The organism is Sphingomonas sp. BE138 (assembly GCF_031456125.1).
GTDB lineage: Bacteria > Pseudomonadota > Alphaproteobacteria > Sphingomonadales > Sphingomonadaceae > Sphingomonas.
The window spans coordinates 56,008-111,335 of sequence record NZ_JAVDUC010000009.1 but is presented as its reverse complement, the minus strand read 5'-3'; the positions used below and the strand labels follow the sequence as shown (position 1 = coordinate 111,335).

Below are 55,328 nucleotides of genomic sequence, written 5' to 3'. Positions count from 1 at the left end.
CTGCGGCACGTGGATCGGCCGCCTCAATCGGTATGATGGCGCCCTCCCGATCATAAACAAATCGAATTTTCGTGCCTTTGGCTGCCGCCTTAACGGGCTTTGTCATCGCGCTTCCTGGTTCTAGGATTGATCCCGTGGGAAGGAGCGGAAAATGGCAGGGGATGTCGCTAGAAGCGTTGAGACTTCGGGAGACACAGAGCTTTCTCCCGAGGAAATTCAGTGTGCAATCAACAACCTACCGATCGCAGCGCCCCTCACCCTGGGGGCATACCAATTCATTGAAGGCCTGTTGCGCGCCTCGCTTGACCGACCCGATCAGCGCTACTTCGAACGCAAGGAAGTGGGTGCGTTTGTTGGGCGGGACGACGTGAAATCCCGGCGGGCCTATTGGTGTGACAACGATGCCGTCGAGCGCTTCATGAAGACGTATGCTGCGCGGCTTTCCGACAGCTTTGATCCAGGTCGACTGGTAGCGCTTGAGATTGACGATTCTGGATCTCGCCACCGCTTTCGACTGTATGCGAAACAGAAGCAGCTCGCGTCATTTAGGCTGCTGGGATCCGTCCTCCGCTACGAGACGCAAGCAAATACGCCCAGATTGAACATCCTAGGCAGGCTAAAATACCCGGGCGTCTCCTCTGGAGAACCAACGGAATATAAGAAATGGCTCTTTTTAATTCCGTATTTCGGGACGCTTCTACTCATTATGTGTGGCATGGCGACCGTATGGTTTCAAATGACGTTTCAAATATATAGGACACTGCCCCAAGCGATTCAGGTAGTCTTGTTCATTTTGATAACCGCATATCTGATCTGGGCGGCTAAAAAGAATTGGCATGACCTTCTAGAGGATAAGGTTATGCTGATACCGGACACCCTGTTGAAGGATGAGGACTTCGGGGCGGTTTTAGAGCGAACAAGCCGCGGAGAGGAACGCTTTGTGCGTATCCGACGCTACACCGCAGATTGTCCCATCTGCGGTGACGCTAAGGTTGTGCTTGCTAATGGTTCGTATGATTTGAAGGGTCGCATCGTCGGCCGGTGTAGGGAAAGCCCGAAAGAACATGTCTTTTCATTCGACCGTGTGACACTCGAGGGCGCGCCCCTGCTCGCGATAAACGCCAACTGATGTCTTTACCCTCCAAAAGCTACGGACCACAGTTATGACGATCGATGAGACGACGACGATTCTAGATCACGTTGCTGCAGAGGCCGTGAGGATGATGCTGTCCAAAATGACCGATCACGATGTTACAGTCGTGTTCCAAATTGTGGGCGGAGCTGGACCGATCGGTGACCTAGCGGCTGAAGCAATGGAAATTCGAAATATCGATCTTTAGGATTGGACAACAGGGCGTGGGACCATCATGCTAGGCGGGCTGGTCCCCCAAGGTCCACTGGTACGGCTTCCGATCGAACGCCTGACACCGCGATTTGTCAGCTTGCGGCATAGGGATGCGGAGATACTCGACCGATTGCGCCTGCCGCTGGATGGTCAACCTTACACGGTTGCAGCCATAGGAGGGAGGGTCGCTTTCCGCGACTACGGTCTCCGCATTCCACGACTTGATCGGGTATTCGTCGGTGTGCAGGAATACGGACCGCGCGGCACCAAGGTTCGATAGATCGGCGATGCGGCAGGAGCCCTGGCCTCGCCGGCACTCGATGTGCAGGAAGGTCCGGCCGTCCATATCTGGACCCACGAGCGTTCCCTCGGCCGAGATGAACCCGGTGTCGCTCGCCCGGTCGTCCTTGTCATCATAGAAGGTCTTCGGCGCATACCGGACGGGCCGGTCCTCAGCCGTTTTCAAGAGCCAAAGGGACGCCGCAACGCCGATAACGGCAGCTGTCCCGAACCCAGCGGCGAAGCTCCGAACACTCAAGCGACGATCCCCCGAACCTCCCGCGTGACCGGGTACAATGCGCTGAACCGATCGAGATGGGCTTGACCAACGCGGCTCGGTAACGGAACATAAAGGGAACGAGTAGAGTCTAACCCTTATGCCCGCCGCCCTTGATTCATCAGCGCCGTCAATAGCGCATCTTCGGACGATCGCCACACCCGCGACTGACTTCCGCATCATGCCTTTCGGCGTCGACGCGATCGACGGGCGGCTCGGGGCAGGGGGCCTTCGCGCGGGCGCGCTACACGAGGCGACAGCACAGAGTTCCACGATGGTCGACGATGCGGCAACGACCCTCTTCCTCGCCAGCATCGCCGCCCGTGAAGCTGCTGCGACAGGCGGGCCGGTGTTGTGGGCGAGCTGCCGAGCCGACCTGTATGCGCCGGCGCTGGAGCAGATCGGCTTACCAGCCGCAGCCGTGATCCATGCCCAACCGCGCGATGACGCGGCCCTTCTGGCGGTGATCGAGGATGCGGTGCGCGACGGTACACCGTCTGCCATCGTCGCAGAGGCGAGCAAAGTCTCCATGGTCGCCACCCGCCGCCTGCAGTTGGTCGCGGCCGAGGCTGACATGCCGGTCCTGCTTTTGCGCCGTCGACGCGGGCTCAACGAGGATCCGCTTGCCGAACCATCCGCGGCCTGGACGCGCTGGCGGATCGGCACCTCACCGTCCGAACGGCTTGAAGTCGCGGGTGTAGGAAGGGCGAGATGGGCGGTGGAGTGCGCTCGCCAGCGTGGGGGTGAGGGGTTCTCCCTGATTGTGGAGGGCAGCGATGAGACGGGTCGTCTCGCTGTTCCTGCCGGACTTGGCCATCGAGCGGCTGAGACGGTTGGAACGGTCCGCTTCGCGGCAGCCTGAACGGCCTGTCCTCGAGCTGCCGGTAGATGACGACCCCGGCGCCTGTTCGGTGCCGCGGGGCGGCGGTTGGCGGCCAGGTGCGCGGTGGGCACGCGAGGGCCTGCCTTCCCGCGCCGACGTCGAGACGCAGATCGCGGCGCTGCCAACACATGCGCAGCCGCCTATGCGCGAGCTCGGCCGGCGATCGGAGGCAGCAAGCCACCCTTATAGGACCGTAATCGCAGGGCATCCGGCGCCAAAAGCATCGCCGTTGGATATTAAAACCCATGGCTTTCCACCCTTGGCGCTTATCGGGAAGGCTGGCCGGCGCGAGGAGGTGGTTGCTGCCTGCGAAGGCGCACGGGCGCTTGGCATCCATCCCGGCATGGCTGCGACCCATGCGCGCGCGCTCGTATCGGATCTCGATTTCCGTCCGGCCGAGCCGGAGGCTGATGCTGCACTCCTCGACCGCTTGGCGCTGTTCGCGGTTCGGCGCTGGTCTCCGATTGCTGCCGTCACGCCCGCCGATGGGCTCTGGATCGACCTTGCTGGCTGCGCGCATCTGCATGGTGGTGAGGAGCGGTTCTGCAGGTGGCTGATCGCCTTCTGCCGTCGTGCCGGCTTCACCGCACGCGTGGCCGTCGCTGACACCGCAGGGGCGGCCCATGCCCTCGCTCGCTTCGGCCGCAGCGAGCTGACCCGCGTCGAGCCGGGTGCAACCGCCAGTGCGATCTCGCCGCTGCCGATCGTCGCCTTGCGCCTGGCGCCGAGCGCACTCAGCGCCGCCAAACGCTTCGGCTTCGAGACAGTAGCGGATCTGCTGCCGGTCGCGCGAGGGCCACTGGCGCGTCGGCTTGGCCTGCCGGCGATCACGCGTCTGGACCAGGCGCTCGGCGCCGTCGCCGAGCCAATCACCCCGCGCGAGGATGCCGAGGTTCCGATCGTCGAGCGTCGCCTCCTCGAGCCGATCGGTACGGCCGAGGCGATCGAACAGGTTATGGGCGACCTGCTGAACGATCTTGCGCAGGTCCTGCAGGCGCGAGGCTTGGGCGCACGGGCACTCCGCCTCACGGCTTTGCGCGTCGACGGCACGGAACAGGTCGTGGGTGTCGGCACGTCGCGCCCGACGCGCGAGGTATCGCACCTTCTCAGGCTCCTGAAGCTCAGGATCGAGCGGATCGACCCCGGCATGGGCCTCGAGCAATTCTGGCTGGTTGCGCCGCATACCGAACCGCTGGATGCGGTCGCCCTTGGCGCCGTCCTCGCCGGCGAGGCGCTGGTGCGGGACCCAGCGCGCCTGGTCGACTTCATCGCCGGCAGGATTGGAGGCTATGCCGTCTACCGGCTTGCGCCAGTCGAAAGCCATGTGCCGGAGCGGGCCGTCACCCGCTCCGACCCGGTGGAGATGCCAGGATCATGGCCGGCATGGAAGCGCCCGATCCGCCTCTTTGCCCGGCCGGAGCCGCTGGCGCGCGTGATTGCGCTGATGCCGGACCAGCCACCGCGTCGGTTCGAGTGGCGGGGCAAGACCTACAAGATCGTTGCCGGCGACGGCCCCGAGCGGGTCCATGGCGAATGGTGGCGCCGCGATGCCGAGGTGTGGGCGGTGCGGGACTATTACCGTGTCGAGGACGATGCGGGCGGCCGCTACTGGGTCTTCCGACGCGGTGACGGTTTCGAGGAAGATACGGGCGACCTGTCCTGGTGGATGCACGGGGTCTTCGGATGACCCACTATGTCGAGCTGCAGGTGCTCACCCACTTTTCGCTCCTGCGCGGCGCTTCGTCGCCTGAGGAGCTGTTCGCGGCCGCGGCGCTGCTCGGCTACCCGGCGATCGGCGTCAGCGACATCGGCACCGTTGGGGGTGTCGTGCGGGCATGGGAGGCGCAGAAAGCCACAGGCGTCCGCTCAATCGCGGGCACGCGCGTCGATCTGTCCTGCGGCCGGCGCCTGCTGCTCTATCCGACCGACCGGCCCGCCTGGTCGAGGATCACGCGGCTGCTCACCGTCGGCAAGAAGCGGGCGGGCAAGGGCGGGTGCCTCCTCCACTGGCACGACCTCGAGCCGTGGTCCGAGGGCGTCGTCGCCATCCTGCTGCCGCACGAGGCGGACGAGGAGAACGTCGCCGCACTGAAGGACCTGAAGGCTATCTACGGGCGTCGCGGCTATATGGCCCTGTTCCAGCGGCGTCGGCCGGGGGACGCGGTCCGGATCGATGCGCTGGCGCGGCAGGCAGGCGGGGCAGGGGTCCGTGCCGTTGTGACCGGCGATGTGCTCTACCATGCGCCCGAGGCACGGCTACTGCAGGACGTGGTGACGGCGGTGCGCGAGAAATGCACCGTCGACGAGCTCGGCTACCGCCGCGAGGTCAACGCGGATCGGGCGCTCAAGTCGCCCGACGAGATGGTCCGGCGCTTTCGCGCCTATCCGGACGCGCTGCAGGCAAGCGTCGATATCGCGCGCATCTGTACCTTCGACCTTGGCGAGCTGGCCTATCAATACCCGCACGAACGCCTGATCGAGGGGCTGTCAGCGCAGGAAGCCTTGGAGAAGCTGGCGACCGAAGCGGTCGAGCGGATGTTCGATGGCCAAGTGCCGGAGGCTTACACCAACCAGATCGCGCATGAGATGCGTCTGATCGGCGAGCTTGGCTACGCGCCGTACTTCCTCACTGTCTATGCGATCGTGCGGGAGGCGCGTCGGCGCGGGATCCTCTGCCAAGGCCGCGGCTCGGCTGCAAACAGCTGCGTGTGCTTCGTCCTCGGCGTGACCTCAATCGATCCGATCAAGCACGAGCTGCTGTTCGAGCGCTTCGTGTCGGGGGAGCGCCGCGAACCGCCCGACATCGACGTCGACTTCGAGCATGAGCGCCGCGAGGAGATCATCCAGTGGATCTACGAGACCTATGGGCGTGATCGCGCGGCGCTGACTGCGGTCGTGACCCGTTACCGCGCGCGCGGCGCGGTGCGTGACGTTGGCAAAGCGCTCGGGCTACCGGAGGATCTGACGTCCTCGCTCGCCGGCCTTGTATGGGGCTGGTCGGCCGAGGGCGTCGGTGAGAAGCAGGTCGACGAGCTCAACCTCGACATCGCGGACCGTCGCCTGCGTCTGACGCTCGACCTCGCGCGCAAGCTAATCGGCGTGCCGCGCCACATGTCGCAGCATCCAGGCGGGTTCGTGCTGACCCATGATCGTCTTGATGATCTAGTTCCTATTGAGCCTGCCGCAATGGAAGGCCGGCAAATCGTTGAATGGGACAAAGATGACATCGACAGTCTGAAATTTATGAAGGTCGATGTTCTCGGCCTCGGTATGCTTGGGTGCATGAACCGGGCGTTCAATCTACTTGAGCAGGATAAAGGTATTCGTGTCGGATTGGCAGACTTACAGGATGATGACCCTGAAGTCTATGCCATGATCCAGAAGGCTGACACGCTCGGCACCTTCCAGATCGAAAGCCGCGCGCAGATGAGCATGCTGCCGCGCATGAAGCCGCGCCGCTTCTATGACCTCGTGATTCAGGTCGCGATCGTGCGGCCGGGGCCGATCCAGGGTGACATGGTCCACCCGTACCTTCGCCGGCGTGAGGGGCTGGAACGGCCGGAGTACCCGCGCCCGGAGCTGCGCGCGGTATTGGAAAAGACCCTCGGCGTTCCCCTGTTTCAGGAGCAAGCCATGAAGGTCGCGATTGTCGGCGCGGGCTTCACCCCGGCCGAGGCGGACCAGCTGCGCCGCGCCATGGCCACCTTCAAATTCACCGGCGGGGTCAGCCATTTCAGCGAGAAGCTGATCGAGGGCATGGTCGCACGCGGCTATCCGCGCGACTTCGCCGAGCGCACCTTCCGCCAGCTCGAGGGCTTCGGCTCCTACGGCTTTCCGGAGAGCCACGCCGCCAGCTTCGCCAAAATCTCCTATGCGAGCAGTTGGATGAAGCACCATCATCCGGACGTGTTCTGCGCCGCGCTGATAAACGCGCAGCCCATGGGCTTCTACGCGCCTGCACAGATCGTCCGCGACGCGCGCGAGCATGGCGTCGAGGTGCGGCCGCCTTGCGTCAACGCCAGTCGCTGGGATTGCACGCTCGAGCGGACAGGCGGGCGCTACCTGGCGGTGCGTCTCGGCCTGCGGGTGATCCGCGGGCTCTCGAACGCTGACGGGGCGAAGATCGTCTCCGCGCGCAGCACCACGGCATATGACTGCGTCGAAGACGTCTGGCGCCGGTCCGGCGCGCAGCGCGCAGCGATCGAGAAGCTGGCGGATGGCGATGCCTTCCACAGCTTCGGCGCCGATCGCCGGCAGGGTCTATGGAAGGTGAGGGGGCTCGGCGAAGCCCCGCTGCCGCTCTTCGCCGCGGCGGATCGCGCGGCCGAGACGCTGAGCGCAGAAGGGATCGAGCCAGAGGTGCAGCTGCGGGCGCTGACCGATGGCCGTGAGGTGATCGAGGATTATCGCAACCTGCAGTTGTCGCTCCGCGGTCACCCGCTTACGTTCGTGCGTGACGAGCTGCGACGGCGCGGCGTCACTCGGTGCGCTGACCTCGCCAGCGTCCGCGACGGCCGACACGTCGAGGTCGCCGGCATCATCCTCGTGCGCCAGAAGCCCGGAAGCGCGAAGGGCGTCCTGTTCATAACGATCGAGGATGAGACCGGCATCGCCAACGGCATACTTTGGCCCGACCGTTTTGAGGCGCAGCGCCGCACCGTGATGTCGGCCTCCATGGTCGGTTTGAAAGGGCGGGTGCAGAAGGAAGGCGAGGTGATCCACGTCATCTGCGACCGGATCGTCGACCATGGCGACCTGCTGCACCGTGTCGGAGATATGTCCTTCCCGCACCGCACCGGGCGCGGCGATGCAGCCCAGCATCCAGGCTCACCGGATCGCGGGGACAAGGGATGGCAGCCCGAGCCGCGCAACCAATACTGGCCGCCCCATGCGGACGGTAAGGATCCTGAGGAGGTCGTGCGCTTCAAATCGCACGACTTCCACTGATCCGTGTCGACGCTGCCTCGGCACCAGCGCGTGGTGATCGCGCTGTCGGTGCACATCCTGCGTGCCGGCGTCGCCAGGTGTTCGGAGACGACCGTCGACGGCATGGAAGTCCGTCTCGCGCTACGCTGTCTTCTGCCCCACTGCCCTGAGCGTTGGCCCCTCGAGCTCTATTGGGATGCAGCATCTCAGACGAACGAAATTGGCAGAGCCCAAGGCGTGACGGCCGCGTTTAACGGGATCGTTCGCCAGCTTCGCAAGGCGGGACGGTATGAGGACGTGTCACCGCTGTGAGCAAACGGCCGACGATCGAGGCACCGTACAAAACGCTTGGCGAATGGGCGACCGATCGCGCCGACATGCGGATTGCATGCGTCTGCGGTCGAAGCATGAATATGCCGGCAGGCCAAATCCTCGAACGGTTTCATGGCGACGGCGACGTCGCATCCAAGGTCATTCGGTTGCGATGCCGAGGATGTGGTCGCCGTGGCCATGCTTCTGTATCGTCGGTGCCGATCCTGCGCCGCTAAGGCATCAGGCGTCGCCAACCGTCAGGGCAGACCTTCCGCCGTCCGCCTTTCCGGCCATGCCGGGCACCTCATCAAGCTGACGAAGATCGGTGAATTTGCCGCGCTCCTCACGGTAGCGCACAATCTCGAAACCATGGCCTTTGAGTTCGGGAACGCCATCCAGCTGCTCGGCCGTCGCTGTGTTTACGTTGACGAGAGATGCGTCGCTCATGGTCATCCTTTTCGTTTGCCGGTAGCAAACCGATAAATCCCCTCCCGGTTCAGACTGCCGCGGCAACGGCGAGAAAGGGTGACCAATGGCCAACCATGACGCTCCCGAAAGCCCGAGCGATATTCGCGCGCTGCTCGCCCATCTGCTCGCTGGCGTCACTGGCAAGTCCGAAGCGCACTGGGAGAAACTGATAGGCGAGGTGACGGCTTTGCCCATCGTATTCAATCCCCGGTCAAATTGGAGGATTGATCCGAACGGCACCAAGAAGGAGATCGAAGCCATCGAGAAAGCCGCAGAGATTGTGCGCCAAGCGCATCCCTACGTCCCATCACCGAAAATCCTGACCTAGTCGCCGAAGATTTCGGTGTAAACCGCATGTAAGGATTGCAAACTCGACCCAGCAATATCAACGAAATAGCATGTAAGCGCTGCAAACGGGTCTGAGCGTCTCAGCGCCCGCGTACGCGACCGCTTAGTTCTAAGCCTCAGAGATGAGGCCGTTTTACAAGCTTCATATGCGTTTTGCAGCGCTTAAAGGTGCATTTGCAATCCTTATGGGCGGTTTGCAGCCTGGCACGGTTCAGAACGTAACTACGACGGCTTGGCGGACAGCAAAAGGCGGGCCTGGTGATGCTGATTGCTCGCCTGTCATGGAGAGCGTCGAACGCGACAAACCTACCACGCGAGCTACCGAGCGATAGCTGATAGGGTGAATCCCGTCCTGAGTGCGAAAGGCGTCCAGACGCACGACGGTGTCACCAAACGTCACTGCAACAGTCCTGACGATCGCTGAGGCAGCCGGGTTATACGGCGCGATCCAAACGACCCGGGAAGCAGCGGTTCTACGCCGGATGACGTTCAGATTTTGAAGAAGCTTAGGGCTGCGCGGATCGTTTGAACCGAGAGCTATGACAACGAAGCTGGCGGACAACGTCTCAGGAGAGAACCGCAGCGCGTCACTGGAAGATGCGCCAACACGAGCGCGCATCTCGCACTGAATGCCCGACATTGCCAACGCCGCGGCGGTGCCAACTGCGGTGCTGTCACCGAGGATCAGGCAGAACGGGATCATTTGTGACCCAGCAGGGCCAGTACGATAGCGAGCGACATGACGAACAGCGAAAGCCAGATGGCGATCTGCCCGTAGATGTGCAGTACGACGCCTACCCAGGTATAACGCCGGCGCAGCATGACGCCGCTCCCGACCGCGATGAAGAAGGCAATCGTGGTCGGCATCGTGATCGAAGGCGATCGATGCAGAACGGCCTCCGCAAGGGGCATCAGCCCGACCGCCATCACCAGCAACCATGAGAACCCAAAAAGCAGATTGCTGCGTAGATCGAGAGGTTCGTGGTTATCGGTGCGGTGCGCAGAAATGCTTGCCATTGCCTCGCTCCAATGCCAACCTCCATGCGGAGGTTAGCGTCATGCCAGAATTTGATCTGTCGCTATACAACGCGACACGGGATAGGCCGGGAGGCCCACTCGTTGTGGCTGATGATGCCAACGACGCGCCGAGTTTGCAGCCGTTCTCGGACGCGAGCGGCCGTTGGACCCAAGGAGGCACCATCGGGTATCTCCTCGCATACGGCCTGCTCGCCGGCGGGCTGCTCTATTGCGCGTATTTCCTGTAGAGTCACTTCCTCAGCTCCGGGTCGGTGAAGAAGCCCTTACGCATAGCTTCATCGACCTCGCCCCTCACCGCTGAGCCAGCCTCAACGGCGCCTGCTCGGATCACCTTCTTGGCATCCTGATCTGCCTTGATCGCAGCCGTTTGAGCATCGATCTGGGCGACGGTCGCAGACCCATCACCAGAACCGCCAACCGTTGGGACTGCGCGGAGGCCAGTCGGATGATAGCGAGCCTCAACGTCTGCAGCGGTTGAGACGGGCACTTTCGGAACGTCGACGAGGTCCGGCTCGTGAAGGCGCGGAGCCACGCCATTGTAAATGTCCTGCCGCTTTTGCTCGAGGAACCGGGAAACCATCTGATCGCGAGTGACCCGCTGCTGATCGCTAACCGCCGTCTCGTGAAGGCCGGGGGCGTTCAACGCAGGCTTTTCGGCCTGTTCTTTGGCGTACCACTGAGCCAACTCCTGACTCATGTTCTCACTCATCTGCATGCCGTGCGTCTCCGCATAGCTTGCATCATTGGATAGCTGCTGGGCCTTTTCGTGAAGCTGACGGGCGCGCAGCTCATGCGAATACGCCAGCGACCGCGCGTCCTCCGTGCTAACGCTCGACGTCTGTGAAGTAGCAGCACGAACGGATGTGCCGGATCTCGTGTAATTGCCGGTGCTCTGGTTCAGGTTTTCGCCATACGCCTGCTCGTTGCGAGTGCCATCGCCAATCGACGATCCATCTTCAACGGAACGGGTTTGGTCTTGGTTTTGGCGCAGTGAGTCGGTTTGCTGGCCAGTCCAAGTTTTGCTTCCCTTGATTTGGGGCAGAGCGCCGGCGAGCTTTTGTCCCAGGCTGGGCTTCTCTGGCAATTGCTGTGGCCCGTTCGGACCGACGGCATCTGCGGGGTTCGGCCTACCGGGACGCGCTGGCCCACCGCCGCCAAGCGCGACGCTAAGACCACCTGAGACGGAATCGATGACCTCAGCTCCGCGGCCGTTGGTGTTCGTGACACGGGAGGAGTTGTTGATCGCGCCACGGTTCTCCAGGGTATCAAAGGTCGAGCCACTGGTCCGGACGAAGCGATCGTTGCCGATATTCGTCTGGATACCCGCGCCATTCTCAGTGGCTTTCGTGACGTCAGTCGACGTGCCTCGTGCGCTCCGATCCGTATGAGTGGTGCTGAGGATACGGGCAGCTGCAGCCTCTTCGCTTTGTGCCTCGCGCTCAAGCATGCTCGCGGCCTGCCGCATCTCTGAGACATACCCGGTCGAAAGGGTCGGCGTGACCGAGAGCCGCGACATCGCACCGGTGGTGTCGGTGACGACGAAGCCGTTGCCATGGCTCGTCGACGTCGCCCCGTTATCGTGCCGGTACGAATAAGCGCCGGCTCCGCTCGTGTACGACATAGCGTCGGACCACTGATTGGCCTGCCGCATGTTCGACGTCGAATTGGCGAAGCTCGTGTTGCCATAGGAATAGTTGCCTGTCGTCTGCTCGGCCGCAGCCGCTTCCGCTGCGTTCTGGGCCGGGTTGAGGACCGAGGTCGCCTGACCCGAAATGCTCATCGCGCCCTTGGCGAGACCCGCCGCGAGGAAGGGCACGCTCATCAGCATGAAGCCGGCGATCGTGGCCGTCTCGGCATTGACGGCGCCGATGCCCGCGAACGTGCCTAGCGACATACCTCCTTCGGCTGCGCCCTGCGCGGCACTGGTGGTGCGCGTCATGCAGATCATGTGGAGGATGACGTACAGCGGCCCCCAAGACGCGAGGTAGAAGAACCCGGTCAGATAGCCCTTGAGCGCCCCGACCCCCGTTTGAGGCATCAGGAAGAGCGGGAAAATTACCGGGAACATCGCGTAGAACACGACCGTGAGCACGATGTTGAGGATCGGAACCCAGCTCATCGCCTGTTGGGCGATCGAGTTGTACGTGTTGCGCGCCTGAATGTCCGCCCGCGTCGTGGCGAAGGTATCGATCGACGCCGCGCCCGGACCGCCGGCCATGCCGTCCCGCGCTTGCATGAACGCGTTGATCGCCGTGTTCTGCCGCATCACGGCCTCGTAATTGGCGCTCGAGGCGGTGAAGGCCTGATTGACGATCGGAACGTCGGCGCGGAGCTTCGCGGATGCGACGGCCGTCGAGAGTTTGGGGAAGGCCTGCTTCGACCAGATCGGCGTGTGCGCCGCTATCATCGGCGTCCATTGATCTGAGAGCAGGTTGTAGGCGTTGTTGCAGGTGATGATGTCACTCGTCACCGACGCACCGCTACGGCTGACCCAAGGCTGCGACCGAGCCACCGAGCCCGGACCCATCGCAGTCCATAGATCCTTTGCGTTGGCCAGATCGGTCATCGACTTCTGACCGAGCATGATGTCACCGAAGACGCAGTTTTTGAAATGCGCCGACAGGTTGGTCGCAAACTCGGCGTCGCGGATCTCGAAATTGCGCGTCGCGTCGAAAAGGCGCGCACCATACACCATGCCGTTGGTTGAGTAGTTCAGCTGGCTTGGCATCGTGAAGACCGTCTCGGCCGTCCGGGTGAGCCAGTCACCGACCTGACTGGTAAAGCTCGCGATCACGCCCAGCCCGAGGGGCACGTTGGCAACGGTGGCAGGGGCCAGCGACGGGTTGATGCGGTCGGTCACCTTCACCGACACGGTGGGGACCATCAGGCACATGTAGATGAGCGTCGAGCCGATGAACCAGTTCATCCAGACGCGGACGTTCATCGTGAAGGCGACGCACAGAAGCGAATAGATCAGGCCGAGGACCATAACGACGCGGAGGAGCGAGCGGTAGCCGCCCCCTCCCGTCCACGCTGCGACGGCGTTGAACGTGTTGACGATGTATTCGCCACCGCCGATCGTGAAGACCTCGACCATGCCGTATGTCCTTAGTTGAGGCCCTGCGCGCTCAGCCCGCGCGAGAAGTTGAGCGAGGCTGCCATCGCCGGCGACATGCTGTTCTGCAGGGTCGATTCCAGCATCACGGACTTGTTGATGAGGAAGATCGTCTGGTTGAGCTTGTCGTTCAGCTTGAAGTCGCGCTGCGAGTAGCGGTCACGTGCCGACGCCAGCTGCTCGCGCCATGCCTTGCTGACGTCGACGTCACCCGACTGGACCTGGACCGATGACTGGCTGATCCGATCGAGCATGTTGTCGATCATTGCCGAGAGCATGTTCACAGCGACGATCTCGGCAAGAGCGTTCGTCTCACCGGGATTGAAGCTCTGGTGTGCCATCGCTTGGACCGCGAGCATTTTGTAGAGCGGGATCGTCGTCATGTTGAGGAGCTGCTGCTCCCCAACGTCGAGCGCGCTGTCGGTGCGGATCTTCGAGTTGATCGAGTCGATCATGCCCTTGATCTTCGTGCGAAGTCCGGTCGCGATCTGAAGCTGCTGTTCGGTGACCTTAAGGCACTTCAGCTGCTCGTCGCACTTCAGAAACTTGACCGGTTGCCCGCCCGTGCCCGTACCATCGAGAAGGGCGGTGACGACCGCCTCCTCGGCAGGCCCATGAAAGACCACGGCCGGGCCGCCGTCATCGCCGCCCTTCGGGTTGACGATGATCGTGCCGACGAGGGTCATCAGGTATTCCGAAAACGCCTGATCGAAGGTGCCGAACTTGTTGGACTTCTGGATCGCGTCCCAGGTGTAGTTGCGCGGTGTGCCGGCCGCATTCTCCGCCACCTTGGGATCGGTGTTGGCGTCGATCGTCGACTCCTGCTTATTTCCCGGTCCGCACTCCTGACGGGACCGCGCCCAGTCGGAGAAGATGCCTTGGCTGTTGCCGATTGCCGCGCAGACGTTGGAACGCGCTCCGGCCATCTTCGGCCACAAGCCCCCAACCAGGCCCTGCGCTGCTTCGCACGACGAAATGTTCATCTGGTTCATCTGCTGCGCCTTGTTGGCCATGCCATCCATGACCTTGCCGATTTCCGGCGAGACGCTGTCGATCGCGAGCTGGAACGCGAAGCCGAGCGCGTTGTTCGCGGTCGCTTTCAGCATAGCGACCATCTCGGCGCCGTTGATGAACGAGAAGGAGCCGGTGAAGATGTCGATGCCGCCACACCCGGCGCGCACGCTCGGCATCTGGAGATTGAGCGGCTGCACGCTCTTTTGCGGGAAGCGGGTCCAGACATTCCCCATCGAATAATATCCGGCGCTTTGCCCCTGATATGCGCTGGGTCCAGTGACATTGGCGGCGCCGCCCGCGTCCTGGAAGAAGCTGTTCATCTGCCCGGCGACGTCGGCACGCGCGATGTCGACCGGGATCATGCTCGCGGCCCCGAGGCACGCGACGACTGCGGCGGATCGCCGCAGGAAGACGCGGAAGGGGAAGGGGCGGGGTTTGCAGGTGGCAGCGGTCATCAGAAATCCTGACCCGGCTTGGTGTTGGTGAGCATGAAGATCCGCTCCATGACCTCGTCGGCCGACATGACGCCGAACCCGATGGGCACGGTCTTGCGGGTCACGGTATCGAAGAGGACGAGAGCCGGCGTGGCCAGCGGCACGCCCATGCGCTCGCGCTGGCCGCTGTCGACCACGTAATTGGGGAAGGTCCGGCTCGGACCGCCATCGGTGGAAACGGCCATCACGGTCATACGATGACTGTCGGCAACCGAGCGGAGGATCGGAGAGAAGACCTCGCACGCGGCGCAGCTCTGCGCGAAGAAGTAGAACATGCCGTACCGCTGGCCGATACGAGACAGCGCCTGATCGCGCGTTGCGCTGCGATTATCGGTCCAGGCACGCTTGCCGACGGTGGAGACCGGTCGCTGCAGCGTGTAGTCGATGTCGGGGTTCTGCCAGAGCGCGCGCTGCCAAGTGTCGGAAAAGGTGGAGGCCCGATCCAGCTGCTCGCGCTGATAGCGCACGTAGGCGATGACGTTGGCCTCGGTCGGCTCGAGGATGGCGCGGTTCTTCAGCTCGTTAAGCTGTTTGGAGATCGCCTTCATCCGGTCCGTCGCCGAGGCTTGAGCCTGCTGGGCAGCTTGCGGGGCCTTGTGCGGGGTCTTCGGACGCTCGCAGTAGAACCACTGTCCGAGGCGGCGCTGTCCGCAGTAGAAATCGTCACCCTGAGCAGGCGTATCGACGCTTGCCTCGAGGACTTCCGGCTGCGCCTGGTCCTCGTTGCCTGCATCGTCACCCACATCGGCCATGGCGGCCGATTGGAGATCGAGCGACTGCGCCCCCGCTGGCGCCGCGACCGGCGCGGCAGCTGCGAGGAGCATGAGAAGCGTGGCGGCGAAGCGGCCGCGGCGGTTATCCCTGATCGTCATCATCGTCGTGCTCCCCGTCGAGCTCAATCATTGCGAGTTGAAGGACGTGCATCATCCGCGCGACGTCGAGCATCTTGGTGCCCTGATCGAGCATGCGGACGATCCCACGCAGGTGGCTGCGGCCGTGCTTGCGGCCCTTGATCGTGGCGCGCATCCCGCTGTCGCGGCGCACCAGCCAACCGGCGTCGACCATACGAGGAAATGATCGCTCGATCTCTCGCGGGTCGATCTGACAGTCGAACCAGTGCCCGACCGTCTGTGCGACCTCGCCGGCTGACGTGCCGCGCCCGGAGCGGTGGATCCGCAGGAAAATGGCGAGGTCGAGCACCGACATGTCGACGGCGCATGGTCCCCCCGGACCTTCCACATCATTTGCCCCCGTGAAGGTCATAATACCCCTGAATTTTCTGCTGGATGTCGGTCATGACACTGACCTCGTCGGGCAATTTTGCGGCGTCCATGAACTCGGCATAGACCTCCGAAAAATCCATTTTCGACAGGTCGAGGTGCTGAAACTCCTCGATGGTGAAGCCCTTGCAGGTCTCGTCCTTGGGCTTGCCCCACGGCTTGTTGATCTGCTGGCGGCCCTGCTCCTGCAGGATGCGGGATAGCTTGCTGCCGAAGCAGCAGTAGGCGTCCTTCGACGTAACGCAGATGCCGAGCACCTTGTCCGAACAATAGGAGCCGACCTTGTGGCACAGCCCCTTGTCGTCCTTCTCGTCGAGTTGCTTCTCGGCCGAGCTGCACAGCCAGGGCGTCAGCAACGGCACACCCTTGCCCGAACAGCAGTTGGACGCGCCGAAGATCTTCTTGTTGCAGGTCCCGCGCTCGCCGGAAAAGACCGTCAGGTTGTTCGGATCGAACTGCTTGCCGGCGTCGCCGATCGAGTGAAGCGCGACGAGCGCGTCCTTGAACTCGGTCGAGGCTTCGCGCTCGATCTGCTCGCAGTTGCCGTTGAGGCAGTAGACGTCGTTGCCGCAGACATACTGCTTGTCGGTCGACGCCGGGTCATCCGGTAGCGGGCAGCTATAGACGCGCTGCGATACCTTGCAGGCCCCCGATTGGGGATCGTCGAGACATTCGTCGCGCAGGAATTTGCACTGCTTGTTGTCGTCCAGCGAGCCGCAGTCACTCGCCGGTTCGAGCCGCTGGCAGGTGAACGTGCGCGACCAGGCCCAGCAGCTCTGCGTTACCGGAACGCCTTCAATCGTGCGTGTTTCAGGGCCCTCGGTGCACACCTCGGCCGCCTGCGGAGTGCAGCTGGTGTCCGCCGCAAGCGAGGGGCAGGTGCCCTCGTTACGGGTGACGGACACGCTGACTTCGCCTTCCTTCTTCAGGTAGACCGTGCCGGTGCGAAAATTCCGGTGGCTACCCGTGTCACTGGCGGGAAGCTCGCTCGAACAGGAATAGAGCTGCGCCGTGCCGCTCAGCTTGCCCTTACAGAATTTGCGATAGTCCTCGACGTTGGTGCCGCCTGCGCCGAGTTCGATCTGCGCGTCACAGATGTGCTTCGACACCGGCTCGGTACGGCAGACGCCGGCCGCGGTCCGCGCCTGCATGACGCTATTGCGGGCAAAGCCGTAGCCCTCGTTCTTGTCGAGAACGCCGTAGTAGAAATAGCGGGCGGTGTTGACGACGTGCGGGACCATATTGCCGCGGCAGATCTCGTTGGCCTGCGTGACCTTCGAGCCCTTGTTGCAGGTCGCTTCGTAATAGCCCTTCGAGCCCACCGATGGGGGAAGCGCGGTGCAGGTGCCTTGGCTTCCGCCGATGTCCTGCCCGCCGAGATAGGTCTCGGGATCCTTCTCGATCGCGGTGCCTCGCGAGGTCGCAGCGAGGATTTCGGCATTGCTGAAGCTGGGCCGCGTGCCGCCCTTGTCGGTAACGGTGCCATAGGCGTCGCTCGTCGGCGCGGCGACCTTCCCATCCATCGTCAGCTTGTCGGGATCGTCGAAATAGCCCTTCTCTGGCAGATCGGTGCCGCCATAGCCGGGAAGCTCCTGCAGCTTCAGCTCATTCGGGCCGAGGCTATCATCGTCGCGCATCGCCTTGCCCATGGCATTGCCCTGCTGACGCGCCTCTTCGATCGTCGTCTGCGCGATGACGCCGCTGGCACCACCCACGAGGACCGCGAGAAACAGAGAGGCGGCGACCCGCTTCATTTAGCTGGCCTTCGCCATGTTGCGCAGCGCGACCGAGGCGACACCGGCACCCGGTCCGCGCGCCGACACGAAGGTATCGAGCACATAGCGGACCGAGACGTTACCGGTGATGCGATCGTGCGCGGGCACCGCGGTGCGACAGTTGAGGCCCGAGCACAGGTCGAAATCGGAGGACACCGCCACATAGGTCGGCACGGCTTGGACATCGAAGGCACGGAAAAGCCGGGGATCGATGCCGACGTTCGAGAGCTGGTCCTTCTCGGTCACGACCTTGCTCAAGGCCTCGCTGAACGCCTTCATCGAATTGCCAGGGAAACCGCGAAAGACGACCACACCTCCGGCCTTCGCCGTGTCCGCAATGAGCTGGCGAAGCGCCGGCACCGGCATCGAGAGGCTGGCAAACGCTATGAACTGGGGCGCGTCGCCGCGGCCTGTCGACGAGACGTTCTGGCTGGCGCCCTTGATGATTTCATCGAAGTCGAAAGCACCTTCGCCGTTCACCGGCAGGTCGGCTTTCGCCAGCTCGACGAGGTTTCCGGTGGCCTTGGTCTGGACCGCCACGGCTTCTTCGCGGAAGGCGTCGCCACGATTGCGGACGTGGTCGGCGAACGTCTCGGCATCGCCCTGCATGGCCGCCGAGCGCCGCTTGATGGCGTCGAGATCCAGACCGTCGACGGTCTGAGCGATTGCCTGAATCCCGCCGATCGTGGCGACCAGAGCGAGGACGATGGTGAAGCGACGCATGTCAGTGGTTCCTCACAGGACGCAGCAGTTGCGCTTGCGCCAGACGAGGTAGCCCATGTCCTCGCCCTTTACGGGGAAGGCCCGGCCAGCCTGCGGGGGCATGGTCGAGGCACCGAGAGGCGAGCAGGCATACTTGCCGCTGACGGTCGGGATCGGGTTGGTCATCTGGACGCGGTATTGCTGCTTGCGCAGCACCGGCATCGGGTACTTGTTGCAAAGGCCCTTGGAGCCCATCGTGCCCCACGCGAGGCCCTCGCGGTGGATCTTGAAGGCGAAGCGCGCAAGCGCCAGGCGCGACGCCTGAACGTGGCCGATCGAGGCAGCGATGTTGCCGTTGACGGGGTACATCGGTCCCTGGCAGCCAGCGCACCAGAAGGTCGCATCGAGAGGCAGTTTGGCGGTCGCTGCGATGCAGTCACCTGCACACGCGGCCTGCGCGATCGGTGAGGAGAAAAGCACCGCCTCAGGATTGATGAGCGCGGTGAGAGAGTCGTCCTGCCAGAGCGGATCGACCTCGGTCATATAGGCGATGTCGAAGGAGGATTGCTCGAAACAGGCGAAGTCTGCGAGGATCTCCATCCAGTAGAGCAACGGATATACGTACCAGTGGACATGCCACTTCGACGTGTTCTGTCCGTTCCCACCTTTCTGCGACGGCCCCGACAAATTGCCCTGTCCGATGTCGAAGCCGGGCGAGATCTTGGTTCCGCCAAGGTTCACGAAACACCATGGCTTCGTCGACACGTCGGCGAGACGCACCGGCTCCCAGAAGCCGGCCGAAATACCGATGCGCGGGACGGGTGATCCGCAGGCGCAGACGGGCAAGCTGGGGTTGTCTGTATCGGGACGATTGCTCGGCCAGATCTTGAGGCCACCCACCGAAAGCGGGAACAGGCACGACCAGCACACATCCGTGATCGGGTTCACGAACTTGCCGGTGCACTTCGACTGCGCCTCCGCGCGCGGGCTCAACACCGCCGACAGGGCGAACGCGAAGAGCGCGAGGGTGAGGAGGCGCAGGCCTTTCACGCGGCCTCCTCCGGCGAAGTGGCGGCGTCGAGGTAGGCGTTGTCCGCGCGATTCTTCCGGAAAACGTAAAGCGCCGTGTGAAGGGCCGTCGTCGCGAGGACGGCCGCCACCACGAAGGACGCGGGGCGACCAAAGAGCTTCACAAGCGGAGAGATGGCGAGGACGCCAACCGCAGATGCCACGCACAGGAACTGGAAGGTGCGGCGCATACCGCGCAGCTCGGCCGTTTCCGGCGCTGCCATCGGCGTCTTCAGGAGATCGAGCCACAGAGGCATCAGCTGTTTCCCTTCAGCTTGATTTCGGAGAGCTTCATGACGCGGCCGTCCTGCACGGCGACGGCGGGTGTGTGCCGGATGCCGAGCTTGCCCGTCAGGCGACCTTCCTGATCGAAGTAGAAGCGGCGTTGCCGCGCCGTCATCTCCTCGAGGGGGGAGCCACTGACGAGGATGATCTTGGCCTTGAGGTCGCTGTATTGGGCAGTCGCCCACGCCATCTCGGCCTTGTTGTCACCGTCGACGAACACCAGCGCCTGGGTGACGGCCGTGAAATCGAGCGGGTTCACGGTCTGACCACGCCGGGCGATGTAGTTGCCCTTTTGATCCTGAACGTCGCGCTCGATCGTGATCGTCGGGTCATAGTCCCAGGTCCGCGCTTCGGTCGCGGGGGTGATACCGGCGACGGGTTTCGGACGCCGCACGCGGGCCTCCGCCCTGCGAGCGAAGACCGCATTCATGCGATCGATGTCGCCATTCGCCTGCAGCCGCTGGAGCTTCGCCTCGATCGTGGCGAGCAGATCCGGCTCCACGATCGGGAATGTCTGCCCGACGATGCCATGGTCGCTCGCGCGGGTCGCCGAGCTCAGCGAAACCGAGAGGAGGGCGACGATCGCGACGGACTCCAGCGCCCGCTTCACAGGATCGGCTTTCCGACGCCGACGATCTTCTTCGCGCACGCGAAGCCGATCGCCGCATACCGGCTGTCGAAGCCATCCTTGTGCGGGCTACCGACGAAATAGCAGTCACGCGGAATGATGCCGGTCGGGCCGGGCACAAGTCGTTCGCCGAACTTTGTCAGCGGTTTCATGTGCGCGACGAGCTTACCGGCGACGATTACGTCGGCGCCGCGATGCTCAACCAGGTCGCCCGGCATGCCATAGACGATCTTGCCGAACATCTGCTTCTTTGCACCGAAGTGCCGAACGACGAGCGGCGCGGCAGGAGGCACGAAGAAGACGTATTCACCGCGCGCCGGCGTCGCAGTTTTGTGGATCACGAAGGCCCAATTCGGCAGCGACTCTGACGAGTTGATGAGCAGGGCGTGCGTATCGCGCCATTCCGCGAGTGCATTGAGCGACGCGCCACCAGCGATGAAAAGGCCGAGCGCCGCCCAAAGCCGTTTCCTCGGCCGAAAGCGCTCAGTCGGCGCCGGTGCGCTGACCGCGTTACTGCCCACTGGGACCACCAAAGGTCGAGACGCTGGCACCAGCAGCGCTAAGGTCGGGGGCCGGGGCGGGGACCGCTTGAGCCGTGTCCATCCCTACCGCGCCGAAGGGCGATGGGGCGGGAGCACCAGTCGGAATCTGCGTGACTTCAGGCGCAACGGCGACGGGGGCAGCAACGGGAGCAGTCGGAGCCTGTCCACGCATCATGGCACCCATCTGAGCGGGAGAGGCGGGCTGCGGCACGCGGACGCCGGCCGAATAGACGGCCTTGGCGACCTCGCCGGTGATGTCGGGGACGCTCTTCGACAGGACCGCCTCGCCGACGAGGACGACCTGCCCTGCGGCGCCACGTCGCTGAAGCTCGGTATCAAGCGCCGCCATGAAGGTCCGCATCTGCGCCTGCACCTGATCGGGCGGCGTGGCACTGCGGGCCTGCGCCTGCACGTATTCGCCGACAATGCGCGATAGGTCCGCCTTCACGATGCGCTGCGGCTTCTCGGCCATAACGGCCTTGCTGATCCACATGGCCCAGATCAGGGCCAGCAGGAGCGCCGCGCCGACAAGGAGCTGCGGCATCGTGTAGCCCGCGAAGACAGCCCGCCGCGTCACCGCGCGCCCCGATGCACGGACAGGCGTGGTTTCGAGACCGGGCGACAGGCCAAGGCCATCGTCGTTGCGGTCGATACTCGATGCTTCGGTCATGCTTGGCGCTCCCAGGCGGCAGGGTCGCGCGGCAGGATGGCGTGCCGGCGGAAGAAGATGAGGGCGGTCGATAGGATCAGGTGCGCGATACCCACCGTGATCTTGAACTGGTCGACGCGGTCAGATCCGGCCGCCAGATAGCGACTGGTCATGTTCTGGAGGTGGTGCATCATCCCATCGAGCGACAGGCCGCCCAGGACGAGGAAGAAGAGCACGAAGAGCCCCCACGTCATGAGCAACGTCGTGGCGAGAAAGCCCGCCATGTGCAGCCCAAAGTAGAGCAGGAAGCCATAGTCGACCCGTCCGGTCCTCTTGGGCGCGGCGAGCGGGAGAAGGGGGTTTGCGTGCGTTGCCATGACGGTCACTCCGCGGCGATCGGAAGCGCGTCGTCGCCGGCGTCGCTCCACTTTTCAGGGTTCTCGGGGTAGGCGACGCGCTCGATCGCCTCTTCCATCGTCAGACCATGATCGAGCAGGTCGTGGATCGCCGCGAAGGTGCGCGGTGAGGACGAGAAGACGGTCGCGGAGTAGGGATCGAGGACGAGGCGACCGACCGCCATCGATTCCGGACCTTTGATGAGCACGTCGGAATATTCGACACCGTTGCGCTTCAGCGAGCGCATCAGCGCATCCGTGTAATCGTCCATCTCGAAGCGATCGTGCTTCTTGAAGTCGGCGATCGTCTCAGCCTTCTGCTGCAGCACGACGAACCAGTCGCTGTTCTCGAGCGCCGCCTTGGAGCCATCCGACTTGTAATAGTCGTTGATGCTCTGGGTGGCGGTGACGAGCGAGGCACCGTACTTGCGGCAGGTACGCGCATAGGCCTCGATGAAGTCGGCCATGGAGCCGCCCTTCAGCATCTGCCAAGCCTCGTCGAGGAGCAGCGCCTTGGGCACGGAGCGATCCTCGCGGCGCATCGCCTGGCTCGCCATGAACATGATCGCGGTGAGCGCGACCGAGCGCAGCTCCTCGCGCGACGACAGGTCCGACAGCTCGAAGACGGTCAGGTTCGCCTTCAGCTGGAACGACACGTCGCCGGTGAAGAAGCGGCCATAGGTGCCCGCGCTTGAGAACGGGCGCATGGCGATACCGAGGTCGGTCGCAACCGGATTACCCGTCTCCTCGAGGGCAGCGATCACGTCATCGATGCAACCGCTACGTCCCTTCGCCGCCCAGACCTTGTTGATGGCACCGTCGATCAGGCCACGCTCGGTGTCGTTGAGCTTGTCGATGTGCCGCGCCATCTGGTTCACGATGCTTTTCAGCATCGCAAAGCAGTCCATGAGATAGTCCTCGTCCTGCCCGGCAAGCTCAGGGTCGATCATCGCGAACGGGTTGATGCAGAAGCCGGACGCCATGGTGAACTCGACGAAGGCGCCGCCCTGCAGCTTGGCCGAGTGCTCGAACGAGCGACCGTCGTCGATCACGACGACCTTCGCGCCGGCGCCAACCATCGAGGCGCACAGCTCCTGCAGAGCGACCGACTTGCCCGAGCCCGACTTGCCGCACACCGCGACATTGTGATTGCCGGCGGTGTTCTCGAACGGCGACCAGAAGAACGGCTGTCCACGCCGGCCAACCAGCATGAGGTGCGGTTGGAGGCCGCCCAAATACTCGCCCTGCAGCGGCATGAGGCTCGCTGCGGTGGTGGTCAGCACCGTCCGCATGCGCTTCATGTTCTTGAGGTCGAATGACAGGCCATTGGCCATCGTCATCGGCATGGCAGCGAGCAGGCCCTGGATCTGCAGATAGCGATCGTCGAGCAGGTCCCAGCCTGCGGCGCGGTACACCGACTTCAGCGTCCGCTCGTTCGAGTCACCCTTGCCCTTAGGGCTGAACGAGGTGACCGAGAAGAAGGCCTGCACGAGCTTGCGGCCCTGGCGCAGCTCGTCCTTGACGAACTTCCACTCGGCCGACTGATCCTTCAGCTGCGGCAGCATGCGCGCCGACTTGGAGTCCGCGAGGCTCGTGGTCCGCATGAACTTGCGACCGGCGCGCTGCCCCTCGGCCTCCGCATCCGGAAAGTCGAGACACAGGTTGGTCGAGACCGGGCAGGGCATGCGCAGCTTGTCGGCGAACATGTCGCCGATGAGCTTGGCCATGTCCCACGGCGCCCAGCGCTGCGGCAGGTTGCGCACCGAGAAGGAGCGCACGTCGAACGTGTCGGGATAGATCTCCCCGATCTCGGGTGCATTATCGACCGTCTTGCCGGTCGGGCGGAAACGTTCGGTCCGCAGCAGGATACGATCGGGTTCGATCTTCATCTCGAGGTCGTGACGCACCGCCTGATCGGCGATGGGATCGAACGGATTGTAGGTGATCGTGTCGTCACCCGGTGCCGTCGTCGGTGAGGTCAGGTCATCGATCCAGGTGATGAGCGCCTTGGGATCCATGGCGCGCGAATGGACGCCGATGGACTCCAGCGCGGACGCGAGGCCCTCCATCACGGAGACGATTTCCTCGTTGGACACGCGGCTCGATTCCGGCGTCGAATAGGAGATGGCGAGCCGGTGATTGCGCATGTGGAAGGGCGCTGCGGACGACAGCGAGTTCCACACGCCACCGAGCAGATACTCGGTACGGTGCTTGGCCATGCGCTCATAGACGCCGGCCGCCGAATAGCGCGGCAGATACCACTTGGAGAGCAACTCGCTGATGCGCGGGCTCATCCAGCCATGAACCTGCAGCGCGCCCGGCGTCGGAATGCCTTCAGAGAGGAATTGCGCGAGCATTTCATGGCTCTGCTCGGTCGCGCCGAGCATCGGCGTGCACTCGAGGACGAACCCGCGGGTCGCGCTATTGTAGAAGATCTTCGTCTTCGGGTCGAAGCTGCGATACGGCAGCCAGTGAACGAAGCGCGGCACCGCCGTGTCGGGCCGTCCGCCCTCGGGCTTGGCATTATCGCCAAGGATCATCGCCAGCAGGCCGCTTAGGAAGCTCATTGATCCACTCCGGGGAATGAGGGAGCGCGCAGCACCGGTACGACGCCGTTGGCCTTGGCGGCTTCGCGCGCGTCAGGCTCGACGCGACCGAGCCCCGCACGGATTGCCGGGTTTGCCGCGACCGATGCGATCGCGGTCCGACCCGCCTGGGTTGCATGAAGCGGGACGGTGACGGCCGACGTCGCCGTTGGCGTCGTCGCGACAGGGCGAACAGACGCGGAAGGGGAAGGGGCGGGGGTTTTGGCGGGGCCGACAGGCTGTGTCGTCGCCGTTCGCGCCTGAGGCGGGGAGGCAGGAGCCACGGGTGCAGTCTGGACGGCTACCCCTGTCGACGCAGGGCGGAACGTGGGCCGGGTGGCCACCGGCACGCGTCTCGGATTGCGCGCAAGCTGGCGAGCGACCTGGTCCTTGATGTCGCCAACAGGATCGGCCTGCACGCGCGCAGCGGCAACCGCAGCCGCGCTCGGCATGTCGGGATCAAAGGCGGGATCCGCGGACGCGGTGACGGGGGGGTCGGCCCGATCGACCGCGGCGAGGAGAGTATCGCCGCCCGTCGCCGATGCTACCTCGGAGGGCGTGGTCGCAACCGCGTTCGCAGCGAGAGCCTGCTGCCACTCGCCAAGCTCAACCACGGCATGAATGGCGGTCTGCTCGCGAAGGCGACCCGCCGCGTCGATCTGCGCGGGGAATACGATGCGCAGCACCCGCTCTTGGCTACGCGCCGGCGCGGCTGATGCGGCCTGGAAGCCGCCACTTACCGAGCGCGCGGCGATACTCTGAGGGCCGCGACCGTCGCTTGCGGGCACGCTGTAGGGACCAGCGGGCGTAATCATGCGATCGCCGTCCTCGCCGGCGATCATCGCCAAGGCGCGATCATCGATCGTCGAACTCGGGGCGCAGATGCCATCCGGGGCGACGCACGAGAAGTTGCCCTTGATGTTGCCACCCATCGTCGTGCAGCTGGCAAGGCCAGTGCCCGCGAGGATGAGACCAAGCGCTCCGATTTTGGTAGGGTTCACGACCGCCCTCCCGCGATGAAGGCGGCGAGCGCCTCCTTGGGCCGGTAGCCCTCGATCATCGCACCGTCGGCGCGGACGATGACGGGCGTGCCGGAGAGACCATGGGCGCGCGCGAACTTCTCGTTGGCGTCGAGGCCCGACGTGTCGCAGGTGCCGGCATTGCGCAGCGGCTCACCGGCGTAGGCCTGATGCAGGGCCTCCTCGCGGTTCTTGGCGCAATAGACCTGATTGGCGAGGTCGCGGCTGCCCAGGACCGAGATGGGGCGCTCGATCACGCGGACGTTCATCGTGCGGAGCGTGTTGGAGAGCGCGCGGCAATAGCCGCAGCGGAAATCGCTGAAGACGGTGACCGTCTTGCCCGAAGGCTTGCCCCAGACGATCGCGCCGGTCGCCGGCAGGCTCGTGAGCGAGAGGTGCTGCGGCGCTGCAGGTGCGGTGGGCTGGGACCCGGCACCACGCGTTAGCGGTGCTTCGTCGCTGCTTGCGGCGTTGTTGGCCTTAGCCGCCCCGCCGATGAGCGTGTCGGGATTGATCTCGAGGAGCCGGGTGGCGGTCAGGTCCTGCCGCGTCTCCATGTCGTAGACCCGGCCGATCATGAGGTAGCGGCCCGAACGATCGACATAGAAGAGATTGCTGCCGGCAGTCACTTCACAGAGGCCGTCGACGACGCCGCAGTCGACCTTGGAAACGTCGGTTCTTGGCAGCCGTGCCTTGAGGAGCGCTGCGACCTTCTGGTTGGACGGCGACATGATTCCGAGATCCGCCGCAGCGCCAGCGGCACCGATGCCGACGACAGCCGCGCAACCCGCGATGGTGGCGATGAAGCGAGGACGAAGACGCCAGAAGGCGATGTAATCAATTGCGGACATACACACCCTCCAGGAAGACGATTTCGACGTCGACACCCGTCGGCATCTCAATGACGGGCTGGTACTGCTCGGCGCGCTCGATCAGGTACTTGGAGACCATGTCGCCCGCCTCGCCGATGCCGTTGCCGACGCCGCCCTGCGCGATGTCGCCGAGCCCGAGCTGCTGGCGCTTGCCGTTGGCGAGCACGACGTTGCCGGGCTGCAGCGCGATGTTGGTGTTGGCCGCGAAGCCGCGCCCGATCCCGCCGACGAGGCCGGCGATGAAGGCTTGGCTCACCAGCGATCCCTCGCGGCTGACGACGCGACCCCGCACGCCGGTCTTGCCGCCGAATGCGATGAAGCCCTTCACCTCGGACTCGGCATAGCGGCCGCCCGGCTGCGGGCAGGTCATCTTCTGCAGCTTGATGTACACCTTCTCGCTCGACAGCTCGCCGCGCGCGGCGCCGTTGATGAGGCAGCCCTGGATCTTGGTGGTGAGCAGCTTGCCGTTCTGGAGCACGGAGCGCGCCGGCCCAGTGATGCGCAGCACGACCGGCAGCGGGTCGGTCTGGCTGTTGACGCCCGCCGCGGCGTCGACGCCGACGATGACCTTGGCGGTCGCGAAGCTGTTCGCGGGCAGGTAGTTGGGGCTGTCGGTATAGACCGTGCTGCCCTTGGCGATCTTGGACGCAGTGCCGCGATCGGTCGAGTTGAACGACACCATCTTCACTTCGCTTAGGCGAGGCGCGGAAAGATCGGGACCGGCAGGCGGCGCGCCCGCGCCGCGGCCGTACACCGCAGCGCTGCCCGGGCCGTACATCGCCTGCGGACCGGCCGGGACAGGCGGCGGGGCGGCCGCGCGCTCGTTCACCTGCCTACGCAGCTGCTCGTTCTCGGCCTGGTAGGCCGAGACGACACGCTGGCCGTCCGACGACATCGACTGGTTCTGCGCCTTCAACGCGTCGATCTGCTGCGAAAGCTGCGCGACACGGGCGTTGGTGCCGTCGACGCTCTTCAGCTGGTTCTCGGCTGACTGGAAGCGGTTCTCCGACAGCGCCATCCACTCCTGCTCGGAGAGGGTCCTGTTCGCCATGTCGCCGACCGACACCTTCACCTGCTCGGGCTTGTCGGGGTCGATCTTGCGGGCGTTGTCCGAGCCGCCAAAGATCCAGAACGACGAGGCAACGAGGCCGACCGCGCCGACGCTTGCGAGAAGCATGCGCTGCTTCTTCTTGGTCTCGTTGTTGCCGTCGAGCTCGGACGCGATCGGCGATACGCCGTCCGTCTCTGGGGCGGCCTCGGGGCCGTCGAGCGGCTTACGCGACCGCGAGAAGATGTCCTTGATGGCCATGGCTTAGTTTCCGTTCCGCGAGACGAGGTAGGCGGTCGTGACCCGACCCGGTGCGAGCTTGGGCTCGGCGATCGACACGGCGAGGGCGCTGGCGGGCGCGACCTGTGCCTCGGTCAGAACCTTTTCCTGCGTGCCCTTGTTCTCGATCCGCAGAACGCGACCTGTCAGTGCCTCGCCGCGATATTCCGAGATCATCTGGACCTTGAGGTCGCCGACGTAGACCGGCTTCAAGGAGCGCTGGCGCAGCTCGTAGCCATCGACCGACTTGTTCGCGTACATCGCCTGCACCAACGACACCGCCGCGTCCTCAGGAGTCGACGCAGCGGCGACCTTGGTCGGTGCCGCCTCGGCCGCGTCGGCCTTGGCGATCGCGGGGTTCGAGAGGAACACCTGCACCGCCTGGTCGCCCGCGATGCGGCAGGCGAACTTGTAGACATAGCCGCGCTTCGACGTGCCGAAGAAGGAGAGCGTCTGGCGGTTGAAGCCCTCAGGAACGGACAGGTAGATGTCGCCGCGAACTGGCTCGTTTACGACCGAGAAGTCGTCCGACGGGTTGCCCGTGTTGATCTTCGAGACACCGGCAAACTCGTCGCCGACGAGGCTGATGCGCGTCAGATCCTTGGCCGACGCGGTGCACGACACCTGCGCGCCGTCCGCGACCATCAGCGTCTGGTCGCTGGCTGCGAAGGCAGGCGCGGCAAAGACAAAGACCGCGACCGCGATGAGCGCCGCGCCGGCGATGCGGCTGAGCCAGCACATTGTGCGCGAGGCGAGCACCGTGCCGAGTGCAGCGCTGCCGAAGGCGTAGAATGCGTCGGTCACAGCGAGCCTCCCAGGCGGCCCTTCGGCTGCGCCATGCTGAATCCGACCAGCTTCAGGCTCATGCCTGAATATTCCCAGTCGTAGATGAAGGTGCGCGGCTCGCTCGACACGATCTTCTGGCCGACCACCGTGCTGAGCTTGCCGGTCACGGTCGACTGCAGGTGCTTGGCGTCGATCTCCATGCCCTCGAGCGTGAAGAACTGGCTCATGCTCGAATTGCGCTGCTCGTTGACGATCTTCAGCAGGTCCGCCTTGATCGTGCCCTGCGCTCTCGGGGAGACGATCGCGAGGACCGACTTCATCCAATAGTCGAGGCTGCCGGGCGATCGGTTAAGCGTCAGGACCGCCGTGTCGCGGGTGACGAGCTCGAGATATTCGCGCGACACGCCGCTGCTGGAGACCGTCACCGGCGATCCGAGGACCGGCTGCAGGACGATCTCACGACTACGGGTCGCGGACATGAGGAGAAGGAGTGCGACGGCGCCTGCCAGCACAAGGGCGGCGATGCCGAGAAGATTGCGCTGGCGAAGGACACGCTGGCTCTGCGCGTGCTGGTAGGAATAGTCCATGTCAGCCCACCATCAGTCGGAGATAGGAAGGTGGCGTGGCCCTGAGAGACGGAAAGCCGCCGGGGAGGTGCCAGTATGCCAGGTGGATCAGCCAGGAAGTCGCCCGTCCCGCCTTGGCTCGCCGCAGAGCCCACCAACCCAGGATGGCAAAGCCGATCCCGATGACGATGTGTTGGGACAGAATCCCCCAGGTAAAGGGGATGACCATCGCTAGGAACTCGTCCAACGTCCAAAAGCCAATCAGCTCTGGATCATCCAAGTGCGATGGGATCACGTACTTATCGGCTGACATCACGCCACCTTCAGTGACGACGCCGGCGGAGCTGCTATCTCCGCCGGTGCCGGATCGAGTTAGATGGTGGCGGTGACGGTCGAGGTGACGATCGGAACGCCGGTGCCGGCGCCGACGCCCACGCCCACCGGGATCGCGACCTGGCCGAGCGAGAAGCGGCCCGAGGCCAGACCGACGACACCGCCGGCCAGCGACAGCACGGTGATGATCTTGCCGCCCGAACCCTCGAGGAAGCCGGTGAAGGCGTTCAACGCGGTATCGAACGTGCCGTCGGCACCCGCGAAGGCGGGCGAGGCCATCACGGCCGCAGCCGCTGCGACGCCGAGGGTGGCCAGCGCGGCCGTCTCGACGCGACGGCCCATCTTGAGCATGGTCTTCATGACGAAAGGTCTCCTTTGATTGAGCGCATTTCAGCGCGCCCAACCAAAGGCTCGACCGGAAAAAAAATTCGCGCAATCGGCCGATTTAGGAACTGGTAAGGTTGCCGTAAGTTTTTTCTGCGATTGCGACGAAATGAGCTTTGCCAGCTTACCAATCAGGCTCTTGTCCCGCGCTTCGGGACGACTTGTCCGCCCCCACGAACATCTGTCCGCGTTTACGACCGCCTGTCCGTAATAGCGGACAGCTGTCCGTATTGCCGGACAGGCGTCCGCGTGCGAGGACAGCGGCGCGAAGGCCTTAATCCCGCGATGCGACTCCGCTCTTTGATTGTGTTACACAACGCGGACTCGATGGTGCTAAAACGCCGCGGAGAGGTATTTTTCAGGGTGTGCTATCAAGGTGAGGACTTCTTCTAAGATGACGGCGGGTGAACGCGCCTTCGATCTAAAGATCTCGGAAACGTTCTTTCGGCTCGTAACCGAAAGCATCCGGCTTTTCTCGAACAAGAAGAAGAGACTTCTTTCGATCAACGACGTGGTCAACGATCGATCTTCCTCGGCCGCCCAAATCAAGGATACCTACCGACCAGGCTCGTTGAAGGAGCATCTGCGGATCATCCCAACTGATGGCGATGTCGGCCTATCACTGACGATCCTCGAAAGCAGCGCTGAGGCGATCGACGGTTCGATCCCAGACCTTCAAGAGGTTATCGGATCATCAGTGAGTTTTGCGTCCGCCGTTTCACTGGTCCTCTTCGACTTCATCGTTGAGGAGAACACGACGGAGGTGATTAATAAGCTGGGGCTGGACGTCGAGGACGCTCAGGCCTTTCGAGCTGCGGCAAAAAGAACCGAAACGAACGTGATTCCAATCAGGTAGCACCTCGGAAACATGAAATTAACGTTAACGGCAGGGTTGCCATTCTGTCATTTTCGGGCGTACCTGAGTCGAAGCTAGCGGGTGGGGAGTGCCCTGAGGTGGGAGCGTCTAATCCTTACAATTCTGGCGAAAGCAGTAGCAGCGCCAAGCCAGAACTTGCCGACTTCCTCCTCGCGAGGATGAAGGAATTGCGGGTCACGTTCCGCGTGCTCGAGGCTTCAACGCCGATGATGAAGCGGACGAGGCTCCACTGCATCCTGCATTCGGACACGGCCAAGCGCCGGCCGATGCGCGTGGACGAGGCCCAGGCGATCTGCGCCGCGCTCGGCATCACGCAGTCAGAAGCGTTCTTCGGGACCGAGCTGCTCGGCTGCATGTCGGGTGACGATCGCGAGGAGGCCGCAGGCCTGACGTCATTCCTCGCGACGATGTTCGGCGGATTGGCGCCGAGATTGGCGAACGCTGTGTCCGCGATCGGCGGCTTGGATCTAAGCGACGTGAAGGGTGAGCACGGCCAGCAGATCCAGCAGCTGGTATGTGAGACTTTCGAGCGAGGGTATGCGGACCTGGCTGAGCGCAAGGGGCTCCGGCTGCGAAAGAGAGAGGCCGACGGGCTCTAACGGCACCTCGACTGAAATGATGGATTGGGCACCGCTTCAGGTGCCTTTTTTTTGGCGCTGTGAGCACCGCCACGCCGTCCCGGCCAGACCTCCCGCCGCCCTGCCATCTCGCGTCCCTTAGGGCTCCTAAAGCATCTGACGCCCCCTGGGGTCGGAAGGGGAGGGGGAGGTTGAACGCGGGCTGGAGGACCGTGTGCAGCAGCAAACGGGGATGATGCCGTTTGAGCCGAAGCCGACACGGTGCTACGGCAAGGCATGGCTTACGCTTCCGTAATCCAGACCCCCCTTACCGACCGCTACACCGACACAGCCTCTCGCGTTTTCAAAAGCACGAAGAAGGGCGGCCGGGCGGCCTGGACCTGTCCGAAATCGGCAGAAACAGGGCCTAGAAAGCCGGTTTTGGGGTCGAATTTCGTGCTTTCGGAAACGCCAGCGGCCGAATTTTCGTGCTTTCAAAAACGCGAGAGCACCGGAAGCGAATTATCAAAAACACGAGAGCGTCGAGGTCACTGGGGATCCCGGCTGAACCCGATCCGCTCTCCTCGGCGAATGCCGAGACACATGAAGGTAAGTTGACAATGGCGGAGCAAGAACAGGGCGAGCTTTTTCTGCTCGACAGTCCTCTCCACGGACCAGTCCGCGGAGAGCGGTCACTCATGGCATGGCCGTTCTTCGCGTTGGCGAAGAAGGCCTGGATGCAACCGCTTACCTATAAAAAGGGCGACATCTCGATCGAAATCGGGCCGGGACCAAAAGGGGTGGCCACGATCTACGACAAGGAAATCCTGCTCTATATCGCCAGCCTAATGGTTTCCAAGGTAGAGGCAGGGAAGGCCATTGGGCAGGAGTTCAGCTTCAGTGCGAACGACCTTTTCAGCGTCACCGGCGTCAACAAGTCGGCTAGGTCCTACACAAGATTGTCTGAGGCTCTTGAGCGACTTCAAGGCACACAGATCAAGACCAACATCGAAGCAGGCGGGGAAGGCGAGGAGGGCTTTTTCTCGTGGCTACAAGAGGCCAAGCTGCAATACAGCAAGGGCGAAGGTGGCGTGAAGCGCCTAAAGGCGGTCAAGATTCGCCTCTGTGACTGGCTGTATCGGGCTATCATGGTCGACCGCCAGGTCCTCGAATACGCATCCACCTACTTCCAGCTCGGCCCGGTCGAACGTCGACTCTATGAGGTTGCGCGATCGCTGTGCGTTGACGGTCAGACTACCATTCCGCTTGAGGATCTGCGGCTGCAGATGGGCTACCAAGGATCCTCGCGCCAATTCAAATTCGCACTTACGAAAACCATCAAAGAGGACCCGATCCCTGGCTTTCGATTTGAGATCGAGGATCAAGGTCTCGGAACGGTGACGGCAGCCGGGCGAACAGTCCGCGAATACCTCGTCAAAATCATTCCAGAGAGCACGGTGAAGCGCCTCTCGTCATAGACGTTTCCGATTCGACGAAAGCCGACTCCAAACACGGCGCCACCAACTTCTCGCGTTGCCAAAAGCACGAATTGTTGTCCCGTGACGCGGGACGGGGCCGCCTACGTGTTTTCAAAAGCACGAACATTAGTCGCCTAATGTTGTCGAAAGCACGAATCACGCGTGTTTCGCGAATGGCTGTCGTGCGCCACTATGCGGCCGCCTGGGTCGCAGTCCGCGACCTGGAAAAAATTGGGAATGGCTGTGACCACATAAACGAATGCCCGGCACGAGGCCGGGCACCCTGAGACCGCTATGTCCGATGCCGGCAAGCATCGAAAGAGCCGTTGTACGCTCAAGATATACTGGTTTCTGAGCTTCGGTTCAAGGGTTGCGCGCTTCGCGCCACGGACGAGTTATGCCCCGGTCCCGGCCCAATCTGAGGGCAGGAAATTGGCTGCAATAACAATGGCAGAGGCGGCTCTGGCCGTGCTCGGCGGTGCCCGCTTCAAGCGGAAGCCGTCGCGATCTGGCGCAACCCACCGCACTGGAGCGCCCGTGCGGCGCGACAGCATCGAGGCTGGTACGTTCGAAGACGCCTTCTTTTCGCGTCCCGGCAAAGGTGAGACCGACCGGATCTACAAGCGCGCTGCGGCGCTCAGCGCAGGACGGGCGAACCTGCGCGCCAAGATCGCGTACGAAGAACGAGAGCCGACACCGCGGGAGGCCGCTATCTTGCGCTTCAGCCGTAACACGCTGGCGGTCCTCGAGGCGTTGCTCCGGATCGCGCGAGTCCAAGCAGGCCGTGTGTACCCCACCCTCGACTATCTGGCGGAGACTGTCGGTATCGGACGCCGCACCGTCATCCGTGCACTCGCGCTTCTGACCGAGCTCGGCTTCGTTCTTGCCCAGCGTCGCTTCAAACGCGTCGAGATCGACGGCGTTGGACCACGCTATAAGCAAACCAGCAATGCGTACCGCATGCTCATGCCTGCTTGGATCGAGGCTCACCTTCCGCGCTGGCTGCGCCCGGCTCCTTTGCCCGCAGACGTCGTCCAGCAGGAAGCCGAGCGGATCGAGCAGACGGCCGCGATGCTCAGCTCACTGTCGCGTCGGGAATATGCGTTGGCGACGGTCGACGGCCAACTAGGCAAGGTTCTCGCGCGCCTCGGCGCCGCGATCGATGCCAAAGAGAGCGAGTGCCAACCTGACCCGCAACCGCTCCTAGATTCATATATGATTAGCTCAGAAAGACTTGGCCTAGCCGGCCAAGGCGTTCGCGCCTGAGGACGGGAGTAACGAAACCACACCGCTCATCTCGACCGCGACCCAAAGACGCACTGTTGGAGCGCCGGCTACGCCGTCGCATTGCTCCCGAGAGGAGCATGCGTTTTCTGGCGTCGATCATCGGGAGGGCGCGAACGCTGAGAGGTCAGAATTGCGCGAGTGCGACCGAGCGGTAGGCAGGTTGTGGCAAGGTCGAACGAAGTGCTTGTGACCCAGGCGCTGCGGTCAATCTCGACCAATTGGCGATGATGTCGGTCACATAGGCCTGCGTTTCGGTGATCCGGGGGACGAGGCCCCCGCGCACTCGGCCAGGACCGGCATTATAGGCAGCGAGCGCGAGCTGCACGCGGCCGAACTTATCGAGCTGCTGGCGGAGGTACCGGGCACCACCACGCATGTTCTGGTAGGGATCGAACCGGTTCACGCCGAGCCCCATCGCAGTGCCGGGCATCAGCTGCGCGAAGCCGAAGGCGTTTTTCGGCGATAGTGCAGTTGGATTGTAGCGGCTCTCGCGAATTATCATCGCGTCGAAGAGCCCAGTTGGAATGCCGTGTTCGCAGGCGATCGAGCTCATCATGCCATAGTAAATCGCTCGCCGACTTTCGGCCTCGCGCGAGAGAAACCCTGACGGCCGATACGCGAGCGGAGCACAGCCGGGAACGAAGGCTGGCGCCGTAAACGATCCGACGCCCGGTTTCATCCAACCGGGCACGCTGATGGAGGACGTCGCCGCTACAGCCGGGGCCAGGCTGTCGGATACGCTGACCTCGGGAACGATCGACGCGAGCTCCTGCTTCATCCGAAACTCAACGTAGCGGCGGCTTAGATCGTGCACCTTGAACTCAGGCGGGAGGTCAGGTGCTGGGAGGTCATCGGCGGGTCCGCCATCCCCCTCCGCCATTGGCAGCGCCGACGCGGTGGTCATCGAGATCAGCTCAACGCGCCGAACCTTGCCGCGCTTTTCAGGCGCGGCCGAAGCAGATGTGGCCAGCGCCACGCTCGCGATCGCCACACCGGCGTAAAACTTCTGCACAAAAACCTCCTCGACCCCCTGTTTAGAAGAGTGGAGATCAAGAGATTTGCCCTTGTCAAGACCGGGGCCGAGGGCGAAACTGGTCAAGAAACGTCGCCCAAAGGCTCTTCGAGCATGTGGTTGATCCATCGAGACACTGACGGAAAAGGCCCAAATCGCATCAAGCTTCCGCAGCCGCTGCGGGAGGCGCTGGTACGCTGGTACGTGGGCAAAGGCACCTTCCACGACGAGCAGGCCGGCATCACGCTCGTTCAGAACGCGCGCATCGGTCACCGCTGGATCGCCTGCAATTGCCTTGGAGCGGAGGCGGCCCCACCGATCCTCACACCCGCGTTCCTGTCCGAGGCGGAGACCTACTATCTTCGACGTCTGACCAGCGAGAAACGTCCCGAGCATCGTGCAGACTGCCCGTTCTTCCGCGACCAGGTGACCAACCGGATCACCGAGATCCGGTCCCACAACACGCCCACCGACCCGCCTGCTGGCTTTTTCGAGGTGCTCAGGCCCGCGCCGGAGAAGCTCTCGCAACGGCCGGAAGAAGACAGCAACGACGATCGGACGCGAAACGCGTCGACGCCGCGGCTGGCTCGCCTTCTATGGCGGCTAATGGACACGGCCGGATCCAACAGCGTCCCGCCGATCGGCGCAGGTCCGGAGTGGTCGATCAAGGAGGCCTTTGCCGCCATCCTCGGCGCGGCGGGAAAGATCGAGATTGCTCCCGGCATCGAGTTAGGCCGCGCCATCTGGACGCACGCCCGGCCGCTCGAGGCCAAGGTCGTGTATGCAACGCTGCGACGCCTCGCGGAAAACTGGCCAAAGGCGCATGCGCCGCAAGGCTTCGTCCTGCTCTATGCGACCGCGATCCAAGGGCACAAAATCTACGTGCCCGATGGTCCCCCCGTGGAAATTGCTAATCGGGTTCAGTCACCATCGGTGCGGGGTAACAGGATCAGCGGCCCGTTCCTCGTGCTGGTTGTCGCCGGCGAGTACCCGGAGGCCCATGGGTATGCGCCGCTGCGGGGGTACGCACAGCCGATTTACAATGGCCGGCTGTTCGTTCCGGTGGAGTCGGATTTTGAGCGGAAAACCCTCAAGCGGATCTTGGAAGCCCAACGGCTTCTCCGTTCGCAGTCAATTGATCTGGCGATCGGAAAGCCGCTCTTCGATACCATGACACCAGATGGCCCATGTCGTCCGGACTTCGTCCTCGAGGGGAGATCCCGCGAAACCGGGGAGCTGCGCACGCTCGTTGTGGAAGCGATGGGGTTCGACAACGACGATTATCTCGCCGCAAAGGCGGTGACCCACCCGCGCATGCGCCACCTGGGCGATCTGCTCACATTACGCCCGAGTGATATCGAGGACGATGCTGCGGGCATTCAAATCGCCAATGCGATGAGGCTCTAAAAGCCTCGTTGGACCGCTAAATAATTGCAGGCTCTCAGGATCAACCCCAGTTCATCGTCGCGGCGAAGTAACAGACTATGCCAAGTGTAACGGGCGTGGAAAGTAGGTAGAGCTTCTGCCAGCGCCACCATGTCTTCGGAAGCAGCAGAGCCGCACCGCGGATCGTGCGGGCATCTTGCCAGACCTTGGCCTGCCACATCTCGTGAAGCGTCACCGAAACCGACATGACCATGGCGATTCCGCAGCAGATTCCTGCCGCCAGATAGATGGCGACCCAGTTCGCGATCTCGACTGGCGAAAACTGAGACATCCACACCTCTTTTTAAGGCCGTGCGTCGACAAACAAGCACGGATCGATTCTAGTTCCTAGAGCACCCTACTTAGCTGGGCTTAGCGCTGGGTAAACGGGACGGATACGAAATCAGCCCTGATCTAACAGGGGTAGAGGAAGAGCGGAGGGGGGGAGAAAGGATGGGCTGCTCGGGTGGCCCGACATTCCCTTTCGGTAATGGTTCGCCGGTACAGGCGGCCAGGTACGAGGTCCGCTCGCCATGGAACGCTTCCTGCTCTTCATCCGCGACGACGACGGTCGCGATCAAACCCACATCCATCCCAGCGAACGATCGGCCCGCACGGCCCTAGCGGCTTATGTACGGAGCCGGTCCGAACCGAACGCCGATGTCGTCCCCCTCCACGACGACGACGCGATCGACAGCTATTTCGCCGCGCGGGACGCTGAGTATGTGATCGCGCGCCTGACGAAGACGATGCGACGCGAGGGGGATCCGGCATGACCCTGATCGCCAATCGTCCGTCACAGAAGCTAGTCGACCTCGTCGGCGCGCTCGGGGGAACCTGGCACCGGAACGTCGCGACGTGCCGCTGCCCAGCGCATACGGACAAGACGCCAAGCCTGTCACTCCGACAAGGCGATCGAGGCATCCTTGTGACCTGCTTTGCGGGTTGCGACCCTGCCGACATCCTGCGCGAGCTCGACCGCATACCGCTAGGCCAGCGCTATGAGCCACCCAAGGTGACCCGCGCAGGCGGCACCGCCAATATCGAGCGGTTGTGGAATGAGGCTCGTGCCGTGCCAGGAACCTGCGCGGAGCGCTATCTCGCGTCGCGCTTCCTACTACCGTTGCCGACCGACATTCGCTTCCACCCCCGTTGCCCCCTCGGCCCAAAGCCGCTCACCGTGTTCAAGCCGGCACTGCTCGTCGCGGTGCGCGAAGCCGACCGCCTGGTCGCGTTCCAGAGGATTTTCATCGACCCCGCAACGAGCGCCTACACCGAGAAGCAGACGCTCGGGACCCTCGGCAATGGGGCGTGGCGTGGCGGCGGTCTGGCTTCGACGATCGGGCTCGCAGAGGGTTTCGAGAGTGCCCAAGCATGGTCGCGCCTGCGTGGCATGCCCTGTTGGTCTTCGTTCGGGTCACGACGGCTCGACCTTCTGGCGGTTCCATCGTCGGTTACCCGGTTGATCCTGGCTGCGGATCGGGATCTCGCCGGGCGACGCGCTGTGGCTCGGAGCATCGAACGATATGCGTCCGACACCCTGACTGTCGTGCCGGACTTTCCGCCATCGCCCTACAAGGATTGGGCGGAGGTCCTCGAGGCAAAGGAGAGAGGAGGGGGAGGGAGGCGGTGAGCTGCCGGAATGGCAGCATGACCAAGGGAGCCTTCCATGTCCGACCTCCTCGACTTGCCGCCTGTCACCGATCGTCCGGCCGCACTCACGATCGCGCTTGCACTGGCGTCCGGCGAGCCGATCACGCGGCGCGCACTCAACAACGCCATGACGGCTGCGTTCGGAGGCACCGACGCGGAGGGCCGTTGGACCCAGCGCGACAGCTTCGAGATGCTGGAACACGCACTGGCGCTGCACGTCACCAAGCAGCCCTATCCGCTGGCTGACATCGCCGGCGTGACGCATGCCGCAGCATTGATGGAACGGCTCCCGACGCAAACGGTCCGCAGCGAGGAGCAGATCGAACTCCAGCAGTTTTCGACGCCGATCGATATCGGCGCGCTCGCAGCGGTCATGGCCGCGATCGGACCGGACGACATCGTGCTGGAACCGAGCGCCGGCAATGGGCTGCTTGCGGTTCAGGTGCCGCATCATGCCGGCCTGCAACTGAACGAGATCGATCCGCGCCGTCGAGAACGCCTGGCCAGCGTCTTCCCGAATGCCATCATCACCGGCCACGATGGGGCTGCGCTCGTAAGCCTTCACGCGTCGTTGGAACGGCCTACCGTCGTTCTGATGAACCCGCCGTTCTCGCGCAGCATTGGCCGCGGCGCCGACAATCTCGCGGCACTCCGCCATCTGCAGGCGGCGATCCGCCGGGTTTCGATGGGTGGCCGAATTGTCGCGCTCATGCCCGATTGGTTCGCGCCGAGCGCGCAACTGAAAGCGGCCTATGAAGCGGTGCTCACCGGCTGCACCGTCCGCACGTCGCTGCGGCTCGAAAGCTGTTACCGCAAGCATGGCACCGACATCGCGGTGCGGCTCTACGTCATTGACAAGGTGGCAGGCGGCACGTCGCACACCGTCATCCAGCGTCGTTCCGTCCTCGACTTTCTCGACGTGGTTGAGGTGCCTGCCCGAGCCGAGCTGGTGTCGGAAGCACGGAGCGCGAAGGCTCCCGCTACCGCGGTAAGTCTCTTCGGTGCCGCACGCACCGCGAAGCCGGCCGTGGCACGCACCTACCACAAGCCGGTCCGCAACGCCGTTCTGCCGGTCGGCTATACGACCCTGTCAGCTCCGGCACCGCTCGCAGACCAGGTCGGAGTGTATCTTCCGTATCGTCCGAGCCGCATCGTCTTTGACGCGGCCGGCGAGCACCCGACGGCACTGGTGGAATCAGTCGCGATGGGCTCGATCCCGGCACCCGTCCCTGCCCATATCCCGCACCTTCCCGAGCGCACCGTGTCGGAACGGATGCTGTCCTCGTCGCAGCTCGAGACGGTGATCTATGCCGGACACGCATGGTCGCAGATGCTTCCGGGGAGGTTCAAGCCAGACAAGGAGGGCGTGGGCCTCACCCTGAACGAGGACGGCCGCAGCTACCGGAAAGGCTTCTTCCTCGGCGATGGAACCGGGGCGGGTAAGGGTCGACAGGTGGCCGCGTGCATTCTCGACAGCTGGCTGCAGGGCCGCAGACGCCACATATGGGTGACCAAGAACGAGCCGCTCCTCGAGGATGCGCGGCGCGACTGGTCCGCCCTGGGCGGGATGGCGGGCGATGTGCAGCCGGTCTCCAACTGGAAGATCGACGAGGCGATCCGCCTCGAAGAGGGCGTCCTGTTCGTCACCTATTCGACGCTGCGCTCGATGCGGACCGAGAGCAGCCGCCTGCAGCAGATCCTAGACTGGGCGGGGCCTGATTTCGACGGTGTCATCGCGTTTGACGAGGCCCACGAGATGGGCGGCGTAGCGGGCGGCGAGGGTGCGCTCGGCAAGAAGGATGGGTCACAGCAGGGAATCTGCGGCGTCCTTCTGCAGAACCATCTCCCGGACGCCCGCGTTCTGTACGCGTCCGCGACGGGTGCATCCGACGTGAACAATCTCGCCTATGCGGTCCGGCTCGGCTTGTGGGGGCCGGAGACTGCGTTCGCCGGTCGCGAGACGTTCATCGCCGAGATCCGGAAAGGTGGCATCGCAGCCATGGAGCTCGTCGCCCGCGATCTGAAGGCGCTCGGGCTCTACACGGCCAGGGCGCTCAGCTTCGCCGGCGTCGAATACGACGTCCTGAAGCACGAGCTGACGCCGCTGCAGATCGAGATCTACGACACGTATGCGAAGGCCTGGAGCGTGATCCATCAGAATATGGAGGCGGCGCTCGAGTTTACCAACGTCGTCGACGGCCTCGAAGGCGGGACGCTCAACAGCGGCGCAAAAGCGGCTGCCCGATCGCGCCTCGAATCCTGCAAGCAGCGGTTCTTCGGTCAGGTCCTTCTCGCGATGAAACTCCCGACGGTCATCGCCGCGGTGGAACAGCACCTGAAGGCTGGGCAGTCGGTCGTGCTTCAGCTGGTGACCACCGCCGAAGCGATCCTCGATCGCCGGCTCAACCAGATGTCGGCCGAGGAGCGCGCCGATCCCACGATCGACCTGTCGCCCACCGAGTATATCGCCGACTATCTGCAGCGCGCATTCCCAACGCGCCAGATGGAAACCTATACCGACGATACCGGCACTGCGCGGTCGCGACCGATGGCCGACGAGGCTGGCAACCCGGTCTACAATCCCGACGCCATCGCCGCCCGTGAGGCCATGCTCGAACACATCTGCGGGCTTCCGCCGATCAAGTCCGCGCTCGACGCCTTGATCGAGCACTTCGGCACCGACCATGTCGCCGAAGTGACAGGGCGGTCCAAACGGCTCGTTTGCACATCCGAAGGTCGCCAGAAGGTTGAGACCCGATCAGCTCGATCGAGCCAGGTGGAGGCTGCGGCCTTCATGACCGGCACCAAGCGCGTGCTGGTCTTCTCGGACGCTGGCGGGACGGGACGATCCTATCATGCGAGCCTCGACGCCAAGAACCAAGAGCAGCGGGTCCACTTCCTGCTGGAGCCGGGCTGGCGCGCTGATCGAGCGATCCAGGGGCTCGGCCGCACGCATCGCACCCATCAAGCCTCGACCCCGCTATTTCGACCGGTCACGACGGACTGCAAAGGCGAGCTCCGCTTCACCTCGACCATCGCACGACGGCTCGATAGCCTCGGCGCGCTGACGCGTGGGCAGCGCCAGACCGGCGGGCAGAACCTGTTCGACCCGGCAGACAATCTCGAGAGCGAATACGCCAAGGACGCGCTCGTTACGTGGTTCCACCTCCTCGACAAGGGTAAGCTGACCAGCACGACCCTCGAGGACTTCTGCGCACGCACCGGGCTTGAGCTCTACGACAGCGACGGGTGCCTGAAGGAAGAGCTGCCGCCTATCCAGCGCTGGCTCAACCGCCTTCTCGCCCTGCCGATCGGATTGCAGAACGTGATCTTCGACGAGTTCCTCTCGCTCGTCGAAACGCGTGTCGCTGCAGCCCGGGAAGCGGGCACGCTCGACGTTGGCGTTGAAACCATCACCGCGGACACCGCTACAGTCGTCGACGATACGCTGCTGCGCACCGACCCGCTTTCGGGCGCGACGTCCCATCTCCTGACCATCGAGATCGCACGCAAAAAGACGCCGATTTCCTTGGAGCGCATCCTCACGACGGCGCAGTGGGCTGGCGATGCGGCCTTCGTCATGAACGGGCGGTCGGGCAAAGTCGCGTTGCAGCTACACGCTCGCCCGTGGATGGACGAACAGGGGCAACCGATCCCTCGGCTCGAACTGCAGCGCCCGTGCCGGCGTGAATATATCGGCGAGACCGACCTGCTCGAGTCCGCTTGGGACGTGATCGATCGGGCCACGTTCGAGACCAAGTGGGCCGAAGAGGTCGCCGAACTGGCAGGGCAGACCGAGGTCGAGACGATCCGCCTCGCGACGGGCCTGCTTCTGCCAATCTGGTCGGCACTCCCGTCCGATCATCTCGCGGTGAACCGTATCGTCGACGGACAAGGCAACTCGTGGCTGGGCCGCCTCGTGTTCGACCAACACGTCGTCCAGCTCTACACCAAGCTGGGGATCGCGAAGAGCGAGGACCTGCCTGTCGATGCAATCGCACATTCGGTCATGTCGGGCCGCAGCGTCGACGTGGTTCGGCCGTTCGAGATGACGATCCGCCGTTCTTTCGTGAACGGTGCGCAGCGAATCGAGATCGAGCGCGCTCCCGCTCAGCAACTTGCCTACCTCAAGGCGCTGGGATGCTTCACGGAGATCATCGCCTATCGGACGCGCGTGTTCGTACCGGTCGGCGAGGCCAGCACGATCCTCGAGAAGCTCCTCAAGGTGGCATGAAGGGTTGGCCGATCCTACCCCTAACGGGCGGACCGGCCACCCAATCAGGCTTCGGCCGCTTCCGCAGCCTTCTTGGTCCGGCGCGGCTTGCTGACCGGGGCCTCGGCCGCTGCAGCACCCGGCTTCTGACCAGGCTTGCGTCCGAGACCGATCTTCTTGGCCATATCCCGACGGGCTTCGCTGTAGGCTTCCGCGACCATCGGATAATCGGCCTTCAGCCCGTAACGCTGACGATAATCATCCGGGGTCAAGCCGTGACCCGCAAGATGACGGCGCAGCGTCTTGTACGGCTTTCCATCGATCATGCTGACGATGTGGTCCTTGCTCGCCAGCGACTTCCGCACCGATACAGCCGGCGTATATTCAGCGGCAGCAGGCTCGGCGGTCGCCTCATTCGGGCCGGCGCCTAGTGTCGCGACCGCTTCGTGCATCGCTTTCAGGAAAGCTGGAACGTCGTCGGCCGAGGTCCGTGTATTCGGGTTCGATAGCCACGCGATCGTCAGCTCGGTCGCCAGTTCGACGGGGTTCGTATCTTCGCTCATCTTGGATCCCGATAGTCAGGGGAAGGTCGCGGGCGCGACGTCACCTTCATAGCCCGGAGCGCCCACGCGGCAACACTGAACGGGCCAGGAACATGTCACGATCCAAAGCAGCCGGAGCCAGGGAGAGAAGGGGGAGGGAGATGGTGTCCGGCGAGAATGTCGGATGCTCAGCAATAAGGGTGATTTCCCATGATCCAGTCCGTCAAGCTGTCGAAGCTCGTCCCCTCCGACGTCAATGTCCGTAAGCGTCGTGCCGACAAGGCCGAGAGCTTCGCCGCGAGCATCTCCGCACGCGGCATCCTCCAGAACCTCATCGTGACGCCGCTGAAGAAGCCGCGCGGTCACTTCGGCATCGTTGCCGGCGAAAGCCGCTACCGGGGCCTGATGCTCCTGGTCGAACGTGGCGAGATCAACGCCGACGACTATGACGTGCCGGTCAAGCTGATGACGGGCCCCGAGAGCGAACTGTCCGAAGTCTCGCTGGTCGAGAATTTCCAGCGCGACGCGATGAACCCGGCCGACGAGTGCCGCGGCTTCCAGATCATCCAGTCTCAGGGCGGCGACATCGATGGTATCGCCCGTCGGTTCGGCGTGACCCGCCGCTTCGTGGAAGGGCGTCTGCGGCTTGCCGACCTCGCAGAGCCGATCTTCGATGCGCTCGCCGACGAGAAGATCAGCCTCGAGATGGCCAAGGCATACGGCTCGACTGCCAGCCATGACCGCCAGCTGAAGGTCTGGAATACCTACGGCAACAGCAGCTACTACAACGCCGACATGATCCGTCGCATGATCGCCAACGACGACATGCGCAGCAACGATCCGGTCGCATTGCTTGTCGGCGCGGACGCCTACGAAGCCGCCGGCGGAATCATCGAGCGCGAGCTCTTCAGCGAGGGTGACGATCGCTGGTCGAACCCCGACATCGTCCAGAAGCTCGCGGCCGAGAAGATGGAAGCCGAAGCGAAGCGCATCGGCGACGAGCGCGGCCTGGCTTGGATCCGACCCGTCGCATCGAACAGCACCTACGATGCCGCCCGCGGCCTCTATCCGGTGGCCCTGCCGACCGAGCCGATGACCGAGGAGCAGGGCGCCCGCGCCGTTGAGATCGAGGCGTTGCTGGAGCCGCTGCAGGAGCAGCTCGAAAGCGGCACGCTGGCTGACGAAGCGTACATCGCGATCGAGGAGCAGTACGACGCGCTCGCTGCGGAACTGCATGCCCTCGAAAATCGGCCGGTAATGATGCCCCCCGAACTGGCGTCGCGTGTCGGCACGTTCCTCACGCTGTCGCACGCGGGCGAGATGGTGCTCGACGACACCTTCTACAGCGAGACGCCTTTGACGGTCACGATGGTCGAGCCCGATGGGATCGATGACGTCGCTGGCGAGGCTGACGGTGAGCACGGTGACGCGACCAGCGATGACGATGGCGAGGGCACGCCGCGTGGTATCCAGACCCCAACCTTCCGCATCGAGGAGGGCACTGGACGGTCGAGCTTCCGGGGCAGCACCACCGCGATCGTCGAGCCCGACCGCGCCGCTCCCGGCGGCAAGCAGATGAGCCAGGTGCTGCTCGATCAGCTCGCCATCCAGCGTCGCGACGTGCTCGGCGCGGCATTGCAGGCGAACCCCGGTCTTGCGCTGGACTATATGATCTTCGCCATGATCGAAGCGCGCAGCCATCGCGGCACCGGCAACGGCACGACGATCCGCGCCGCGCTGCCGCAGGATCCGGTATTGGCGAATAACGTGCCCAACTCGCGTGCGCGGGATTATCTCGCCGAGGTCCACGACAGTCTGGATGCCACCTGGACCGAGGCAACCGACAAGGTCGCTCGCTTCGAGGCGTTCCGAGTGCTGGCCGACGAGACGAAGGCGGCCTGGATGGCGTGGATCGTCGCGACGTCGTTCGAGGCGAAGGAAGGCTACGGCGCCACCCAGCAGATCCCGCTCCAGAACCGCCTCGCCACGATCCTCGAGATCGACGTTGCCAGTTGGTGGCGCCCCACGTCGGAGAATTTCTTCGACCGCGTTCCCAAGGGCTCGCTGTTGTCGCTCCTCGACGAGGTCGGCGGTCCTGCGCTGACGAGCCGTCACGCGAGCAGCAAGAAGCCGGACATCTCGGCGTCGTGCCAGAAGCTGTTCGCCGGTGACGCGATCGTCGAAACCGAGATCAAGGACAAGGCGCTCGCCTGGGTGCCCTCGGCGATGCGGTTCAATGACAAGCCGTCGGACGAGCTGGCCGCGGACGATGGCCAGGACGAGCTCGCCGGGCTGATCGGCGATGCCGACGGCGAAGGCGAAGACGACGACCTCGGCGCACTCATCGCCGACGGAGACGGTGAACCCACTGGGGATGACCAGACCGCCGACGTCGGCGACGGTAGCAGCACGGGTGAGGTCCCGCACCCGGATCACCAGAACGACGACACGACCGACCACTTGGTCGCGGCCGAGTAACAGCGCACCCGCTGGGCAACCTCGCTGCCGGCGCTGCCTCACCGCAGCGTCGGCAGCTTCTTTTCACGTCCATTCGAGGAGCCGTGCCATGCTCGCAGGCACTCGCGACATCGCGGCCGCAATTACCGACACCATCATCGCCAAGCTCGAGGCCGGCACCGTTCCATGGCAGCGTCCGTGGTCGGTGACCGGGGAGGGCGGGCGCCCGCTCCGCCACGAGGGGACTCCGTACCTCGGAATCAACTCGATCTGGCTATGGGCGATGACCGACTTTCTCGGCTTCAAAAGCAGATACTGGATGACCGCCCGCCAGGCCGACGAGCTTGGTGGTCAGGTCCGCCGTGACGCGCAGCCGTCGTTCTCTGTTTACAGCTCCACCTTCCGCAAGAAGGCGCAACCGAGCCTGCTCGGCCTGTCGGCCGACAAGCTGATCCGATTCCTGCGCTCGTACACCGTCTTCAATGCCGACGAGATTGAAGGGTTGCCGAGCTACTTCTATGCCCGGCCCGTCCCACCGACCCCTGCGCTGTTGTCGGCGCGACAGGATCGCATCGACGCCTTCTTCTCGGCGATACCGTCGCGAGTGCGTCGGGGCGGCGACCGAGCCTTCTTCAGCCCGACTTTCGACTTCATCCAGATGCCGCACGCCGGCAGCTTCAGGTCCGCCGACGCTCATGCCTCTATCCTCGCACATGAGCACGCTCACTGGACCGGGCATCAGTCTCGCTTGGATCGAACATTCGGGAAGAAATTTGGTGACAAGGCTTACGCGCTCGAAGAGCTGGTTGCAGAACTAACAGGAGCCATGGTGTGTAGCGATCTTGGTCTCCCATCCGAGATACACGATAGCCATGCAAGCTACATTGGCGATTGGTTGCGTATGCTCCGGTCGGACAAGAGCGTGATCTTCGTTGCCGCCACAAAGGCCGAGCAAGCCTTTGCATATCTTCGCGCCTTCTCGGCCGAGGCCGTACATCCGGCGAAGCTGGCAGCATGACCCATTCTCACAGGAGAACCCGCCATGGGATGGCTTTCGATGAGGCGCGACGGAATGGGTCGCCACAGCACGCCCAAAGCGTATCTGGACGCACAATTCACCTATACCAACGACGCCGATGGTGGCGGCACGCGCGGTGCGCGCGTGATCGACAGCGCATGCGTCGGAAACCGCGTCTGGTATGCCGCTGTCGAAATCCTAGAAAACGATGTCGCCACCTCCATCACCGCGCTCATTTGTGAGGTCCGATGGACGCCGAATGCGAAGGACGGCTACATCTTCGCCTATAAAGACAGTGCGCCGTTGTGGCGCTGAAAGGAGTATCAGCAATGATGAGGTAAGTTGAGGAAGCCTCTGCCCGCCAAGCTAACCTCGGATCCAAAAGATCTGAAATCCGGAAACGGACGGGGGACAATAGCATGCTTGGAGCAAGGCCGAATGCGTCCCAGTCGTAAAGGGGCGATGCCGGTCAGGGCAAGACGCGCATGGTGAAGGCTACACTGCTTAAATCCCAGTCTGCAGCGTTTTATATAGCGAGAATTGGCGAAAGCGACTGATACGCCATTCCGGACGATGGCAAGGGTCTCATGTCTTGGCCCTTTGCTCCTCAGCCCGTCCGGCGCGCCTCTCGTCGAGGGGTTCAGTGGATGAACGGGACACCTAACCGCGTCGTATCTCCAATCAGTGTAACTACGGGATGCCCTAAACAGGCGGCTTTGGCCGACCTGCATGGGTACGGAGCCGCCATAGTATTCAAATGCCCGGGGTAATGCCCGGGACAGCTCCTCCACGGGGGAGACGGTGTATCCGCATAAGGAACGGGCGACCGGGCCGAAAACGGGGACCATCGGGAGAAGGGCGGCAGTTGCGATACTTCAATCGGCAATCATGGGGTGTGCTGATGCTACCTGAAACTGTGATGGCCCGGTTGGAGGCCATTCCGACGCTGGCAGCGTCGGGTAAACGGGTGAATGGGCTTCACCGTCTGATGGGGTCTCGGCTTCTTTGGGAGCAGGGACTGAGTAAGATCGCCTCCAATCGGGGGGCGATGACGCCGGGCGTCGATGGCGAGACCTTCGCGGACTTCGGTCCCGAGGACCTCACTCCGTTGATCGCCAGCGTCACAACCGGAGCCTATAAGCCGAAACCAGTGCGTCGGGTGTTCATCCCGAAAAGCAAGGGAAAGCGGCGTCCGCTGGGGATACCCACGCGCGACGACCGTCTCGTCCAGGAAGTGGCACGCCAGCTTCTCGAAAGGATCTATGAGCCGGTGTTTTCGAACGCCTCACATGGATTCCGACCGGGGAGATCGTGTCACACGGCACTTGAACATGTTAAAGCCGTCTGGACGGGTGTGAAGTGGCTTGTTGACGTGGATGTCACTGGGTTCTTCGATAACATCGACCATGACATCCTGCTCAGGCTGTTGCGGAAACGGATCGACGACGAGAAGTTCGTTGGCCTGATTGGCGACATGCTGAAGGCAGGGGTAATGGAGGGGCGGACGCACAATCCGACCTACAGCGGCACTCCACAGGGCGGGATCGTCTCCCCGATATTGGCGAACATCTATCTGCACGAGCTCGATGAGTTCGTCGCAGACCGGATTGCCGCCTTTGAGAAGGGAAAGGCCCGCGCCACGAACCCGGAGTATGGGCGACTGGCAGCGCGCATCGCTAAACAGCGAAAGCGGCTCAAAAGTCATCAGGCACGCGGCAACGCTGACGAGGCAACGATGGCGGCCATATTGGCCAACATCGACGTTTTGTCGAAACAGATGCGTACCCTACCGTCGCGAGACGGCATGGACGCCGGGTATCGCCGACTTCGCTACTGCCGTTACGCCGATGATTTTCTCATCGGCGTGATCGGCAGCAAGGAAGATGCGCGACAGGTCTTCGCCGAGGTTGAGGGTTTCCTGACCAACGCGTTGGCCCTTAGCGTGTCCGAGGAGAAGAGCGGTATCCGCAAGGCGAGCGATGGCACCGCCTTTCTCGGTTACGAGGTGCGAACCTACACGGGTCGCCAGTGGACAGTGCGGAGCCGGCGTGGCTCACAGCACTTCACCCGCCGGCCTCCTTCGGAGGTGATGCAACTCAACGTGCCGTGGGAGAAGGTGTTCGAGTTTGCCTCCAAGAAGGGCTACGGGGATATGGCTGTCTTGAAGGCCCGTCACCGGAACACCCTTCTTAGCTGTAGCGATGCCGAGATCGTCCTTGCCTACAACGCCGAACTGCGGGGGTTCGCGAACTACTACGCCTTGGCACGGGACGTGAAATTCAAGCTTAACCGGCTTGAGTTCATCCAGCGCTGGAGCATGTTCAAGACCTTGGCGAGCAAGCACAAATGTAGCGTGCGTCTTGTCGCCGCCCGTATGAGGTCGGGGCAGGAATATAGCGTCGGCTACGTCGCTGACGGCCAGCCCCGGTCGGTCAGAGTCTGGAAGCTGATGGATCTGAAGCGTGAATGGATTGACCCGATCAAGGTGGATACCCCACCTTGGACGCAAATCTATTCGCATTCACGAACCGACTGGGTCGATCGCCAGAATGCCAAGCAATGCGAGGCATGCGGGCGGACGGACCGGCCGTGTCACGTCCATCATGTCGAAGGGCTCGCCGATGTTAAGCACCGTGGTTTAGCCACGATGATGAAGGCCGCACGGGCGCGTAAGACGAAAGTCCTGTGCGATCTGTGTCACGCCGACATCCATCGAGGCCAGTTGCCCGATAGCCGAAACATGAATGGTGTTATCGCAGCGGAGAGCCGCATGCAGTGAAAGCTGCACGTGCGGTTCGGCGGGGGGATCAGGGCTGACTCTCTGAGCAGCACCAATCCTACCCGACTGGGCGAGAATGCCGGTCCCTGCTCGGACGATTGCCCTGAAAAAATCCTGCGCCTGCTTCCCCCGACGAACAACGAGTACGCGCTGAATTGGCGAAGGCGCTGTCTGGCGCGCCTTCGCAGAAGAGCACGACGCGTTGAAGACGGCATGCGGATTCGACTGCCTCAACCGCTGACCTTCAGCGACGACCACGTCGGCGCCGAGTTCGTTGTGGTGAAGCGTGGCGCCCGCATCACCTTCCGCGGCGAAAATGGCTTCGGCCACTACCACATCCGCAATTTCCGTGATCTGCCCTGGATCGTCGTTCCCCAGACAAAGGTCCATGCCACGATCTTCGCGAAACCGCCGGCACCTGCGATGACGGCATGATGGAGCCTATTATGAACGATACAGCCGCTCTCTCCGCGCTGCGGCGCGCGCTATGCAGCCAGAGCAACGCGCTCCGGGTCGCGCGGCGAATGATGGAACACGGCATCGACGTGATCGTGGTCGCCAGTCACGATCCACTGCAGCCGTGGCGAGTGACGGAGCGCGACAATAGCATCGCGGCGCGCGCATGCGCCTGATCCTCGCCGCTGCTCTGATCGCGACAGCTTGCAGCGCCGCGGCGCCGCGCGCAGATCAGAACACCACCCTTTCGGCAGACGGCCGCGCCATCGATGGTGACACGGTATCAATCGACATCCGCCTCTTCGGCGCGGATGCCTTCGAGAAGCGTCAGTTATGCAGGACAACGTCGGGGTGCTGGCCCTGCGGCAAGGCAGCGCAGGACTATGCCTCGAAGCTCCTCAAGACTGACGCCTCGACCATCCGGCTGACAGGCAAACAGAGTTACGGGCGCCCCATCGGCACGATCGAAGTCGCCGGACAGGACCTCGGTGAAGCGATGATCGCAGCCGGGCTTGCGGTGCCAGCAACAAGTTATCTCAAAGGCGACCCGGAGCGGGCCCAGCGCTACGTCGCCGCCTATGACAAGGCGGAGCGCCAGCGGCTCGGGGCACATGCTGGGTATTTCATCGACCCAGCGAAATGGAGACGCGGAGAGCGCCTCTCCTGCGAAGCGCGCAGAGGCTCGCCCACACATGTGCGTTAGTGCACCTGTGCACAGGTGCGGCTTCACGACCATCAAGCGTCAGAAGCGCGGAGCCACCGGAGCATAGAGAGAAGGGGGGCGGGGGAGAGCATCGATCAAGGAGACGATCATGCCCACTTTTGCTTCGACCCCGGCCCCTGTTCATACCCTATGGGACGCCCCGCAGACCGCCGAGCAGCGCCTGCCTGGCATCTGGTCGGTCAGCACTGCTTCGCATGGCGGCTTCGTTCTGTCCGACGAGCGCCAGGCGGCCATGCCCGAGGCGCTGCGCCTCGACAGCATCTACTATGAGGAGGACGTGGACTGGTCGCTGATAGTCCTTGCCTTCGAGGCCGAGTTCGCCGCGTTGCGCGATCCGTTGTTCGACCTCGAGCGCGACCTCGCCCATCAAACCGCACGGCACTGGCGGCCGAAGCACTATACCGGCTTCACCGGGCAGGTACTCGAACCGAGCGACAGCCACGTCCTCCGCAAGATTGCCCTTTTAGAGGCCGCAATCGGCGAGATCGGTGTTCAAGCCGCGTGGGGTGACTGGGCCGACTGGGTCCCCACCGGCAAGGTCGGGGTTGTCGGGCAACGCATCACGGGATGCGATCATCTCGGCTTTGCCAAATACGACGGACCGAAGCTGAAGGGGCTGGTCGACGCGAACCGCTACGAGGCTCGCGATACGGTGAGCACCTTCAAGTCCGTCGGTGTCGAGGTGATCGCATAGCGTTCGCTGGCGCTGGAAAGATGTTTCCGAAAGGCGGCAACATCTTTCCAGTGGCCCAACCCATGCTCGCGGTTTCGAGCGGGGCACTCTCCGAGGATTATCAATGCGCCCAGCCCTGAGGGGCTGACGGCCCGGATGCAGCCGAAGGCGCGGGAGAAGAGGGGGAGTGAGCGTTTGGGCGTGAAATGTCGCGCTCGACACTCATTGGAGACGGCGTCGATGTTCTACGATGTGCCTTATCGCCACCAACAGGCGGTGGACCCCGCTGCGCTCAGCACAATCGCGATAACGCTCCAGGCGATGACCAAGGCGCTGGATGATTGCCGCAACGCGGGCGTAGACCCCAATACGGATCCCGCGATGGTGCTGCTCGCACGACACATGGCGACCGTGTCGACCAATCGCGCGCCGCGATCGGTCCTCCGTCATGCGTGCGACAAGCGACTGCAGTCGCTGAAGCGCTACCCGGCGCTGCTGGCCCTTTCGATCCGCGGCGTCGAATACGACCAGGCCGCCAAGGAACGATTTCACGAGGACGCTACGGCCGCGATGCAGGATCTCGCGTCAGCGCTCGCGCTCGCTGAGGGGAGTTACACCATCGCCTCGACCCGAGGCGAGGTTTCCGAATCCGGTTATGTCCTGCTCGCCGCGGTCGAGGTCGCCGTCATGGTGCGGGTCGGGCGCCGCTTCGAGGGGCGCGAGGTATCGTATCGCGCGGTCGCCCCCGGTGTGGATCAAACCAACCGGAATGCCAGCATGGTCGATCTGCTGCGGCCCGCGCGATTTGCCGAGCGCCTGACGCGCGAGCTGCGCCTTCGGCTCGCCCCGGCGAGCGTCTCCGAACCAAGCCTGATCGCCGCTTGAGGAGCTCCGTATGATCCAGATCAACGATGCCCTCGCCATCGCGCGAGCCGATGTTGCAAACATCGCTCGGTTCATTGAGCGCCGAGAGCGCTTCCTCGACGCCCTCGAGTGGTCGATGATGACTGACGCACAGGTTCGCCAGTCGTCCATGCTCGACGAGCTGCTGGACGAGGACCTTGCCATCGGCCTGCACTACATCGACTGGCTGATCGATCGCGTGGACAGCCAAGTCCCGACGCCTAGCGCTCTTCGCTTTGCGCCGCATCCCCGCCCGTGGCACGCTGAGTGGAACACGCTGGCCGCCTGAGAGAAGGAGCTTAGACAATGAGCCGTCATACCTTCGCCGGTCACGCCGGCACCACGGTGGCCGTGGGATGGGATCGTCCGCTGGGCACGTTCTTCGTCCAGGTCTCGCGGCCGCATCCGACGCTCAAAGGCGAAAGCCAGATTGTCGCATGGCTGGGCACCGACAACGGCGAGCTCCCAACCGCGGCTGCGGCCCTCAAGGTAGCCGCTGACTATGCCGACCTGCCGAGTGATCTCGGCGCGACGCTGGAAACGGACCGGATGAAGACGCTCGGTCAGAGCGACGGTCCCGCCCAAGCCGCTGCGCGACGATTCCGTCGTGACGGCAGTTTCTGAGGAGGATCTGGTCATGGATCCGAAGAGCAACAACACGAGACCAGCACCGAGCGGGCCAAGCATGGCCTTGACCATCCTCGTGTTCGTGATCGTGCTTAGATCAGCGTCGTGGATGATCGGTGTCGTGATCGATGGCGAACCTCTTTCCGAGGGCAATTCGTCGCTGCCGTTCGAGCAGCTTTACCGGATCGTCGACACCATACAGGGGCCTATTGGGGACGCCTTGTGCTTTGTTGGGATCACCGTTGCCGTAATGGCCTATATCACAGGCAATTTCGGCGCCGAGTTCAGGAGCTCAACCACCGCCGAGGGTGAGAAGCCCAAGCGTATCCCGACGTTGCCGATGAGTGAGGCTGCGCGAGCAGCCGAAGCGCGCTTCAACGCATTGAGCGCTCAGTTCCGGTCGATGCCCGAGAATATGGTGTTGCCCGAGGCCAGCATCGAGTTCGAGCGCATCCAAGAGAAACACGTTCCCGACGTCCGGCTCGCTCACCGGGAGGCTCGTTCGACGGTATCACCAACGTCCGAGAAAGCCGATGCGTTGGATGAGGACTACGCCGGCATGCTTGGTCGGATCAGTGACTCCGTTCAACATCTGATCGAAGGTTGCGAGGCCTTGGGCCGGGAGCGACTTGAGGTACAGGCTCGCTTCATCGAGGCTCGACACCCCGGCGACGATCGCTAGAAAGTCAGCATCTGTTCTGGCAATCGATCGACAGCTCGATCGGTTGTCATGACCGGTGCGCGGGCTTCTCACGGTGCGCCAGCGGATAGGAGCAGTTATGCCCCCTATGTACCTTGGCAACGTCGCCTGGATGACATTGATAGTCTGTTTCCTATGGACCTTCGCCATGGCGTATTTCGTGTTCTGTCACGAGCTGCCGGCGACCAGCGTGATCCACGTACTCGCGCCTACGTTCGGCGCACTGGCTTTCGCCGTCATGTCGATAATCCTTGATGACGGCGGATTGTTGAAGGCCCTGACCGCGCAGATCATCGCCATTTCGCTGATGATGGCAGCGGGAAAGGGGCAGCAACGAGCCTATGCCGAGCATCGCAATCGCTGATGACCGCTCTAGCGGTGACAGACGAGGCACGATAGACTGAGTCCTATGTTCGCGTCAGCAGAATCCATGATCTGGGGCTGCCTGCCTGTCCTGCTTGCCGGAGCAGCTATACTTCCCTTGAGCGCACAAGCCGGAAAGTCGATCAAGAACCTCCTGCTATTCTTCCTCGGCACGAACGTGGCGGCGCTCGCGCTGTATGCCGCGTACCAAGGGCCGGTGACGTGGTGGTTGGCGTCAGGAAGCTCATTCCTGATCGGCATGGCGGGGATCGCCGCCTTTGTAGCGGGACGGGCTGACCCAAGCCAAAGTTAAGAGGGGGAGGGGCTGTTGATCCGGGTGGATCAACGGAGAACCTCTCATGTCCAACATCATCGACCTGGGCGGAGCGCCCGCCAACGAGGACTGCGCCCAGCTTGGGCAGACGCCGGACTTCGATACCGTCAACGCCCACGAGGTCTTCGCCTATAAACTGGCGATCATCGCGCGGTTCGGGGAGCCTCCCGCGGGTTGCCGCCTGAAGCCTCTCGCCAACCGCCACGATTTCGGGACCTATCGCACGCTCTCCCTCCGCATCGACGATGAGGACGACGAACAGGTAGGGGCCTATGTCGACCTGGTCGAGAACGGCCTTGGCAGCTGGCTGGAGGCCGGATTTTCGCCGCCCATCAGCTATAAGGGCAGCGTTGCCACGATCCACCAGCTCGACGTTACCGAGCTGCTGATCGGCGCCTTGCAGACGACACGACCAGATCCTGACGGGACATTCCCGATCCCGGATTTCGAGGTGCTCCACACAAATCTCGCGTCGGCCTTCCCGGAGGAAGCTGCGCTCGCCCGAGCCCGTTGGGCGGCAGCTTGAGCCAATCCGTCGCGCCTGCGGGCGCCACGACACGGAGGGTGTCATGATCGTCGACGATTTCAATTCAGCGGATCCGCGCACATGGTTGGCGCGCGGTCGAACGCCGGAGCAGGCCGAGGCGCTCGCTGCATCGTGGCGGGACTTTCCGGATCTTCCGCACGATGCACCCCTTGCCGACCGTCAGGCCCGCAGCCGTGCACGCGTGATCGCCACCAGACCCATCTTCGAGGCGATGCGCGTGCAAGCCGAGGCCGAGCGCCAGGCGAGAAACTTCGCCTTCCTCGAGAACCAGGCGCGCGAGGGCAAGGTGAACGATCGCGATCTCGCCATTCTGCGCGGTCGCGACGATCATGGCTACGACTGGGACGTCGCCAACCGCTACGCTGACGGTTGGTATGCGGCCCATGTCGGATGGCCGCACAGCTATCCGGACGGCATCCCGAGCGAGGTGCCCCTGCAGGTCCGCCGCGCGGCCTACGATCAGGGCTTCACCGATGGTGGTGGCGATCGGACCGACCTGTTCGACGCAGCGCGACGGACCAACCTCGCGCAGCTGCGTCAAAACAACATGCCGCCTCCAGCGTTGCCGGTCGTTACCGCACGCCCGCTACCGAGCAGCTGGCCGAAACCAGGCGACGAAGCCCGGCCCGCCCGTTGGTCGCGCCGCCTCATCATTCTGAGCGACGAGGATGTGTCTCTCGAGGCGCCCGAGCGCGCCAAATGGGACTTCCTGCGGATCATCCGTGAGCGACAGGGCGCAGACGAGATGGCGATCATCGTCCTTAGCAACGACGGCTTTGCCACGATCGAGCGCTTCCTGCCTCAGGCAATGCGACACAGTCGACGGCAGGTCAGCCACGCTGATGCGGCCGCCCAGCTCCGAGCGGCGATTATGGGCCGGAATATAGAAGACGTCCTGATCGCTTTGCAGGGGGATGACCTGCACCTCCTCGACGCTGTTGCCGGAGCCCTGCCGCTCTGCCGAACCATGGAGCGGACACGAAACACCAAGCTGCAGCAGCGCGCTCA

The 55,328-nt window shown here is 63.4% G+C and carries 59 protein-coding genes (2 of these 59 only partly in view); 31 read left to right on the top strand and 28 right to left on the bottom strand.

Translation table 11 applies throughout. From position 1 onward, the window contains the following. Window positions 1–106, bottom strand: the 5' end (the start) of a protein-coding gene (locus J2Y58_RS12915) for a competence protein CoiA family protein (protein ID WP_310103711.1). Its footprint begins 974 nt before the window's first position; only the first 106 of its 1,080 coding nucleotides appear in the window; its start codon is at window positions 104–106; its stop codon lies off the left edge, out of view. 45 nt (window positions 107–151) lie between these two features. Here J2Y58_RS12915 and J2Y58_RS12910 point away from each other — a divergent pair, with 45 nt between their 5' ends. Together J2Y58_RS12910 and J2Y58_RS12905 are read left to right on the top strand one after the other, a co-directional pair. Continuing rightward, window positions 152–1,129, top strand: coding sequence for a hypothetical protein (locus tag J2Y58_RS12910; RefSeq protein WP_310103709.1), 978 nt, complete (start codon window positions 152–154; stop codon window positions 1,127–1,129). A gap of 34 nt (window positions 1,130–1,163) precedes the next feature. After that, window positions 1,164–1,340, top strand: coding sequence for a hypothetical protein (locus tag J2Y58_RS12905; RefSeq protein ID WP_310103707.1), 177 nt, complete (start codon window positions 1,164–1,166; stop codon window positions 1,338–1,340). A gap of 30 nt (window positions 1,341–1,370) precedes the next feature. On the opposite strand, the gene J2Y58_RS12900 is transcribed toward J2Y58_RS12905, so the two are convergent. Next, complete coding sequence (locus J2Y58_RS12900) at window positions 1,371–1,883, bottom strand: hypothetical protein (protein ID WP_310103705.1); 513 nt, start codon at window positions 1,881–1,883, stop codon at window positions 1,371–1,373. Window positions 1,884–2,175: 292 nt separating this feature from the next. Between J2Y58_RS12900 and J2Y58_RS12895 the strand changes: the two genes are divergently transcribed. The 3 genes from J2Y58_RS12895 to J2Y58_RS12885 are packed head-to-tail and all read left to right on the top strand — an operon-like array spanning window position 2,176 to window position 7,731. Beyond that, window positions 2,176–2,763 carry an ImuA family protein gene (locus J2Y58_RS12895; RefSeq protein ID WP_405053104.1) on the top strand — a complete coding sequence of 196 codons (588 nt, stop codon included), beginning with the start codon at window positions 2,176–2,178 and terminating at the stop codon, window positions 2,761–2,763. Next, window positions 2,678–4,471 carry a DNA polymerase Y family protein gene (locus J2Y58_RS12890; protein ID WP_310103701.1) on the top strand — a complete coding sequence of 598 codons (1,794 nt, stop codon included), beginning with the start codon at window positions 2,678–2,680 and terminating at the stop codon, window positions 4,469–4,471. Before J2Y58_RS12895 ends, J2Y58_RS12890 begins: the two co-directional genes overlap by 86 nt. Next, window positions 4,468–7,731, top strand: a complete 3,264-nt coding sequence (locus J2Y58_RS12885) for an error-prone DNA polymerase (RefSeq protein ID WP_310103699.1) — start codon at window positions 4,468–4,470, stop codon at window positions 7,729–7,731. Before J2Y58_RS12890 ends, J2Y58_RS12885 begins: the two co-directional genes overlap by 4 nt. Window positions 7,732–8,262: 531 nt before the next feature. Here J2Y58_RS12885 and J2Y58_RS12880 read toward each other — a convergent pair. Continuing rightward, the gene (locus tag J2Y58_RS12880) at window positions 8,263–8,469 is read right to left on the bottom strand and encodes a helix-hairpin-helix domain-containing protein (RefSeq protein ID WP_062126331.1); all 207 of its coding nucleotides are present in this window, start codon (window positions 8,467–8,469) and stop codon (window positions 8,263–8,265) included. An 85-nt stretch (window positions 8,470–8,554) separates the two neighbouring features. On the opposite strand from J2Y58_RS12880, the gene J2Y58_RS12875 reads away from it, so the two are divergent. Further along, a complete protein-coding gene (locus J2Y58_RS12875; protein ID WP_310103695.1) occupies window positions 8,555–8,818 on the top strand; it encodes a hypothetical protein in 264 nt (87 codons plus the stop codon). 231 nt (window positions 8,819–9,049) lie between these two features. On the opposite strand, the gene J2Y58_RS12870 is transcribed toward J2Y58_RS12875, so the two are convergent. Together J2Y58_RS12870 and J2Y58_RS12865 are read right to left on the bottom strand one after the other, a co-directional pair. Continuing rightward, window positions 9,050–9,541, bottom strand: a complete 492-nt coding sequence (locus J2Y58_RS12870; RefSeq protein WP_310103693.1) for a hypothetical protein — start codon at window positions 9,539–9,541, stop codon at window positions 9,050–9,052. After that, window positions 9,538–9,855 carry a hypothetical protein gene (locus tag J2Y58_RS12865; RefSeq protein ID WP_066708181.1) on the bottom strand — a complete coding sequence of 106 codons (318 nt, stop codon included), beginning with the start codon at window positions 9,853–9,855 and terminating at the stop codon, window positions 9,538–9,540. Before J2Y58_RS12865 ends, J2Y58_RS12870 begins: the two co-directional genes overlap by 4 nt. A 104-nt stretch (window positions 9,856–9,959) precedes the next feature. Between J2Y58_RS12865 and J2Y58_RS12860 the strand changes: the two genes are divergently transcribed. After that, window positions 9,960–10,103 (top strand): hypothetical protein, encoded by a 144-nt coding sequence (locus tag J2Y58_RS12860; protein ID WP_310103689.1) that lies wholly within the window; start codon window positions 9,960–9,962, stop codon window positions 10,101–10,103. A 2-nt stretch (window positions 10,104–10,105) separates the two neighbouring features. Here the strand turns inward: J2Y58_RS12860 and J2Y58_RS12855 are convergent, their stop codons facing one another. The 20 genes from J2Y58_RS12855 to J2Y58_RS12760 form a co-directional block, all read right to left on the bottom strand. Next, a complete protein-coding gene (locus J2Y58_RS12855) occupies window positions 10,106–12,973 on the bottom strand; it encodes a conjugal transfer protein TraG N-terminal domain-containing protein (protein WP_310103687.1) in 2,868 nt (955 codons plus the stop codon). An 11-nt stretch (window positions 12,974–12,984) separates the two neighbouring features. Next, window positions 12,985–14,367, bottom strand: a complete 1,383-nt coding sequence (locus J2Y58_RS12850) for a conjugal transfer protein TraH (protein WP_066708157.1) — start codon at window positions 14,365–14,367, stop codon at window positions 12,985–12,987. A gap of 92 nt (window positions 14,368–14,459) precedes the next feature. Further along, on the bottom strand, window positions 14,460–15,374 hold the full coding sequence (locus tag J2Y58_RS12845) for a conjugal transfer protein TraF (protein ID WP_310103685.1): 915 nt from the start codon (window positions 15,372–15,374) through the stop codon (window positions 14,460–14,462). Next, window positions 15,355–15,705 (bottom strand): hypothetical protein, encoded by a 351-nt coding sequence (locus tag J2Y58_RS12840; RefSeq protein WP_066708155.1) that lies wholly within the window; start codon window positions 15,703–15,705, stop codon window positions 15,355–15,357. Before J2Y58_RS12840 ends, J2Y58_RS12845 begins: the two co-directional genes overlap by 20 nt. Window positions 15,706–15,739: 34 nt before the next feature. After that, window positions 15,740–17,533: a conjugal transfer protein TraN gene (locus J2Y58_RS12835; RefSeq protein ID WP_310103682.1), complete on the bottom strand. Its 1,794-nt coding sequence runs from the start codon at window positions 17,531–17,533 to the stop codon at window positions 15,740–15,742. Further along, window positions 17,534–18,277: a type-F conjugative transfer system pilin assembly protein TrbC gene (trbC, locus tag J2Y58_RS12830; protein ID WP_198356604.1), complete on the bottom strand. Its 744-nt coding sequence runs from the start codon at window positions 18,275–18,277 to the stop codon at window positions 17,534–17,536. It lies immediately after the preceding gene. 12 nt (window positions 18,278–18,289) lie between these two features. Then, entirely contained in the window at window positions 18,290–19,306 is a 1,017-nt protein-coding gene (traU, locus tag J2Y58_RS12825; protein WP_310103679.1) for a conjugal transfer pilus assembly protein TraU, read from the bottom strand. Continuing rightward, a complete protein-coding gene (locus J2Y58_RS12820; protein WP_066773532.1) occupies window positions 19,303–19,581 on the bottom strand; it encodes a hypothetical protein in 279 nt (92 codons plus the stop codon). The genes traU and J2Y58_RS12820 overlap by 4 nt, the downstream gene beginning before the upstream one ends. Then, on the bottom strand, window positions 19,581–20,219 hold the full coding sequence (traW, locus tag J2Y58_RS12815) for a type-F conjugative transfer system protein TraW (protein ID WP_310103677.1): 639 nt from the start codon (window positions 20,217–20,219) through the stop codon (window positions 19,581–19,583). The genes J2Y58_RS12820 and traW overlap by 1 nt, the downstream gene beginning before the upstream one ends. Continuing rightward, window positions 20,216–20,767, bottom strand: a complete 552-nt coding sequence (locus J2Y58_RS12810) for a S26 family signal peptidase (RefSeq protein WP_405053103.1) — start codon at window positions 20,765–20,767, stop codon at window positions 20,216–20,218. Before J2Y58_RS12810 ends, traW begins: the two co-directional genes overlap by 4 nt. Then, the gene (locus J2Y58_RS12805; RefSeq protein WP_310103673.1) at window positions 20,748–21,449 is read right to left on the bottom strand and encodes a TrbI F-type domain-containing protein; all 702 of its coding nucleotides are present in this window, start codon (window positions 21,447–21,449) and stop codon (window positions 20,748–20,750) included. The genes J2Y58_RS12810 and J2Y58_RS12805 overlap by 20 nt, the downstream gene beginning before the upstream one ends. Further along, complete coding sequence (locus J2Y58_RS12800; protein WP_310103672.1) at window positions 21,446–21,805, bottom strand: hypothetical protein; 360 nt, start codon at window positions 21,803–21,805, stop codon at window positions 21,446–21,448. The genes J2Y58_RS12805 and J2Y58_RS12800 overlap by 4 nt, the downstream gene beginning before the upstream one ends. A gap of 5 nt (window positions 21,806–21,810) precedes the next feature. Then, complete coding sequence (gene traC, locus J2Y58_RS12795) at window positions 21,811–24,390, bottom strand: type IV secretion system protein TraC (protein WP_066773547.1); 2,580 nt, start codon at window positions 24,388–24,390, stop codon at window positions 21,811–21,813. After that, window positions 24,387–25,409, bottom strand: a complete 1,023-nt coding sequence (locus tag J2Y58_RS12790; protein WP_310103670.1) for a conjugal transfer protein — start codon at window positions 25,407–25,409, stop codon at window positions 24,387–24,389. The genes traC and J2Y58_RS12790 overlap by 4 nt, the downstream gene beginning before the upstream one ends. Next, complete coding sequence (locus J2Y58_RS12785) at window positions 25,406–26,278, bottom strand: DsbC family protein (RefSeq protein WP_066773299.1); 873 nt, start codon at window positions 26,276–26,278, stop codon at window positions 25,406–25,408. Before J2Y58_RS12785 ends, J2Y58_RS12790 begins: the two co-directional genes overlap by 4 nt. Next, complete coding sequence (locus tag J2Y58_RS12780; RefSeq protein WP_310103668.1) at window positions 26,265–27,608, bottom strand: TraB/VirB10 family protein; 1,344 nt, start codon at window positions 27,606–27,608, stop codon at window positions 26,265–26,267. Before J2Y58_RS12780 ends, J2Y58_RS12785 begins: the two co-directional genes overlap by 14 nt. 3 nt (window positions 27,609–27,611) lie before the next feature. After that, window positions 27,612–28,367 carry a type-F conjugative transfer system secretin TraK gene (locus J2Y58_RS12775; RefSeq protein WP_066773423.1) on the bottom strand — a complete coding sequence of 252 codons (756 nt, stop codon included), beginning with the start codon at window positions 28,365–28,367 and terminating at the stop codon, window positions 27,612–27,614. A gap of 59 nt (window positions 28,368–28,426) precedes the next feature. Continuing rightward, window positions 28,427–28,999, bottom strand: a complete 573-nt coding sequence (locus tag J2Y58_RS12770; protein ID WP_066773304.1) for a type IV conjugative transfer system protein TraE — start codon at window positions 28,997–28,999, stop codon at window positions 28,427–28,429. A 1-nt stretch (window position 29,000) separates the two neighbouring features. Then, window positions 29,001–29,291: a type IV conjugative transfer system protein TraL gene (gene traL / locus J2Y58_RS12765; protein WP_066708113.1), complete on the bottom strand. Its 291-nt coding sequence runs from the start codon at window positions 29,289–29,291 to the stop codon at window positions 29,001–29,003. 59 nt (window positions 29,292–29,350) lie between these two features. Then, window positions 29,351–29,671, bottom strand: coding sequence for a TrbC/VirB2 family protein (locus tag J2Y58_RS12760; protein ID WP_066708110.1), 321 nt, complete (start codon window positions 29,669–29,671; stop codon window positions 29,351–29,353). A 418-nt stretch (window positions 29,672–30,089) separates the two neighbouring features. Between J2Y58_RS12760 and J2Y58_RS12755 the strand changes: the two genes are divergently transcribed. The 4 genes from J2Y58_RS12755 to J2Y58_RS12740 all read left to right on the top strand — a co-directional run bounded on the left by J2Y58_RS12755 (window position 30,090) and on the right by J2Y58_RS12740 (window position 33,873). Continuing rightward, window positions 30,090–30,551 carry a hypothetical protein gene (locus J2Y58_RS12755; protein WP_066773308.1) on the top strand — a complete coding sequence of 154 codons (462 nt, stop codon included), beginning with the start codon at window positions 30,090–30,092 and terminating at the stop codon, window positions 30,549–30,551. 188 nt (window positions 30,552–30,739) lie between these two features. Beyond that, window positions 30,740–31,171: a hypothetical protein gene (locus tag J2Y58_RS12750; protein ID WP_184116619.1), complete on the top strand. Its 432-nt coding sequence runs from the start codon at window positions 30,740–30,742 to the stop codon at window positions 31,169–31,171. Between the two features lie 578 nt (window positions 31,172–31,749). Next, window positions 31,750–32,607: a replication initiator protein A gene (locus J2Y58_RS12745; RefSeq protein ID WP_066773312.1), complete on the top strand. Its 858-nt coding sequence runs from the start codon at window positions 31,750–31,752 to the stop codon at window positions 32,605–32,607. Window positions 32,608–33,054: 447 nt separating this feature from the next. Then, the gene (locus tag J2Y58_RS12740; RefSeq protein WP_310103661.1) at window positions 33,055–33,873 is read left to right on the top strand and encodes a helix-turn-helix domain-containing protein; all 819 of its coding nucleotides are present in this window, start codon (window positions 33,055–33,057) and stop codon (window positions 33,871–33,873) included. A gap of 145 nt (window positions 33,874–34,018) precedes the next feature. On the opposite strand, the gene J2Y58_RS12735 is transcribed toward J2Y58_RS12740, so the two are convergent. After that, on the bottom strand, window positions 34,019–34,993 hold the full coding sequence (locus tag J2Y58_RS12735; RefSeq protein ID WP_310103659.1) for a lytic transglycosylase domain-containing protein: 975 nt from the start codon (window positions 34,991–34,993) through the stop codon (window positions 34,019–34,021). 27 nt (window positions 34,994–35,020) lie between these two features. Between J2Y58_RS12735 and J2Y58_RS12730 the strand changes: the two genes are divergently transcribed. Continuing rightward, window positions 35,021–36,313, top strand: a complete 1,293-nt coding sequence (locus J2Y58_RS12730) for a hypothetical protein (RefSeq protein WP_310103657.1) — start codon at window positions 35,021–35,023, stop codon at window positions 36,311–36,313. Between the two features lie 40 nt (window positions 36,314–36,353). Here J2Y58_RS12730 and J2Y58_RS12725 read toward each other — a convergent pair whose 3' ends face one another. Beyond that, window positions 36,354–36,623, bottom strand: a complete 270-nt coding sequence (locus J2Y58_RS12725; RefSeq protein ID WP_066773327.1) for a hypothetical protein — start codon at window positions 36,621–36,623, stop codon at window positions 36,354–36,356. 241 nt (window positions 36,624–36,864) lie between these two features. Here J2Y58_RS12725 and J2Y58_RS12720 point away from each other — a divergent pair, with 241 nt between their 5' ends. From J2Y58_RS12720 to J2Y58_RS12710, 3 genes are read left to right on the top strand one after another with little or no spacing between them, the layout of a single operon-like run. After that, complete coding sequence (locus J2Y58_RS12720; RefSeq protein ID WP_310103654.1) at window positions 36,865–37,107, top strand: hypothetical protein; 243 nt, start codon at window positions 36,865–36,867, stop codon at window positions 37,105–37,107. Beyond that, window positions 37,104–37,964 (top strand): toprim domain-containing protein, encoded by an 861-nt coding sequence (locus tag J2Y58_RS12715; RefSeq protein ID WP_310103652.1) that lies wholly within the window; start codon window positions 37,104–37,106, stop codon window positions 37,962–37,964. The genes J2Y58_RS12720 and J2Y58_RS12715 overlap by 4 nt, the downstream gene beginning before the upstream one ends. Window positions 37,965–38,000: 36 nt before the next feature. After that, window positions 38,001–42,218 carry a strawberry notch-like NTP hydrolase domain-containing protein gene (locus J2Y58_RS12710; RefSeq protein WP_310103650.1) on the top strand — a complete coding sequence of 1,406 codons (4,218 nt, stop codon included), beginning with the start codon at window positions 38,001–38,003 and terminating at the stop codon, window positions 42,216–42,218. A 44-nt stretch (window positions 42,219–42,262) separates the two neighbouring features. Here the strand turns inward: J2Y58_RS12710 and J2Y58_RS12705 are convergent, their stop codons facing one another. Further along, window positions 42,263–42,760 (bottom strand): MucR family transcriptional regulator, encoded by a 498-nt coding sequence (locus J2Y58_RS12705; protein ID WP_066773338.1) that lies wholly within the window; start codon window positions 42,758–42,760, stop codon window positions 42,263–42,265. Between the two features lie 189 nt (window positions 42,761–42,949). Between J2Y58_RS12705 and J2Y58_RS12700 the strand changes: the two genes are divergently transcribed. From J2Y58_RS12700 to J2Y58_RS12625, 16 genes are all read left to right on the top strand, one after another. Continuing rightward, window positions 42,950–45,217 carry a ParB/RepB/Spo0J family partition protein gene (locus tag J2Y58_RS12700; RefSeq protein ID WP_310103649.1) on the top strand — a complete coding sequence of 756 codons (2,268 nt, stop codon included), beginning with the start codon at window positions 42,950–42,952 and terminating at the stop codon, window positions 45,215–45,217. 88 nt (window positions 45,218–45,305) lie between these two features. Beyond that, a complete protein-coding gene (locus J2Y58_RS12695) occupies window positions 45,306–46,214 on the top strand; it encodes a zincin-like metallopeptidase domain-containing protein (protein ID WP_310103647.1) in 909 nt (302 codons plus the stop codon). Between the two features lie 24 nt (window positions 46,215–46,238). Beyond that, the gene (locus J2Y58_RS12690; protein ID WP_310103645.1) at window positions 46,239–46,529 is read left to right on the top strand and encodes a hypothetical protein; all 291 of its coding nucleotides are present in this window, start codon (window positions 46,239–46,241) and stop codon (window positions 46,527–46,529) included. Window positions 46,530–47,079: 550 nt separating this feature from the next. Further along, window positions 47,080–48,993 (top strand): reverse transcriptase domain-containing protein, encoded by a 1,914-nt coding sequence (locus tag J2Y58_RS12685; protein WP_310103643.1) that lies wholly within the window; start codon window positions 47,080–47,082, stop codon window positions 48,991–48,993. A gap of 9 nt (window positions 48,994–49,002) precedes the next feature. Then, entirely contained in the window at window positions 49,003–49,428 is a 426-nt protein-coding gene (locus J2Y58_RS20990) for a DUF6927 domain-containing protein (RefSeq protein WP_405053102.1), read from the top strand. An 11-nt stretch (window positions 49,429–49,439) separates the two neighbouring features. After that, entirely contained in the window at window positions 49,440–49,625 is a 186-nt protein-coding gene (locus tag J2Y58_RS12675) for a hypothetical protein (protein ID WP_231728699.1), read from the top strand. Then, on the top strand, window positions 49,616–50,152 hold the full coding sequence (locus J2Y58_RS12670; protein WP_310103640.1) for a thermonuclease family protein: 537 nt from the start codon (window positions 49,616–49,618) through the stop codon (window positions 50,150–50,152). Before J2Y58_RS12675 ends, J2Y58_RS12670 begins: the two co-directional genes overlap by 10 nt. A gap of 109 nt (window positions 50,153–50,261) precedes the next feature. Further along, entirely contained in the window at window positions 50,262–50,867 is a 606-nt protein-coding gene (locus J2Y58_RS12665) for a DUF7007 domain-containing protein (RefSeq protein WP_066773363.1), read from the top strand. 219 nt (window positions 50,868–51,086) lie between these two features. Further along, the gene (locus J2Y58_RS12660) at window positions 51,087–51,731 is read left to right on the top strand and encodes a hypothetical protein (RefSeq protein WP_242417098.1); all 645 of its coding nucleotides are present in this window, start codon (window positions 51,087–51,089) and stop codon (window positions 51,729–51,731) included. Window positions 51,732–51,741: 10 nt separating this feature from the next. Then, window positions 51,742–52,038, top strand: a complete 297-nt coding sequence (locus J2Y58_RS12655; protein ID WP_310103639.1) for a hypothetical protein — start codon at window positions 51,742–51,744, stop codon at window positions 52,036–52,038. A gap of 17 nt (window positions 52,039–52,055) precedes the next feature. Further along, window positions 52,056–52,373, top strand: a complete 318-nt coding sequence (locus tag J2Y58_RS12650) for a hypothetical protein (protein ID WP_310103638.1) — start codon at window positions 52,056–52,058, stop codon at window positions 52,371–52,373. 61 nt (window positions 52,374–52,434) lie between these two features. Further along, window positions 52,435–53,058 (top strand): hypothetical protein, encoded by a 624-nt coding sequence (locus J2Y58_RS12645; RefSeq protein WP_310103637.1) that lies wholly within the window; start codon window positions 52,435–52,437, stop codon window positions 53,056–53,058. A gap of 166 nt (window positions 53,059–53,224) precedes the next feature. Further along, a complete protein-coding gene (locus J2Y58_RS12640) occupies window positions 53,225–53,440 on the top strand; it encodes a hypothetical protein (protein WP_310103636.1) in 216 nt (71 codons plus the stop codon). Between the two features lie 45 nt (window positions 53,441–53,485). Further along, complete coding sequence (locus tag J2Y58_RS12635) at window positions 53,486–53,752, top strand: hypothetical protein (RefSeq protein ID WP_156442285.1); 267 nt, start codon at window positions 53,486–53,488, stop codon at window positions 53,750–53,752. Between the two features lie 46 nt (window positions 53,753–53,798). After that, window positions 53,799–54,299 carry a hypothetical protein gene (locus J2Y58_RS12630; protein WP_066773379.1) on the top strand — a complete coding sequence of 167 codons (501 nt, stop codon included), beginning with the start codon at window positions 53,799–53,801 and terminating at the stop codon, window positions 54,297–54,299. Between the two features lie 43 nt (window positions 54,300–54,342). Further along, on the top strand, window positions 54,343–55,328 hold the 5' portion of the coding sequence (locus tag J2Y58_RS12625) for a hypothetical protein (protein WP_310103634.1). The gene runs 334 nt beyond the window's last position; 986 of the gene's 1,320 nt are visible here — the first part of the coding sequence; the start codon lies at window positions 54,343–54,345; the stop codon falls past the right edge of the window.

Excerpts from the sequence above, each read along its gene's own strand:
- J2Y58_RS12910 (WP_310103709.1), top strand. The coding sequence starts at position 152 with ATGGCAGGGGATGTCGCTAGAAGCGTTGAGACTTCGGGAGACACAGAG.
- J2Y58_RS12905 (WP_310103707.1), top strand. The coding sequence starts at position 1,164 with ATGACGATCGATGAGACGACGACGATTCTAGATCACGTTGCTGCAGAG.
- J2Y58_RS12895 (WP_405053104.1), top strand. The coding sequence starts at position 2,176 with ATGGTCGACGATGCGGCAACGACCCTCTTCCTCGCCAGCATCGCCGCC.
- J2Y58_RS12890 (WP_310103701.1), top strand. The coding sequence starts at position 2,678 with ATGAGACGGGTCGTCTCGCTGTTCCTGCCGGACTTGGCCATCGAGCGG.
- J2Y58_RS12885 (WP_310103699.1), top strand. The coding sequence starts at position 4,468 with ATGACCCACTATGTCGAGCTGCAGGTGCTCACCCACTTTTCGCTCCTG.
- J2Y58_RS12880 (WP_062126331.1), bottom strand. The coding sequence starts at position 8,469 with ATGAGCGACGCATCTCTCGTCAACGTAAACACAGCGACGGCCGAGCAG.
- J2Y58_RS12875 (WP_310103695.1), top strand. The coding sequence starts at position 8,555 with ATGGCCAACCATGACGCTCCCGAAAGCCCGAGCGATATTCGCGCGCTG.
- J2Y58_RS12870 (WP_310103693.1), bottom strand. The coding sequence starts at position 9,541 with ATGATCCCGTTCTGCCTGATCCTCGGTGACAGCACCGCAGTTGGCACC.
- J2Y58_RS12865 (WP_066708181.1), bottom strand. The coding sequence starts at position 9,855 with ATGGCAAGCATTTCTGCGCACCGCACCGATAACCACGAACCTCTCGAT.
- J2Y58_RS12855 (WP_310103687.1), bottom strand. The coding sequence starts at position 12,973 with ATGGTCGAGGTCTTCACGATCGGCGGTGGCGAATACATCGTCAACACG.
- J2Y58_RS12850 (WP_066708157.1), bottom strand. The coding sequence starts at position 14,367 with ATGATCCCGGTCGACATCGCGCGTGCCGACGTCGCCGGGCAGATGAAC.
- J2Y58_RS12845 (WP_310103685.1), bottom strand. The coding sequence starts at position 15,374 with ATGATGACGATCAGGGATAACCGCCGCGGCCGCTTCGCCGCCACGCTT.
- J2Y58_RS12840 (WP_066708155.1), bottom strand. The coding sequence starts at position 15,705 with ATGTCGGTGCTCGACCTCGCCATTTTCCTGCGGATCCACCGCTCCGGG.
- J2Y58_RS12835 (WP_310103682.1), bottom strand. The coding sequence starts at position 17,533 with ATGAAGCGGGTCGCCGCCTCTCTGTTTCTCGCGGTCCTCGTGGGTGGT.
- trbC (WP_198356604.1), bottom strand. The coding sequence starts at position 18,277 with ATGCGTCGCTTCACCATCGTCCTCGCTCTGGTCGCCACGATCGGCGGG.
- J2Y58_RS12820 (WP_066773532.1), bottom strand. The coding sequence starts at position 19,581 with ATGCCTCTGTGGCTCGATCTCCTGAAGACGCCGATGGCAGCGCCGGAA.
- J2Y58_RS12805 (WP_310103673.1), bottom strand. The coding sequence starts at position 21,449 with ATGACCGAAGCATCGAGTATCGACCGCAACGACGATGGCCTTGGCCTG.
- J2Y58_RS12800 (WP_310103672.1), bottom strand. The coding sequence starts at position 21,805 with ATGGCAACGCACGCAAACCCCCTTCTCCCGCTCGCCGCGCCCAAGAGG.
- traC (WP_066773547.1), bottom strand. The coding sequence starts at position 24,390 with ATGAGCTTCCTAAGCGGCCTGCTGGCGATGATCCTTGGCGATAATGCC.
- J2Y58_RS12785 (WP_066773299.1), bottom strand. The coding sequence starts at position 26,278 with ATGTCCGCAATTGATTACATCGCCTTCTGGCGTCTTCGTCCTCGCTTC.
- J2Y58_RS12780 (WP_310103668.1), bottom strand. The coding sequence starts at position 27,608 with ATGGCCATCAAGGACATCTTCTCGCGGTCGCGTAAGCCGCTCGACGGC.
- J2Y58_RS12775 (WP_066773423.1), bottom strand. The coding sequence starts at position 28,367 with ATGTGCTGGCTCAGCCGCATCGCCGGCGCGGCGCTCATCGCGGTCGCG.
- J2Y58_RS12770 (WP_066773304.1), bottom strand. The coding sequence starts at position 28,999 with ATGGACTATTCCTACCAGCACGCGCAGAGCCAGCGTGTCCTTCGCCAG.
- traL (WP_066708113.1), bottom strand. The coding sequence starts at position 29,291 with ATGTCAGCCGATAAGTACGTGATCCCATCGCACTTGGATGATCCAGAG.
- J2Y58_RS12760 (WP_066708110.1), bottom strand. The coding sequence starts at position 29,671 with ATGAAGACCATGCTCAAGATGGGCCGTCGCGTCGAGACGGCCGCGCTG.
- J2Y58_RS12755 (WP_066773308.1), top strand. The coding sequence starts at position 30,090 with ATGACGGCGGGTGAACGCGCCTTCGATCTAAAGATCTCGGAAACGTTC.
- J2Y58_RS12745 (WP_066773312.1), top strand. The coding sequence starts at position 31,750 with ATGGCGGAGCAAGAACAGGGCGAGCTTTTTCTGCTCGACAGTCCTCTC.
- J2Y58_RS12740 (WP_310103661.1), top strand. The coding sequence starts at position 33,055 with ATGGCAGAGGCGGCTCTGGCCGTGCTCGGCGGTGCCCGCTTCAAGCGG.
- J2Y58_RS12730 (WP_310103657.1), top strand. The coding sequence starts at position 35,021 with ATGTGGTTGATCCATCGAGACACTGACGGAAAAGGCCCAAATCGCATC.
- J2Y58_RS12725 (WP_066773327.1), bottom strand. The coding sequence starts at position 36,623 with ATGTCTCAGTTTTCGCCAGTCGAGATCGCGAACTGGGTCGCCATCTAT.
- J2Y58_RS12720 (WP_310103654.1), top strand. The coding sequence starts at position 36,865 with ATGGAACGCTTCCTGCTCTTCATCCGCGACGACGACGGTCGCGATCAA.
- J2Y58_RS12715 (WP_310103652.1), top strand. The coding sequence starts at position 37,104 with ATGACCCTGATCGCCAATCGTCCGTCACAGAAGCTAGTCGACCTCGTC.
- J2Y58_RS12710 (WP_310103650.1), top strand. The coding sequence starts at position 38,001 with ATGTCCGACCTCCTCGACTTGCCGCCTGTCACCGATCGTCCGGCCGCA.
- J2Y58_RS12705 (WP_066773338.1), bottom strand. The coding sequence starts at position 42,760 with ATGAGCGAAGATACGAACCCCGTCGAACTGGCGACCGAGCTGACGATC.
- J2Y58_RS12700 (WP_310103649.1), top strand. The coding sequence starts at position 42,950 with ATGATCCAGTCCGTCAAGCTGTCGAAGCTCGTCCCCTCCGACGTCAAT.
- J2Y58_RS12695 (WP_310103647.1), top strand. The coding sequence starts at position 45,306 with ATGCTCGCAGGCACTCGCGACATCGCGGCCGCAATTACCGACACCATC.
- J2Y58_RS12690 (WP_310103645.1), top strand. The coding sequence starts at position 46,239 with ATGGGATGGCTTTCGATGAGGCGCGACGGAATGGGTCGCCACAGCACG.
- J2Y58_RS12675 (WP_231728699.1), top strand. The coding sequence starts at position 49,440 with ATGAACGATACAGCCGCTCTCTCCGCGCTGCGGCGCGCGCTATGCAGC.
- J2Y58_RS12670 (WP_310103640.1), top strand. The coding sequence starts at position 49,616 with ATGCGCCTGATCCTCGCCGCTGCTCTGATCGCGACAGCTTGCAGCGCC.
- J2Y58_RS12665 (WP_066773363.1), top strand. The coding sequence starts at position 50,262 with ATGCCCACTTTTGCTTCGACCCCGGCCCCTGTTCATACCCTATGGGAC.
- J2Y58_RS12660 (WP_242417098.1), top strand. The coding sequence starts at position 51,087 with ATGTTCTACGATGTGCCTTATCGCCACCAACAGGCGGTGGACCCCGCT.
- J2Y58_RS12655 (WP_310103639.1), top strand. The coding sequence starts at position 51,742 with ATGATCCAGATCAACGATGCCCTCGCCATCGCGCGAGCCGATGTTGCA.
- J2Y58_RS12650 (WP_310103638.1), top strand. The coding sequence starts at position 52,056 with ATGAGCCGTCATACCTTCGCCGGTCACGCCGGCACCACGGTGGCCGTG.
- J2Y58_RS12645 (WP_310103637.1), top strand. The coding sequence starts at position 52,435 with ATGGCCTTGACCATCCTCGTGTTCGTGATCGTGCTTAGATCAGCGTCG.
- J2Y58_RS12640 (WP_310103636.1), top strand. The coding sequence starts at position 53,225 with ATGGCGTATTTCGTGTTCTGTCACGAGCTGCCGGCGACCAGCGTGATC.
- J2Y58_RS12635 (WP_156442285.1), top strand. The coding sequence starts at position 53,486 with ATGTTCGCGTCAGCAGAATCCATGATCTGGGGCTGCCTGCCTGTCCTG.
- J2Y58_RS12630 (WP_066773379.1), top strand. The coding sequence starts at position 53,799 with ATGTCCAACATCATCGACCTGGGCGGAGCGCCCGCCAACGAGGACTGC.